This is a genomic window from Phaeobacter sp. 11ANDIMAR09, from assembly GCF_001294455.1.
GTDB lineage: Bacteria > Pseudomonadota > Alphaproteobacteria > Rhodobacterales > Rhodobacteraceae > Pseudophaeobacter.
The window spans coordinates 1-56,010 of record NZ_LIKT01000012.1 but is presented as its reverse complement, the minus strand read 5'-3'; the positions used below and the strand labels follow the sequence as shown (position 1 = coordinate 56,010).

At 59.1% G+C, this 56,010-nt stretch carries 55 protein-coding genes (2 of these 55 cut by a window edge); 32 read left to right on the top strand and 23 right to left on the bottom strand.

Annotation, left to right across the window (positions count from 1 at the left end):
* Window positions 1-6, bottom strand: the 5' end (the start) of a protein-coding gene (lpxK, locus tag AN476_RS11930; RefSeq protein ID WP_054461813.1) for a tetraacyldisaccharide 4'-kinase. The gene continues 993 nt to the left of window position 1, outside the view; 6 of the gene's 999 nt are visible here — the first part of the coding sequence; the start codon lies at window positions 4-6; its stop codon lies off the left edge, out of view.
* On the bottom strand, window positions 1-1,153 hold the 5' portion of the coding sequence (locus AN476_RS11925; protein WP_253279892.1) for a 3-deoxy-D-manno-octulosonic acid transferase. Its footprint begins 8 nt before the window's first position; only the first 1,153 of its 1,161 coding nucleotides appear in the window; its start codon is at window positions 1,151-1,153; its stop codon lies off the left edge, out of view. The genes lpxK and AN476_RS11925 overlap by 14 nt, the downstream gene beginning before the upstream one ends.
* A 65-nt stretch (window positions 1,154-1,218) precedes the next feature.
* Window positions 1,219-2,025, bottom strand: coding sequence for a 3'(2'),5'-bisphosphate nucleotidase CysQ (locus AN476_RS11920; RefSeq protein WP_054461811.1), 807 nt, complete (start codon window positions 2,023-2,025; stop codon window positions 1,219-1,221).
* Complete coding sequence (locus AN476_RS11915) at window positions 2,012-3,358, bottom strand: TldD/PmbA family protein (protein ID WP_054461810.1); 1,347 nt, start codon at window positions 3,356-3,358, stop codon at window positions 2,012-2,014. Before AN476_RS11915 ends, AN476_RS11920 begins: the two co-directional genes overlap by 14 nt.
* Window positions 3,359-3,480: 122 nt before the next feature.
* Window positions 3,481-5,001, bottom strand: coding sequence for a DUF2125 domain-containing protein (locus AN476_RS11910; protein WP_054461809.1), 1,521 nt, complete (start codon window positions 4,999-5,001; stop codon window positions 3,481-3,483).
* A 142-nt stretch (window positions 5,002-5,143) separates the two neighbouring features.
* Here AN476_RS11910 and AN476_RS11905 point away from each other — a divergent pair, with 142 nt between their 5' ends.
* The 3 genes from AN476_RS11905 (at window position 5,144) to AN476_RS11895 (ending at window position 7,806) form a co-directional block, all read left to right on the top strand.
* Window positions 5,144-5,893: an SDR family oxidoreductase gene (locus tag AN476_RS11905; protein WP_054461808.1), complete on the top strand. Its 750-nt coding sequence runs from the start codon at window positions 5,144-5,146 to the stop codon at window positions 5,891-5,893.
* Window positions 5,890-6,504: an enoyl-CoA hydratase/isomerase family protein gene (locus AN476_RS11900; protein ID WP_054461807.1), complete on the top strand. Its 615-nt coding sequence runs from the start codon at window positions 5,890-5,892 to the stop codon at window positions 6,502-6,504. Before AN476_RS11905 ends, AN476_RS11900 begins: the two co-directional genes overlap by 4 nt.
* 93 nt (window positions 6,505-6,597) lie before the next feature.
* The gene (locus tag AN476_RS11895; protein WP_054461877.1) at window positions 6,598-7,806 is read left to right on the top strand and encodes a TIGR03862 family flavoprotein; all 1,209 of its coding nucleotides are present in this window, start codon (window positions 6,598-6,600) and stop codon (window positions 7,804-7,806) included.
* 3 nt (window positions 7,807-7,809) lie between these two features.
* Here the strand turns inward: AN476_RS11895 and AN476_RS11890 are convergent, their stop codons facing one another.
* The 5 genes from AN476_RS11890 to AN476_RS11870 all read right to left on the bottom strand — a co-directional run bounded on the left by AN476_RS11890 (window position 7,810) and on the right by AN476_RS11870 (window position 13,184).
* Window positions 7,810-8,403, bottom strand: coding sequence for a glutathione S-transferase family protein (locus tag AN476_RS11890; RefSeq protein ID WP_054461806.1), 594 nt, complete (start codon window positions 8,401-8,403; stop codon window positions 7,810-7,812).
* 92 nt (window positions 8,404-8,495) lie between these two features.
* A complete protein-coding gene (gene holA, locus AN476_RS11885; protein ID WP_054461805.1) occupies window positions 8,496-9,524 on the bottom strand; it encodes a DNA polymerase III subunit delta in 1,029 nt (342 codons plus the stop codon).
* Window positions 9,521-10,045, bottom strand: a complete 525-nt coding sequence (gene lptE / locus AN476_RS11880; RefSeq protein WP_054461804.1) for an LPS assembly lipoprotein LptE — start codon at window positions 10,043-10,045, stop codon at window positions 9,521-9,523. Before lptE ends, holA begins: the two co-directional genes overlap by 4 nt.
* The gene (gene leuS / locus AN476_RS11875) at window positions 10,032-12,599 is read right to left on the bottom strand and encodes a leucine--tRNA ligase (RefSeq protein WP_054461803.1); all 2,568 of its coding nucleotides are present in this window, start codon (window positions 12,597-12,599) and stop codon (window positions 10,032-10,034) included. Before leuS ends, lptE begins: the two co-directional genes overlap by 14 nt.
* 96 nt (window positions 12,600-12,695) lie before the next feature.
* Window positions 12,696-13,184 carry a DUF3576 domain-containing protein gene (locus tag AN476_RS11870; RefSeq protein WP_054461802.1) on the bottom strand — a complete coding sequence of 163 codons (489 nt, stop codon included), beginning with the start codon at window positions 13,182-13,184 and terminating at the stop codon, window positions 12,696-12,698.
* A 392-nt stretch (window positions 13,185-13,576) separates the two neighbouring features.
* Here AN476_RS11870 and AN476_RS11865 point away from each other — a divergent pair, with 392 nt between their 5' ends.
* From AN476_RS11865 to AN476_RS11855, 3 genes are all read left to right on the top strand, one after another.
* On the top strand, window positions 13,577-14,587 hold the full coding sequence (locus AN476_RS11865; protein ID WP_054461801.1) for a porin: 1,011 nt from the start codon (window positions 13,577-13,579) through the stop codon (window positions 14,585-14,587).
* A gap of 120 nt (window positions 14,588-14,707) precedes the next feature.
* Entirely contained in the window at window positions 14,708-15,370 is a 663-nt protein-coding gene (locus AN476_RS11860) for a YggS family pyridoxal phosphate-dependent enzyme (RefSeq protein WP_054461800.1), read from the top strand.
* A gap of 27 nt (window positions 15,371-15,397) precedes the next feature.
* Complete coding sequence (locus tag AN476_RS11855) at window positions 15,398-15,793, top strand: hypothetical protein (RefSeq protein WP_054461799.1); 396 nt, start codon at window positions 15,398-15,400, stop codon at window positions 15,791-15,793.
* On the opposite strand, the gene AN476_RS11850 is transcribed toward AN476_RS11855, so the two are convergent.
* Together AN476_RS11850 and ribA are read right to left on the bottom strand one after the other, a co-directional pair.
* On the bottom strand, window positions 15,794-16,312 hold the full coding sequence (locus AN476_RS11850) for a L,D-transpeptidase (protein ID WP_253279891.1): 519 nt from the start codon (window positions 16,310-16,312) through the stop codon (window positions 15,794-15,796).
* Entirely contained in the window at window positions 16,309-17,400 is a 1,092-nt protein-coding gene (ribA, locus tag AN476_RS11845) for a GTP cyclohydrolase II (protein ID WP_054461798.1), read from the bottom strand. Before ribA ends, AN476_RS11850 begins: the two co-directional genes overlap by 4 nt.
* Before the next feature lie 185 nt (window positions 17,401-17,585).
* On the opposite strand from ribA, the gene AN476_RS11840 reads away from it, so the two are divergent.
* Window positions 17,586-18,272 carry a response regulator transcription factor gene (locus AN476_RS11840; protein WP_054461797.1) on the top strand — a complete coding sequence of 229 codons (687 nt, stop codon included), beginning with the start codon at window positions 17,586-17,588 and terminating at the stop codon, window positions 18,270-18,272.
* Window positions 18,273-18,413: 141 nt separating this feature from the next.
* Here AN476_RS11840 and AN476_RS11835 read toward each other — a convergent pair whose 3' ends face one another.
* Window positions 18,414-19,523: a TauD/TfdA family dioxygenase gene (locus AN476_RS11835; RefSeq protein WP_054461796.1), complete on the bottom strand. Its 1,110-nt coding sequence runs from the start codon at window positions 19,521-19,523 to the stop codon at window positions 18,414-18,416.
* Between the two features lie 355 nt (window positions 19,524-19,878).
* Here AN476_RS11835 and AN476_RS11830 point away from each other — a divergent pair, with 355 nt between their 5' ends.
* The 4 genes from AN476_RS11830 (at window position 19,879) to AN476_RS11815 (ending at window position 22,712) form a co-directional block, all read left to right on the top strand.
* Window positions 19,879-20,667: an exodeoxyribonuclease III gene (locus tag AN476_RS11830; RefSeq protein WP_054461795.1), complete on the top strand. Its 789-nt coding sequence runs from the start codon at window positions 19,879-19,881 to the stop codon at window positions 20,665-20,667.
* 256 nt (window positions 20,668-20,923) lie between these two features.
* Entirely contained in the window at window positions 20,924-21,856 is a 933-nt protein-coding gene (locus AN476_RS11825) for a tetratricopeptide repeat protein (protein WP_054461794.1), read from the top strand.
* A gap of 26 nt (window positions 21,857-21,882) precedes the next feature.
* The gene (locus AN476_RS11820; protein WP_054461793.1) at window positions 21,883-22,527 is read left to right on the top strand and encodes an LON peptidase substrate-binding domain-containing protein; all 645 of its coding nucleotides are present in this window, start codon (window positions 21,883-21,885) and stop codon (window positions 22,525-22,527) included.
* A complete protein-coding gene (locus tag AN476_RS11815; protein WP_054461792.1) occupies window positions 22,524-22,712 on the top strand; it encodes a Trm112 family protein in 189 nt (62 codons plus the stop codon). The genes AN476_RS11820 and AN476_RS11815 overlap by 4 nt, the downstream gene beginning before the upstream one ends.
* Window positions 22,713-23,137: 425 nt before the next feature.
* On the opposite strand, the gene AN476_RS11810 is transcribed toward AN476_RS11815, so the two are convergent.
* Window positions 23,138-24,364 carry an FAD-dependent monooxygenase gene (locus AN476_RS11810; protein ID WP_054461791.1) on the bottom strand — a complete coding sequence of 409 codons (1,227 nt, stop codon included), beginning with the start codon at window positions 24,362-24,364 and terminating at the stop codon, window positions 23,138-23,140.
* Window positions 24,365-24,517: 153 nt separating this feature from the next.
* Between AN476_RS11810 and AN476_RS11805 the strand changes: the two genes are divergently transcribed.
* The 4 genes from AN476_RS11805 (at window position 24,518) to AN476_RS11790 (ending at window position 31,078) form a co-directional block, all read left to right on the top strand.
* Entirely contained in the window at window positions 24,518-25,855 is a 1,338-nt protein-coding gene (locus tag AN476_RS11805) for an amidase (protein ID WP_054461875.1), read from the top strand.
* A 173-nt stretch (window positions 25,856-26,028) separates the two neighbouring features.
* On the top strand, window positions 26,029-27,213 hold the full coding sequence (locus tag AN476_RS11800; RefSeq protein ID WP_054461790.1) for an aminotransferase class I/II-fold pyridoxal phosphate-dependent enzyme: 1,185 nt from the start codon (window positions 26,029-26,031) through the stop codon (window positions 27,211-27,213).
* A 110-nt stretch (window positions 27,214-27,323) separates the two neighbouring features.
* Window positions 27,324-30,395, top strand: a complete 3,072-nt coding sequence (locus AN476_RS11795) for a DNA translocase FtsK 4TM domain-containing protein (protein WP_054461789.1) — start codon at window positions 27,324-27,326, stop codon at window positions 30,393-30,395.
* An 80-nt stretch (window positions 30,396-30,475) separates the two neighbouring features.
* On the top strand, window positions 30,476-31,078 hold the full coding sequence (locus AN476_RS11790; RefSeq protein WP_054461788.1) for an outer membrane lipoprotein carrier protein LolA: 603 nt from the start codon (window positions 30,476-30,478) through the stop codon (window positions 31,076-31,078).
* A gap of 85 nt (window positions 31,079-31,163) precedes the next feature.
* Here the strand turns inward: AN476_RS11790 and AN476_RS11785 are convergent, their stop codons facing one another.
* From AN476_RS11785 to AN476_RS11775, 3 genes are all read right to left on the bottom strand, one after another.
* Complete coding sequence (locus tag AN476_RS11785) at window positions 31,164-31,760, bottom strand: GNAT family N-acetyltransferase (protein WP_216598380.1); 597 nt, start codon at window positions 31,758-31,760, stop codon at window positions 31,164-31,166.
* A gap of 92 nt (window positions 31,761-31,852) precedes the next feature.
* Window positions 31,853-32,440: a lytic transglycosylase gene (locus AN476_RS11780; RefSeq protein ID WP_054461786.1), complete on the bottom strand. Its 588-nt coding sequence runs from the start codon at window positions 32,438-32,440 to the stop codon at window positions 31,853-31,855.
* 59 nt (window positions 32,441-32,499) lie between these two features.
* Window positions 32,500-33,387 carry an AEC family transporter gene (locus AN476_RS11775; RefSeq protein WP_054461785.1) on the bottom strand — a complete coding sequence of 296 codons (888 nt, stop codon included), beginning with the start codon at window positions 33,385-33,387 and terminating at the stop codon, window positions 32,500-32,502.
* An 85-nt stretch (window positions 33,388-33,472) separates the two neighbouring features.
* Here AN476_RS11775 and hspQ point away from each other — a divergent pair, with 85 nt between their 5' ends.
* Window positions 33,473-33,799 carry a heat shock protein HspQ gene (gene hspQ, locus AN476_RS11770; RefSeq protein WP_054461784.1) on the top strand — a complete coding sequence of 109 codons (327 nt, stop codon included), beginning with the start codon at window positions 33,473-33,475 and terminating at the stop codon, window positions 33,797-33,799.
* Between the two features lie 189 nt (window positions 33,800-33,988).
* On the opposite strand, the gene AN476_RS11765 is transcribed toward hspQ, so the two are convergent.
* The 3 genes from AN476_RS11765 to AN476_RS11755 form a co-directional block, all read right to left on the bottom strand.
* Window positions 33,989-35,566 carry a gamma-glutamyltransferase family protein gene (locus AN476_RS11765; protein ID WP_054461783.1) on the bottom strand — a complete coding sequence of 526 codons (1,578 nt, stop codon included), beginning with the start codon at window positions 35,564-35,566 and terminating at the stop codon, window positions 33,989-33,991.
* Between the two features lie 321 nt (window positions 35,567-35,887).
* Window positions 35,888-36,325 (bottom strand): ATP-binding protein, encoded by a 438-nt coding sequence (locus tag AN476_RS11760; protein ID WP_054461782.1) that lies wholly within the window; start codon window positions 36,323-36,325, stop codon window positions 35,888-35,890.
* 43 nt (window positions 36,326-36,368) lie between these two features.
* Window positions 36,369-36,707 (bottom strand): STAS domain-containing protein, encoded by a 339-nt coding sequence (locus AN476_RS11755; protein WP_054461781.1) that lies wholly within the window; start codon window positions 36,705-36,707, stop codon window positions 36,369-36,371.
* Between the two features lie 99 nt (window positions 36,708-36,806).
* Here AN476_RS11755 and AN476_RS11750 point away from each other — a divergent pair, with 99 nt between their 5' ends.
* The 9 genes from AN476_RS11750 (at window position 36,807) to AN476_RS11710 (ending at window position 47,330) form a co-directional block, all read left to right on the top strand.
* A complete protein-coding gene (locus AN476_RS11750; RefSeq protein ID WP_054461780.1) occupies window positions 36,807-37,979 on the top strand; it encodes an acetyl-CoA C-acyltransferase in 1,173 nt (390 codons plus the stop codon).
* A 94-nt stretch (window positions 37,980-38,073) separates the two neighbouring features.
* On the top strand, window positions 38,074-38,526 hold the full coding sequence (locus tag AN476_RS11745; protein WP_054461779.1) for a GAF domain-containing protein: 453 nt from the start codon (window positions 38,074-38,076) through the stop codon (window positions 38,524-38,526).
* A 222-nt stretch (window positions 38,527-38,748) separates the two neighbouring features.
* Window positions 38,749-39,318 carry a helix-turn-helix domain-containing protein gene (locus AN476_RS11740; protein WP_305728565.1) on the top strand — a complete coding sequence of 190 codons (570 nt, stop codon included), beginning with the start codon at window positions 38,749-38,751 and terminating at the stop codon, window positions 39,316-39,318.
* 3 nt (window positions 39,319-39,321) lie between these two features.
* On the top strand, window positions 39,322-39,951 hold the full coding sequence (locus AN476_RS11735) for a LysE family translocator (RefSeq protein ID WP_054461778.1): 630 nt from the start codon (window positions 39,322-39,324) through the stop codon (window positions 39,949-39,951).
* Complete coding sequence (locus AN476_RS11730; protein WP_054461777.1) at window positions 39,948-40,319, top strand: GFA family protein; 372 nt, start codon at window positions 39,948-39,950, stop codon at window positions 40,317-40,319. Before AN476_RS11735 ends, AN476_RS11730 begins: the two co-directional genes overlap by 4 nt.
* Before the next feature lie 15 nt (window positions 40,320-40,334).
* A complete protein-coding gene (locus AN476_RS11725) occupies window positions 40,335-42,782 on the top strand; it encodes an FAD-dependent oxidoreductase (protein WP_054461776.1) in 2,448 nt (815 codons plus the stop codon).
* 181 nt (window positions 42,783-42,963) lie between these two features.
* Window positions 42,964-43,974 carry a GlxA family transcriptional regulator gene (locus AN476_RS11720; protein ID WP_054461775.1) on the top strand — a complete coding sequence of 337 codons (1,011 nt, stop codon included), beginning with the start codon at window positions 42,964-42,966 and terminating at the stop codon, window positions 43,972-43,974.
* A gap of 86 nt (window positions 43,975-44,060) precedes the next feature.
* Window positions 44,061-46,511: an FAD-dependent oxidoreductase gene (locus AN476_RS11715; protein ID WP_054461774.1), complete on the top strand. Its 2,451-nt coding sequence runs from the start codon at window positions 44,061-44,063 to the stop codon at window positions 46,509-46,511.
* 150 nt (window positions 46,512-46,661) lie between these two features.
* Window positions 46,662-47,330, top strand: a complete 669-nt coding sequence (locus AN476_RS11710) for an ureidoglycolate lyase (RefSeq protein ID WP_054461773.1) — start codon at window positions 46,662-46,664, stop codon at window positions 47,328-47,330.
* 4 nt (window positions 47,331-47,334) lie between these two features.
* On the opposite strand, the gene AN476_RS11705 is transcribed toward AN476_RS11710, so the two are convergent.
* Window positions 47,335-47,646 carry a DUF1272 domain-containing protein gene (locus AN476_RS11705; RefSeq protein WP_054461772.1) on the bottom strand — a complete coding sequence of 104 codons (312 nt, stop codon included), beginning with the start codon at window positions 47,644-47,646 and terminating at the stop codon, window positions 47,335-47,337.
* 151 nt (window positions 47,647-47,797) lie between these two features.
* Here AN476_RS11705 and AN476_RS11700 point away from each other — a divergent pair, with 151 nt between their 5' ends.
* Entirely contained in the window at window positions 47,798-49,048 is a 1,251-nt protein-coding gene (locus AN476_RS11700) for a D-arabinono-1,4-lactone oxidase (protein ID WP_054461771.1), read from the top strand.
* Complete coding sequence (locus AN476_RS11695; RefSeq protein ID WP_054461770.1) at window positions 49,045-50,217, top strand: alanine racemase; 1,173 nt, start codon at window positions 49,045-49,047, stop codon at window positions 50,215-50,217. Before AN476_RS11700 ends, AN476_RS11695 begins: the two co-directional genes overlap by 4 nt.
* Window positions 50,218-50,325: 108 nt before the next feature.
* Here the strand turns inward: AN476_RS11695 and AN476_RS11690 are convergent, their stop codons facing one another.
* A complete protein-coding gene (locus AN476_RS11690; protein WP_054461769.1) occupies window positions 50,326-51,420 on the bottom strand; it encodes a tyrosine-type recombinase/integrase in 1,095 nt (364 codons plus the stop codon).
* A 253-nt stretch (window positions 51,421-51,673) separates the two neighbouring features.
* Here AN476_RS11690 and AN476_RS11685 point away from each other — a divergent pair, with 253 nt between their 5' ends.
* From AN476_RS11685 to AN476_RS11675, 3 genes are read left to right on the top strand one after another with little or no spacing between them, the layout of a single operon-like run.
* The gene (locus AN476_RS11685; RefSeq protein ID WP_253279889.1) at window positions 51,674-52,210 is read left to right on the top strand and encodes a helix-turn-helix domain-containing protein; all 537 of its coding nucleotides are present in this window, start codon (window positions 51,674-51,676) and stop codon (window positions 52,208-52,210) included.
* Window positions 52,211-52,214: 4 nt separating this feature from the next.
* Window positions 52,215-52,511, top strand: a complete 297-nt coding sequence (locus tag AN476_RS11680; RefSeq protein ID WP_157063748.1) for a hypothetical protein — start codon at window positions 52,215-52,217, stop codon at window positions 52,509-52,511.
* 4 nt (window positions 52,512-52,515) lie between these two features.
* The gene (locus tag AN476_RS11675) at window positions 52,516-53,415 is read left to right on the top strand and encodes an HNH endonuclease (protein ID WP_054461766.1); all 900 of its coding nucleotides are present in this window, start codon (window positions 52,516-52,518) and stop codon (window positions 53,413-53,415) included.
* A gap of 113 nt (window positions 53,416-53,528) precedes the next feature.
* Here AN476_RS11675 and AN476_RS11670 read toward each other — a convergent pair whose 3' ends face one another.
* Entirely contained in the window at window positions 53,529-54,125 is a 597-nt protein-coding gene (locus AN476_RS11670; RefSeq protein WP_054461765.1) for a TetR/AcrR family transcriptional regulator, read from the bottom strand.
* A gap of 125 nt (window positions 54,126-54,250) precedes the next feature.
* Between AN476_RS11670 and AN476_RS11665 the strand changes: the two genes are divergently transcribed.
* Together AN476_RS11665 and AN476_RS11660 are read left to right on the top strand one after the other, a co-directional pair.
* Window positions 54,251-54,670: a DUF4345 domain-containing protein gene (locus AN476_RS11665; protein WP_054461764.1), complete on the top strand. Its 420-nt coding sequence runs from the start codon at window positions 54,251-54,253 to the stop codon at window positions 54,668-54,670.
* Window positions 54,671-54,794: 124 nt separating this feature from the next.
* Window positions 54,795-55,955 carry an IS30 family transposase gene (locus AN476_RS11660; protein WP_054461763.1) on the top strand — a complete coding sequence of 387 codons (1,161 nt, stop codon included), beginning with the start codon at window positions 54,795-54,797 and terminating at the stop codon, window positions 55,953-55,955.
* Window positions 55,956-56,010: the final 55 nt, after the last annotated feature.

Sequence of the window (56,010 nt, the reverse complement as noted above, 5' to 3'; positions counted from 1 at the left end):
TCGCATTTTGATCCTCGCGCAGGTCCAGAATATCCTGAACCCTGTCTATCAATTGATCGGTCATTTCCGCGCCGTCGGTGACGGCGTTCCAGCCGGCCAGTGCCCGTTTGGCGGCCATATCCGGGGCCGATAGGTGAATCACCATCTCGGCCAGCCCCTGAGCATTGTCGACCTGTTTTGTGGCCTTCAGCGCGGCCAGTTGATCGTAGATTGCCCTGTGGTGGCCCTGACCGGGGCCATGCAGCACAACCGATCCCAAGGCAAGGGCATCTAGTGGATTCTGACCCGGCATATCCTGTGCCAGGCTCGACCCCAGCAGGGTAACGGGGGCCAGCCGATACCACAGCCCAAGACTGGCGCTGTCGGTGATCAGAATCTGCGTATAATCATTGAGCTCATCCCCGGCGTCCCAATCGGCGCATTGCAACCCGCTGGCCTGGATGAGATTGCGGGCGCGCCCGCGGCATTCCGGGTCGTCCAGGGCGATGACCAAAAGCATCCTGTGCAGCAGCCGTAGGGCGGTGCGATGGGCCTCAATCAACGCGGGCATTTCTTGTAGCTGGGCCTGGGCGGCCAGCCAGACAGGGCGGCTGCCTAGATCCTGTTGCAAGGCGCCCAAGTCTTCGTGGTTGCACCCCGGTGGCACCGTCGACAGCCGCAGCCGACTGGTCAGTTGGACCTGTTCCACTGACAGCTGGCTGCGCAACAGCTGATTATGTACGGATTTGGAGGGCGTGAAGACCGCTTCAAAACCGCTGAAGATCCGATGGCGCTGATCCGGCAGCCAGCGCAGCCTGCGGGCAGGCAGCTCGCTTTCCAGAATGTCGACCAAAAGGGCAGACACGCCCTGTTCCCGCATCTGTCGCAGCAGTCCCCGGCGCAGGTTGCCGCCCGCCCAGAGACATAGATCCGGCCGCCACTGGCTGAGAAAGGCCCGAGATTCGTTGGTCTGATCTGCGGGCAAGGGGCCGAGCATGTAATCGCAGCCCTCCCCCCCAGGAACCTCCCCCATATCGGCCTCCCAGGTGCACAGAACCACCAGGTCGGGACGCATGGCCTTGAGCCTTTGGCCAATATCACAAAGCGCCATGAGGCGTTCGACATTGGTGGCATGGAGCCAGAGCACTTCGCCTGCTGGGCGCGGTGGAGACATTATTGTCCGAGCCTCGGTCATTCACTGCAGCCTGGTCATGCGCGCGCGCTGGGGCGCATAGGCCATCATTGTCCAGGGATGCCGGGACCTTTGGGGTCCAGCGCCTTGAGCAGCTCTTGGTGGGTGGTCGGGGTTGCCGCAACCACGCCCTCCAGCAGCGGGGTTGGATTGTTGAACTGCAAAGGCGCTTTGAGCCGGTCACTGATTAGGCCGCCAGCTTCGCGCAGGATCAGATCGCCTGCGGCAATGTCCCATTCCCAACTGCGTCGCAGGGTCAGCATGGCGCTGTAGCCGCCATCGGCAACACGGGCCAGCCGATAGGCCAGCGAGGGGCGGTAGCTGCGCTGGAAGGTCGGCGCGGCACCGCCCAGCCAATGCTGTGCATCCAGGTTGGGCTTGGCAGTCAGCACCTTTGCTGCACTCAGCGCCGCAGGCGAGGTCACCGAAATCGGCCTGCCATTGCAAAAGGCGCCGCCCCCTTTGGAGGCGGTATACAGCAGATCGCGTTGTGGCAGGTAAATCACCGCTGCAGTGACTTCGCCCCGTTTGGCCACAGCCAGCGAATGGGCCCAGGTGGCCGAGCCCTCGGCAAAACTGCGGGTGCCATCAATGGGATCGATGATAAAGACGTGGTCCTTACCTAGCCGCGCCTCGTTGTCTTCGCTTTCCTCCGACAGCCAGCCATAGTCGGGCCGCGCCTTTGGCAGCATGTCTTCCAACATGGCATTGACCGCCAGATCGGCTTCGGTCACCGGGCCCTGGCCATCCGGTTTGTCCCAGCGCTGCGCGGTTGGGCCTGAGTATTTCAGCGCGATATCTCCCGCTGCTTTGGCGGCCAGGGTCAGGAGCTTTAGATCTTCAGCTGCCGGCAAGGGTCATTCCTTCGACCAGGAGCGAGGGCACCACCCGAGACAGATAGGTGCGGGCGTCATTTGCCGGGACAAGGGTTTTCAGCATGTCCCGCAGGTTCCCCGCGATCGTGCATTCATTGACCGGATAGGCGATTTCGCCGTTTTCCACCCAATAGCCCGAAGCCCCGCGAGAGTAGTCCCCGGTATTGGGGTTGATGGTCGAGCCGATCAGCGAGGTCACCAGCAGGCCGGTGCCCATCTCTGCGATCAGCTGTTCACGGCTTTGTTGGCCGGGGCTCAGCTCGATGTTCCAGTTTGACGGTGTCGGCACGGTTCCAACACCGCGGGCCGCATTTCCGGTGCTGCTCAGCCCCAGTTTGCGGGCCGAGGCCAGATCCAGGGTCCACCCCGTAAGCACACCGTTTTCAATGATGGCACGGCGCTGGGTGGGCAGGCCTTCGCCGTCAAAGGGGCGCGAACCGGAGATGCGGGCACGATGCGGATCTTCGATCACCGACAGGGCCTGGGGCAGAATCTGTTGGTCCAGGCTTCCCTGCAACCAGGAAGACCCACGGGCGATGGCCGCGCCATTGGCGGCCGAGAGCAGATGGCCGATCAGCGATGAGGAGACGCGTTCATCAAACAGGACCGGGTAGCTGCCGGTCTGCGGCCGCCGGGCATTGAGCCGCGCCACGGCGCGCTCGCCGGCGGTGCGGCCAATTTCCTCGGCGCTGCGCAGATCGTTTTGGAAGGTGCGGGAATCGCCATCGTAATCGCGCTCCATGCCAGATCCAGCGCCCGCAATCCCAGTACAGGACAGGGAGCGCCCGGTGCGCTGATAGCCGCCGGAAAATCCGTTGGAGGTCGCCAGATAGATGGCATGGTGGCCATAGCTGGCCCCAGCAGCCTGCACCTGGCTGATCCCCTCTATGGCGGCGCAGGCGGCCTCGGCCTCCAGCGCATCCTGTTGCAGCGCTTCTGGGGCGGGTTCACCGCTGGGGTCGCAGAGTTCCAACGCCTCGATGTCCCAGTTCTGCGCCAACTGATTAGCGCTGGCCAGGCCGGTATAGGGATCTTCGGGCGCTTCACGGGCCATGGCCACGGCGCGTTCGGCCATGGCCTGCAGGGTTTCCGGGCGACTGTCCGAAGAAGAGACCTGCGCCTGACGCTGACCAATAAAGACCCGCAGCCCGAGATCTGTGCCTTCCGAACGTTCCGCATGTTCCAGTTTGCCTTCGCGCACCTCGATGCTGAGAGAGCTGCCTTCTGTGGCCATAGCATCAACGGCATCGGCGCCGGCGGCCTTGGCGGCATCAATCAGGGCGTGGCAAAGCGCTTGGGGAGACTGGGTCATGGGCACCTACTGAATTTGGATTGCTACAAGAGCTAGCCAGACCCGCGCGCTGCTGCAAGGGTGTGGCACAAAAAAGGGCCGCTCTGGGCGGCCCTGATTGGTCATTTTTTGAGAACAGGCGCCTATTTGATGCGCTGGCCATTGGCGTGGATCTGACCGTCTTTGGAGACCTTGATTTCCGAAGTCAGGGTGTCTTCACCCGCGCCGGGGACGCCAAACATGCCCATCATCATCCGCGCGCCCATGGCATCGCTGTCGCTGACCAGGCCCATTTTGATCAAGTTGTCGATCAGGCCATTGGCACCAACCAATTCGATATTGGCGGAACCATCAGGAGCAGGCATGCCATCAAAGGTGGCCAGATCGGTGTTGTCAAAGGTGAAATCACCGGTTCCGGTCAGCTTGGCGCCAGCTGCAGTGACCAGCAGTTGCTTGATGGTGACGGCGTTGAATTCACCAGGCGTTTGCGTACCACGTTCCATGGCTTTCATCGATTCTGGGTCGAACATGTCAAACAGCAGTTTGCCCTTGCCGGCCAGATCCAGCACAATTGTTGCGGGGTCATGTGGCAGGGCACCGGTTGGATCTACCATGCCCCACAGCATTTCAGGAACGGCAAAGTCACGCAGGGTGATGCCGAGGCCAAAGTCCTGCTCTTCGTCGGACTTGCTAACCGGCATCATCAGTTTAAAGCCGGTTTCCGCCATCGTGAGCGCCAGCGGGAAGGGAATTTCCGACCCCGATACATTGACCGAAATATCCTGTTGGCCGACATCATAGGACAAGCCGTCCTTGCTCATGGTAACACCAAAGTTGCCCCCGGCAGAGCTGCTTTGCATGTCAAAGCTGTCAGAGCCACTCACTGAGATGGCAGCATTGCCGCCAGTGTAGTTGATCATGGCGTCAACGGCCAGGCCAGCCTTGATCAAATCCGCCATCTGCGGGGCGTCCAGGCCAGCTGGAATGGTGCTCACGGCAGAGCCAGTGATGTTCTTAATGCTGCCCTTGATGGTGCCGGCGTCCGACGAATCAGGGTCCTGAAAGGCGATGTCATAGGTGACTTCGGCCATCGATGACTTCTGAGTGTAGCTGCGCTCATCGGCAATCTGCATGACGGTATTGGCGGTGAAATCGCTGATCATCAAGGAGGCTTTCAGTGCCCCCTCCGGCATTTCCTCACCGTCGCCCATGACCTTACCCAATGTCAGGCTGGCCTGGCCCGTGGCATAGTCATAGGTCATAGCCGAGGTGTCACCGGAGACAACCATTGGGCTGCCGTCGTGGGAATAGAGGATCTCTGCCGAGAATTTTTCGCCGTCACCTTCACCGGCAAAGGTCATCGGGAACTCTTTGGGCAGCATCACATTGACGGTGCCATCGCCGTTTTCGATGAACTGAATTTCGGGCATGGTCAGCCCGCCGGTGCCGTCCTGCTCGGGCAGGGGCATGGTCATGGAGATATCGCTGACCGTCAGCACATTGCCGGATTGGCTTTCCGTGCCGGTCACGGTGTACCCGGTTCCGGTCATATAGGCTTTCCAGTCCGACCAGACATCCTGGGCGCTTACATCAGCAAATGCACCTTGGGCGGAGATAATCAGAACCGCAGCAGCGCCCGTGCTGCGCGCGAGGGAAACTGTCATAGGATAACCTTTCTGCATATAGTCAAATACAATGACACCTATGGTCAACCGCATCGTGATGAGGGTCAAGGGGCCAGGGACTGGACCGTTCCCCCTAAGCAGTTTACCACATTTGGAATTAGAGGATTTGGAGATTTAACTGATGGATATCAAGGGCAAAACAGTTGTCATTACTGGGGCGAGTCGGGGCATCGGAGCAGATGCGGCCCGCGTCTTTGCCGAAGCCGGGGCCAATCTGGCCTTGCTAGCAAGGAGCTCGGACAGTCTGGCGGCGCTCTGCGAAGAGATCGGCGGAAACACGCTGGCCTTTGCCTGTGATGTCTCAGATCCCGCAGCGGTGGCCGCAGCCCTGCAACAAACGCACCTGGCATTTGGCAGTCTGGATGTGCTGATCAACAACGCCGGCGTCATCGACCCGATTGCCCGGATCGAAGATGCGGACCCGGCGGCCTGGGGGCAGTTGATGGATGTTAATATCAAGGGCGTTTTCAACGGTATCCACGCGGCACTGCCTTTGATGAAGTCCGGTTCTGGCGGCACCATCATCAATATCGGTTCGGGTGCCGCCTATAATGCGCTCGAAGGCTGGAGCGCCTATTGCGCCTCAAAGGCGGGTGTCTTGATGTTGACCAAGGCTCTGCATCTGGAAGAGGCCGACAATGGCATTCGTGTTCTCAGCCTATCGCCGGGCACCGTGGCCACCGAAATGCAGCGCAAGATCAAGTCCAGCGGCATAAACCCCGTCAGTCAGATCAATTGGAAAGACCATATCCCTGCGGAATGGCCAGCGAAAACCCTGCTGTGGATGTGCGGCCCGGATGCGGATGATTTCCTGGGAGATGAGGTCTCGCTGCGGCTTGATCTGATTCGTCGCCGGGTTGGTCTGATATGATTGATCTGGATATATCCGAAGGCGGTCTGTGGACCGTCACCATCAACCGTCCGGAAAAGGCCAATTCGCTGACCACCGCAATGCTGGAAGAGCTGGTCGATATTGCAACTCGCGCTCAAGCGGCTCGGGGGCTGATCCTCACGGGGGCGGGTGGGGTTTTCAGCGCCGGAGCTGATCTGGATGAAGCCCGCGCCGGTCTGGCGACCTCATCTGTCTGGGAACGCCTGTCGACGGCATTGGCAGCGGTGCCCTGCCTCAAGATTGCGGCGCTCAACGGCACCTTGGCCGGGGGGGCCAATGGTATGGCACTGGCCTGTGATATCCGCCTGGCGGTTTCCGGGGCCAAGTTCTTTTATCCGGTGATGAAACTCGGCTATCTGCCGCAGCCCTCCGATGCGGGGCGCATGCGGGCGCTGATTGGTCCGGCCCGCACCAAGATGATTCTGGCTGGCGGCCAAAAGATTGAAGCCACAGAGGCCTGTGCCTGGGGGCTGGTCGATCGTTTGGTGGAGCCGGAAGAGCTGATGTCGCAGGCGCAGCTTTTGCTGGCTGATTCCCTGGCAGCAAAACCCGAAATTGCTACAGGCATTCTGGAGATGTGCCAGAGGTAAGGTTCCGCCTCAAAGGAGCCTCGCCTTTTGGCGGTATCTTGCGTAGATGCGCCGTCAGAGATGGCCGAGGTGGCGATCAGGAAAGAGGATCAGATGGATCACAAGCAGCTCTGGGACGCGGTGGTGATTGGTGGCGGGCCTGCGGGCCTGATGGCTGCTGGTGAGCTGGCGGCTGCCGGCCACACTGTTCTGCTGGTCGAGGCAAAACCCTCCTTGGGGCGCAAATTCCTGATGGCCGGGAAATCCGGGTTGAACCTGACCAAGGATGAGCCACTGGACCAGCTGCTGGCGCAGTATGGCACCGCGGCACCCGTGCTTGCGCCCATGGTCTCTGCCTTTGATGCGGGGGCAATTCAGGACTGGGCCCGGGGGCTTGGGCAGGCGCTGTTTACAGGCTCTACCGGGCGGGTGTTTCCCAAACAGATGAAAGCCTCGCCTCTGCTGCGCGCCTGGCTCAGCCGATTGGAATCCCAGGGGGTGATCTGGAAGACCCGCTGGCGCTGGACCGGGTGGCAAGGCGCAGATCTGTGTTTTGACACGCCGGAGGGGGCAGAACAAATTCGGACGCGCAGCGCGGTATTGGCGCTGGGCGGCGCCAGCTGGGCGCGGCTGGGCTCTGACGGGGCCTGGAGCGAGATCCTGGCAGGGCAGGGCATTGCGCTGGCGCCTTTCAAACCGTCCAACGCGGGTCTGATGGTCGATTGGTCGCCCCATATGCGGGCCCAGTTCGGTCAGCCTGTAAAAGGGGTGAAATGGCAGGCGGGCCGCAGTGCATCGCGTGGCGAGGCGGTGATTTCTGAACGCGGGCTGGAAGGCGGCGGGCTCTATACTGTCAGTGCAGCTGTGCGCGAGGGCGCAGATCTGCACCTGGATCTGCTGCCGGATCTTGCCGAGTCAGAGGTGGCAAAGCGTCTGGCGCGCCCGCGTGGTAAGGCCAGCTTGACCAATCATTTGCGTCGCAGCCTGAACTTGGGAGCGGCTCGGAGCGCTCTATTGCAGGAATTTGGCCGCCCGCTGCCGCAGGATCCCGGTGGTCTGGCCGCCCTGGTTAAGGCGCTGCCGGTGACGCACGCGGGATTGCGCCCGATGGATGAGGCGATCTCGACTGCGGGTGGCGTAACCTGGCAGGAACTGAACGCGGACCTGATGCTTGAAAAATACCCCGGCCGTTTTTGTGCCGGGGAGATGCTGGACTGGGAAGCCCCAACAGGCGGCTATCTGTTGACCGCCTGTCTGGCCACCGGGCGCTGGGCCGGGCAGGGAGCTGCGCGCTATCTTGCGGCGCAGTCCCCAAAGGCTTAGGCGCTATTTTTTTATCAGCGCCGCAACCCGCTGATGCGCGGGGCGCGCGCGCATGGATTTGCCATAGGCCAGCATCGCCTGATTTTCGACCGGGAACTTGGCACCATAGGCCCAGTTCAGACAATGGGTCAGAACGATATCGGCCAGCGAAAACGCCTCTCCCATCACATAGGGGCCTTTGATCAGCGCCGCGATCTGGTCGAGGTTGCGGTTGAACTCCCATTTCAGGCTGGGTTTTACTTCTGGGACGCGCTGCTCCTTGGGCAGGGCAAAGCTGTGACGCGCCGCTGTCCACAACACGGCATCAAGCTCGTCCAGAAATCGCTGGGTCATGGCATCCTGATGCGCCCGCGCCATTGTGCCCGCAGGCGCCGTCAGCTTTCCGTGTTTGTCCGCCAGATAGGTGAGGATCGCCGTCGAATCGGTGATCACCTCCCCCTCTGCGATCATGGCGGGCACCTTGCCGCTGGCATTGACCTCCCGGATCTCGGGGCTTTGTGGCAGCGCCGGGGTCAACTCGTAGGGCTGACCGAGCTCTTCCAGGGCCCAAAGCACCCGGAAGCTGCGCGACATAGGTGTGCCGATGACGGTATACATGATGATCTCTCCCTTTGATTTCTTGCCGCCAAGATGAAGCCTGAGAAGGGCAGGTCAAGCCCATTGGGGCATAGCAAGAGGGAGGCGCGACGTTAGCGGGAGCGTCCCAGCATCGAGAGACGGATCATGGCGCGCTCCATCAGCGCCAGGGCCGGAGCGGTTTGCCCAGCCGAGCGCAGTGACAGGTCGGTATCTGTCAGGATGGTCAGGGCCCGCTGCAACCGGTCGGCGCCCCAGGCCTGGGCCTGGCGCAGCACCCTGTCGCGGCGTTTGCCGTAGAGAGGCGGCCGCAGCCGCCCAATGCCCTGCGCCGGGCCGCCGGGGTCGGCGGCAACGGAATACAGCGTGCGAAAATGCCGGGTGGCTCCAATACACAGCGTCACCGCATTGGTGCCCTGGGATTGCAACCGGCTGATCAATGGCCCAATTTCGGCGGTGCGCCCTTCGGCCACCACGTTGAGCACATCATCCAGGGCTGCTTCGGTGGACTGTGGGGCGACGGCCTGGATATCCTCCAGCGCCAGGGCGGAGCCGTCGCCATGTTTATAAAGCGACAGCTTCTCCACCATGCGGGAAAAATCTCCAGGGCCGACATCATTGGCGATATCTGTCAGCGCCGACATGCTGTCAGCGGGTACATCCCGAATCGCGGCTTGGCTCAGAATGCGCTCGATCTCGGCACGTGAGGGCGGATCGTCATAGATCCCGGTGGCATAGGCGTTTGAATGGGTTTCAAACCCCTTGCGCAGCTTTGAGGTGGCTTTGAGCTGGCCCGCAGTGACGATGATCTGCGCGTCTCCCGGTTGCCATTCCTCAAGGGCGGCGAGGATTGCGGGGGCTGCGGTGTCATTGGCCTCTTCCACAAAGACGGCGCGGGCGCCGGGGAAAAAGCCAACGGCTTTGACCGCATCCAAAAGCTGCGCTGGATCCTTGCGCAGATCCGAGCCGGGCATCCGGGTGAGGCGCATTTCCTCATCCGCGCCGGGGCCCAGCAGGGCGGCCAGCATCTGCTGGCGTTTCAGCGCCACCCGCATGGCATCTGCGCCATAGATCAACAGCCCGGTTTTGGAAGGATCGGGCTTGGCGCAATAGGCCTCGGTGTCGCGCGGCGAAAGCTTCATTCGGCGGCTGAGGTGGCCAGATCCGCTGTCGCCAGCAGCCGTGCGGCGATTTGATCCGCAAGGATACGCATCAGACGCTCAAAAGCGTCGCGTTCACCAGCCAGGGTTTCTACGGTGGATCCGGTGGCGGAATAACCGGTGAAACTGGTCTCGCTGCCACTGGCCAGCACCACACCATCTGATTGACGGACCAGGCTATAACCGGCGGCACCAATGATGGAATAGCGGGTGATCGAATTATCCGCAGTGATGGCCTGGCCCTCTTGGCGGGTCGAAAGGGTCAGGTCCAGCTTGTAGGGGCCATTGCTGCTCCGCCCCAGACGCTGCTCCAAATCCCGGACCAGGAAATAGGCATTTTGGTCGCCACTGGCATCCGGCAGATCAGGACGGGCAATATCCACCGCGCCATAGAGCGCATGGCCGCTGCCGCCCGGCGCATGCACCGGGGTAAAGCCACAGGCGCTGACCGCCAAAGAGGCGGCCAGCGTGAGGATCAGCAGAGGCTGTTTAAGCAACGACATTTACGATACGACCCGGCACCACGATTACCTTCTTTGGGGCGCCGCCATTCAGCGCCTTTTGCACAGCTTCATGCGCCAGCGCGATTTTTTCAACCTCATCCTTGGCCAGATCCTTTGCCACGGTGATTTCGCCGCGGCGTTTGCCATTGATCTGGATCGGCAGAGTGACAGAGGCCTCGACCAGCATAGCCTCATCCGCGATGGGCCAGGGGGCTGTAGTGATCAGGCCTTCACCGCCCTGATGGTTCCAGATGTCTTCGGCCAGATGCGGCACCATCGGTGACATCAGCTGCGCCAGAGTCATGATGGCCTGCTTTTGCGCAGCCTGCCCTGCTTTGGATTTTGCCAGGGTATTGGTAAAGCCATAAAGCCGCGCGATGGCAGCGTTAAAGCCAAAGCTTTCAACGCCTAGGGTCACATCACGGATGGTTTTATGCATCTCGCGCAGCAGTTCCTCGTCGCCCTGGCCTGCGGCGCCGGGCGCCATCTCGCCGATCTTGTCACAGAGGTTCCAGACCCGGTTGAGGTGCTTATAGGCGGCCTCGGCCCCGGAGGCGGTCCATTCCACGTCCCGTTCGGGGGGCGAATCGGACAGCACAAACCAGCGCGCGGTATCGGCACCATAGGAGGAGATGATCGAGAGCGGATTGACCACGTTGTTTTTGGACTTCGACATTTTTGCCGAAGGGATGGTTTTAACCGCTGCGCCGCCCTCTTTGAGGAAGGCCTGACCGTCACGCAGCTCTACCTCTTCGGGGTAGTGATAGACCGGGCGACCAGTGTCATCTTCGCTTTGATAGATCGCATGGGTCACCATGCCCTGGGTGAACAGTGCGTCAAAGGGCTCTTCGCAGCCGTCGGGCAAGTGGCCGCAGATCTTCATCGCCCGCGAGAAGAAGCGGGCATAGAGCAGGTGCAGAATCGCATGTTCCACACCACCGATATACTGATCCACATTCATCCAGTATTCAGCCTCGGGCAGAATCGTCGGTGTTTTGGCATGTGGCGCGGTAAAGCGGCTGAAATACCAGGATGAGTCCACAAAGGTATCCATGGTGTCGGTTTCGCGCTGGGCCGGTTTGCCACAGCTCGGGCAGGCGCAGTTGCGCCAGCTGGGGTGACGATCCAGTGGATTACCCGGCACTGAGAAATCAATCGCCTTGCCGTCTTCGTCATAGGGCAGGGCGATGGGCAGGTTCTCTTTCTTTTCCGGCACCACGCCGCAGTCTTCGCAGTGCACAACCGGAATCGGACAACCCCAGTACCGCTGGCGGGACAGGCCCCAGTCGCGCAGACGATACTTGGTGACGCCTTCGCCCCAACCTGCCTTTTCAGCAAAATCAACGGTGGTATTGATCGCCTCTTCGCCGGTGGTCTCGGTGAGGCCAGCAAAGTGATCGACCCAGCGGACCTTTTCCGATTTAGCCGGAACCAGGGCTTCATTCGCCACAGGAGCGGCGTCATCCAGTGCGTAAAAGGCGTTCAGCACCGGCAGGTCATATTTGCGGCAGAAATCCAGGTCACGCTGGTCATGCGCCGGGCAGGCAAAAATGGCGCCGGTGCCGTAATCCATCAGGATGAAATTGGCGATCCAGACGGGCAGTTCCCAATCCGGGTTCAGCGGGTGTTTGACGCGAATGCCAGTGTCATAACCCAGTTTCTCGGCAGTCTCGATGGCCTCTTCAGTGGTGCCACCCTTGCGGCATTCCGCAACAAATGTAGCCACTTCAGGTGATTTGGCTTCGAGCTCTTTGGCAATTGGGTGATCTGGCGAGATACCCACAAAAGAGGCACCCATCAGAGTGTCGGGGCGGGTGGTGTAGACATCAATCGGGGCACCGCCATCGCAGCGTTCAAACCCGAATTGCAGCCCGCGCGATTTGCCGATCCAGTTTTCCTGCATCAGGCGCACCTTGGCAGGCCAGTTCTCCAGCCCGTCCAGGGCCGAGAGCAGCTCTTCGGAATAGTCGGAGATCTTAAAGAACCATTGGGTCAGCTCGCGCCGCTCCACCAGCGCGCCAGAGCGCCAGCCGCGACCGCCTTCGACCTGTTCATTGGCCAGAACGGTCATGTCTACGGGATCCCAGTTGACGACGGCGTTTTTGCGGTAGACCAGGCCTTTTTCCAGGAAATCCAGGAACAGCGCCTGCTGCTGGCCGTAGTAGTCTTCATCGCAGGTGGCAAATTCACGCGACCAGTCCAGCGACAGGCCCAGGGGCTTCATCTGGTCCTTCATCGCTTCAATATTGGCGTAGGTCCAATCCTTGGGATGGCCGCCGCTGGCCATGGCGGCATTTTCGGCGGGCATGCCAAAGGCGTCCCAGCCCATGGGGTGCAAAACGTTGTGCCCGGTGGCCATTTTGTAGCGCGCCACCACGTCGCCCATGGTGTAGTTGCGCACATGGCCCATGTGCAGTTTACCCGATGGGTAAGGGAACATCTCGAGCACGTAGTATTTTTCTTTGCCAGGCGTGCGCTTGGCTTCAAAAATCCCGGCCTCATCCCAGGCTTTTTGCCATTTTTCTTCGATTTTAGTGGCAGCGTAGCGCGACATCACGACAGGTCCTTTAAGAATGAAAACGCCGGGTGGTGACCCGGCGCCTGTAATACTGTTGTTTTGATCTCTGTTCCAGAGCTTCGTCGCTGGGCGTCAGAGGTTCTTGTCATTGATGCGCAGCTGACGGGCGCGCGATAGGATGGCGTCTTCAACCGCGCGGGTGGTCGAGGCGTTAACGGGGCGCCCACCTTTGGTCTGCAGCGATACGTTCAACGAACGCGCGTCCAGGGCTGGGTCCTTGATATGCACGGTGGCACGATAGGCGCGACCACTGCCGGGAGGGGTGCCGTAACCCGTCACGATGACGCCGGTGAAAGGATCAACCGACTGCACTGGCAGGAACTCCAGAACATCAAGGGAGGCATTCCACAGGTAGCGGTTGACCTGAACTTTTTGATCCGGTGTTCCGCCGAAGAGATCCCAAAAGGAGGATTTATTGCTTCGGGAGGCCTCGATGTCGTCGTTAAATTCTTCGGGGCTGTTTGCGATCTTGGGGGCTGAGCCGGTGCTGCCGCCACAGGCCGATACGCCCAGGCACAGGGTCCCAACCAAGGCTGTCTGAATTATCTTGTGCAGTGTCATCTTCGCTCCCGGCGCCAGTATCTTGCGAAACTCCTACCGTATCGACGGGCAGCGGAGCAAGGGGTTTAGCACCTGCAGGCAGCTTCCTGCGAATCGTGCGGCGGGACAGTTATATATAGGCCACAACCCATTGCAGGCAGGAACAGCTAGGGACAGGCGGGCTCGGCGTCGGCTGCAAAGATGCGCCATTGTTAAGGAATTAACGGGATTCAGACTGCGAAGTCGGGAGCGAGGCATAAGACTGTGGCAAAGCTGCACCATCCTGCAGGGCAATGCTGGCTGGCGGATGGGGCACTCTTGCCAAAACGGGGGTGAAAAAGCGAAACCCCTTGTCATACCCACACCGGATTCCCCGGTTTGGGCATCAGAATTGAAAACCGAGGGAAAAATCGATGAAAAAGGTTCTCTTCGCGACTACCGCGCTGATCGCCACTGCTTCCGTAGCAGCTGCCGACGTTCGTATGTCCGGCTACGGCCGTTTCGGCCTGGACTATAACTCCGCAAACAAACTGGTTGCTGGCGTTTCCGACACCAACATCACCAGCCGTCTGCGTCTGCAGTTCGACATGACCACCGAAACTGACAGCGGCATCGGCTTCAACGCTCGCTTCCGTCTGCAGTCCGAAAGCCGTGATGGCCTCGTGAACGGTGGTTCGAACCCCGGCACCACCACTGGTTCCACAACCGGCACAACCGCAGCCAACGGCGCCCGCTTTGGCGTGACCTACGGCGGCCTGGCTGTCAACGTTGGCAACATCATCGGTGCTGTTGAAAACGCACCTGGCCTGTACACCACCGGTACTCGTTCCGCTGGCACCGGCATCGACGGCATGGGCTTCCACTCCCTGGCCATCAAAGGCGCTGCTTGGGATGCATATTCCTCCGGCGGCAACGGTTCCAACGGCATCGAAGCTCTGTACTCCGTTGGCGGTTTCACCGGCCACGTTTCCTACAGCCAGCGTAACGGCGGCACCGTTCTGGGTACCGCTGGCGGCGAAGACCGTACCGGCATCATGGTTACATACTCCTTCTCGGACTACTATGTAACTGCTGCTGCTCAGTCCTCTTCGGTTGCTGCAAACGACATCACCTTTGTTGCTGCTGGCGGTGACTTCGGTGCCTTCGGTGCACGTATCGCCTACGGTGAAACCGACTCCGACGAGTCGATCACTCTGGAAGGCAACATGGACATCGGCGCAGCGTCGAACATCCTGGTTTGGGTTAACTCCAACGACGCGCCTACTTCGGTTTCGACCACCAAGAGCGACGGCGGCCGTGACGGCACCTCCTTCGGCATCAACTACCAGTACGACCTGGGTGGCGGCGCTACCTTCGTTGCTGGCTATGTTGACGAAGCAGATGACGACAACCAGTTCCAGGCTGGTGTATACTTCAGCTTCTAAGCTGAACTACGCTTAGCGTGAATTGGGGGCGGGCTCTTTACAGAGCTCGCCCTTTTCGTTTGGCTCTTAACATTTGCTGCCAAACAGTGTTGATCTGGCGTAAAAACCGGAGAATGCAAAATGTCGCTGCAAGAAATCAAAAACCGTATTACAGTGGCAGAGGCTGCTGCTGATCGACCCACGGGATCAGTGACCCTGATCGCGGTCTCCAAAGTTCAGCCAAACGACCGGGTCGCTGAAGTGCTGGAAGAGGGACAGCGCTGCTTTGGTGAAAATCGCGTCCAGGAAGCGATGGGCAAATGGCCCGATTTTGCTCAGAGGTTCACAGGGTTGGACCTGCATCTGATTGGCCCGTTGCAGACCAATAAGGCGCGTCAGGCGATGGAGCTGTTCAACGCAATCCACACCCTGGATCGTCCCAAGCTGGCCAAGACCCTGGCGCGGCTGGCGCAGGACCTGGGCAAATGCCCCGACCTGTTCATCCAGGTCAACACCGGGGCCGAGCCACAAAAGGCTGGTATCCTCCCGGCAGAGGCGGATGGGTTTATCGCCGAATGCCGCGCTTTGGATCTGCCAATCAAGGGTCTGATGTGTATCCCGCCGGTTTCAGAAGAGGCGGTCGATCATTTCAGGCAACTGGGGGAAATGGCCGTTCGAAATGGATTGCAAGGTCTCTCCATGGGGATGAGTGGTGACTTTGAAACTGCTATCGCCCATGGTGCTACCCATGTCCGGGTTGGTTCCGCCATTTTTGGGGCCAGGGCCTATGGGCAAGTGAGCTAGACCTTAACAAGTGCGAGACGCGTAACGATGAAGAAAGCCATTCTGATACTGACTCTCCTGATGGGCGCAACGGGCGTTCAGGCCGGGGAGCTTTCGCTGAAATTTTCCTCTTGGGGTAATATTCCGAGCTGCACCACTGGCAACCCGAACAAGGTGGGAAACCCTGCCTTTGTGCTCAGGGGCCTGCCTGAGGGGACCACTTCGGTGCAATTTCGTCTCAAGGATCTGAATGTCCCCAGCTATAACCACGGCGGCAGCAAGCGGATCGCAATGTCTGGCGATGGGACCGTTCCTGCGGGCAGCTTCACTTACAAAAGCCCCTGTCCCCCGAGTGGGGTTCATACCTATGAATGGACGGTGACAGCGCGCAAGGGCGGCAAGGTTCTGGCGCGGGCCACAGCGCAGCGCCGCTATCCTGAATAATTATACCAGATTGGGGACAATAACCCGGCTGCCCGGCACCACGCGGGCGGCCAGCCAATGCAGATCGCTGCGGTCAAAGGCGATGCAGCCTTCGGTCGGATATCCTGGGCGGCGCCATTGATGGATGAAAATGGCAGAGCCCCGGCCTGGCACGGCATCCGGCCAGTTCCAATCCAGTATCAGCACCAGATCATAGAGCGGGTCTGACCGCCGCAGGCGCTCGTGGCTATAGCCGTAGGGCGCGGTGACCTGGGTGTTGTACTGGCTGTCCCGCCCGTCATCCGACCACAGGTCACGGGGACCGATTGGCTGGGCCCAGGCATTGGGCGGTGCGATGCGATCAGGGCGATAGAGCATTCCGACGATATGATGCACGCCGGTGGGGGTTGCCCCGTCGCCTTCGCGCTTGTGATCCGAGATCCCGCCCTTGCCGATACTGCAGGGCAACAGGCGCCCGGCAAAGCGCAGACCTTGCCTGGTCAGCACCAGATCCGCGGCAGAATAGGGCTGGCGGCTCACAGCATATGTCCGGATTTGGCGGCCTTGGTGGCCAGATACTGTGCGTTGAAAGCGTTTTCTCCGACCTTCAGTTCGACCCGTTCTGCGACCTTGATGCCGGTTTTTTCCATCATCGCAATCTTATTGGGGTTATTTGTCAGCAGCCGCACCTGCGAAAAGCCCAGCTCTTTCAGAATTGCAGAGCCCAGCCGGAAATCCCGCTCGTCGTCTTCGAATCCTAGGCGGTGATTGGCCTCGACCGTGTCAAACCCTTGATCCTGCAGCGAATAGGCGCGCATCTTATTGGCGAGCCCAATGCCGCGGCCCTCTTGGTTGAGATAGAGCAGAACGCCACTGCCCTGCGCCCCCATCTGACCCAGGGCCGCATTGAGCTGCGGGCCGCAGTCACATTTGAGCGAGCCCAGCACATCGCCGGTGAAACAGGCCGAATGCAGTCGCGCCAGAACCGGCTTGCTGCGATCGGGGCGACCAATCTCGATGGCATAGTGTTCTTCGGCACCATCTTCGGGCCGGAAGATATGCAGACGTCCGGCTTCAGCGGCCTGTATCGGCAGCCGGGCAGCGGCAACCGCATGCAGGGGCGAGCTTTGGCTCATCAGGGGCTCGGCGGCTGCCTGCGGGAGCAGGGTAAGCCCATGATCGGCGGCAAATTGAGCGCCTGCGCCCTGCAGTGGCACCAGAAGGGCCGCAGGAAGAAGACGTGCCGATTTGGCCAGAGCGATGGCGAGGCGATGCAGCGCGGCGCTGCCTTCGCGGGCACTGATCAGCGGGCCCTTCATTGGCGCTTTGAGATCATCCGCCGGGTCGGCCAGCGCCTGAATCCAGCTCAGGGTCGCACTGTCGGGCAGGCAGATGCGGGCGGTATCTCCGTCATAGGCGCGGGCTTTAAGCGTCTCGGCCCGCCGCGCGGTCAGAGCCAGGGTGACCTCCCCCAGAGCCAACATGTCTTCGAACCTCTGCTGCGACAGGCTCTCGGCGGCAATGGCGAGGGCAGCCTGACCCTCCTCGATGAGGACAACGGGGAGGCCCATGCGCAGATCCACGCGTGCGCGGGCCAGCAGTTCGATCATGGAGGGCATCAGGCTCATGCAGCAGATCCAGCGGTTGGTACACTATAACGGACCTTTCCTAGGCCCAATTTCGACAGAAGTGAAACAAATCCTTTGCTGCGGACACGACGGCGTGAGGCTTTTGCAGCATATCTTGTCCTTTGCATGAGGGAGGCGCATCTGTCAGTCATGAAACAGGAGACTGAAGGCAGGAGAGTACGGACATGGCGCAACTGAAAAAGATTCTACTTGTGGACGACGACGAGGACCTGCGCGAGGCCCTGAGCGAACAGCTGGTGATGACCGAAGACTTTGATGTCTTTGAGGCTGAAAATGGCCAGGGCGCCATGGAGCGCGTCAAAGAGGGTTTGTATGATCTGGTGATCCTGGATGTGGGCCTGCCGGACACGGATGGGCGCGAGCTGTGCCGTCTGATGCGCAAGCAGGGCGTCAAGGCGCCGATCCTGATGCTGACCGGCCATGACAGCGATTCCGATACCATTCTGGGTTTGGATGCCGGCGCAAATGACTATGTCTCCAAACCTTTCAAATTTCCGGTGCTCCTGGCGCGTATCCGAGCCCAGCTGCGCCAGCATGAACAATCAGAAGACGCGGTATTTGTCCTTGGGCCCTATACCTTTAAGCCCTCGATGAAGATGCTGATGACCGAGGATGATCGCAAGATCCGTCTCACCGAGAAAGAGACCAACATCCTCAAGTTCCTTTATCGCTCAACCGATGGCGTGGTGGCGCGCGATGTGCTGCTGCACGAGGTCTGGGGCTATAACGCGGGGGTCACCACCCATACCCTGGAAACCCATATCTATCGTCTGCGTCAGAAGATCGAGCCCGATCCCTCCAATGCCCGTATTCTGGTGACAGAGTCCGGTGGCTATCGCCTGATCAGCTAGGGTGCCAATATTGACATAGGTCAAAGACGCATTTTTGAGGCACCTTTATATCTGTTCGTATCCCGCGCATGTCCGGGTCATGACATGCACCTCCCTGTTGGACTAGGCCGGGCTTCGCGCCCGGCCCTTTTTTGTTTGGGATCAGCTTTGCAGCAGGCGCAGGCGGCTTTCAAATTCACCGCGATCGACGTAACAGCCATGCAGGTACCTGAATCCAGTCTGCGGGTCAAAGGCATCGCGTCCATGCAGGACGCGGCGGTTGTCAAACACCACCATCTCGCCGCCTTTGAGTTTTAGTGTGACCAGATAATCGGCGCTGCGGGTCATGATCATGAACTGACGATAGGCGCGGTAATAACGGGTCATCAGATCGGGCGTGAGGTCGAGGATATCGGCCAGATGCGCATTAAAGCAGATTTCGATGATCTGGCCCTCTTCGTCCAGATTGATGACCTTTTTGCGATTGCGAATATCGGTGTCCTGATCGTGGAACCGGAACGGGATCGAGACCGTGGACAAAAGCGCAAAGGCCTCGGCGTCTGTTGCACGCAGATCCTCCGCAATGGCGTAGCCGTCACAGAACAGCGAGCCGCCGCCGGTTGCTTCGTTCGCCAGGCAGTGCAGGAACTGAAATCCGGGGGGCAATTCCTGGTTGGTCAGATCGGTGTGCAACGGCAGGGCAATCGGGGTATAGGCCAAATTATTTGGGTTTGGCTTGGACTGGACCTCGAATGTCACCCCAAAGTTGGTTTCCCGTAGAAAGCCGATGCGGCGGGCGACATCCATCCCGGCTGCGGTGCTATCAGCAAGCCCTTCCACAATGGAGAGCCCGTATTTTTGGGTCTGGACCAGCCAGTCTTGCAGTGCCTGATCCGAGGCCAGGATTTCATCCGCCTTGGCGCGGGGAATGCCATCGGCGCCCAGATCCCGGCGCCAGTGTAGAAACCCGGTGCGCGCCGGGTCGTTGGCCGCCCGGCCGGGGCGGTGGCCGCTAAGCCAGCCGAACTCAAACCGTGTTATGGTGTCGTCGCCCTGCCACCAGATGGTCAAGGTCTGGCTGTCGGTCTCGATCTTTTCCGGAGTGATGTCGAGCGGAATGGCGGTAAGGTCGGTGATGCGCTCTTGGGTCTGCGGGTGGAAACCGGCGGGATCGTTGTCGCGCAGCCAGATATAGGGGAAATCGGCACTGCTGCCATCGGCAAAGGTGATGTGAACAAGGGCGTCGTCAGAACGCAGGGTGGCATTGGCCATGGATAGGCCTCCATAAAAAAGCATGCGTGCGGGCATGGTGGGCAGGTCTGTAGCGGAATAGCGGTCGAGCCCTTTGGCTCAGACAGATCCAACCGGGGGTGGCCACCAGTCATAGGCTTTTTTATAGGGATGCCCTGGGCGTTGCCCGAGGACGGAGGAGCGTGGCACTGCGCGAGGCCTCTTATGTGAAGGGTCGTTTAGGCAGCTTTGGAAAATCATGTGAAAAAATGCAAGCAAATTTCACAATGCACCCACATCTGGTTCAGAAAATGGTGAATCTTTGATTTTCCAGTCTAGAGGTTCCCCTTCTGTTCATGCATGCTCCGGGCAACCCATCTAGGAAGAGAGACACAGTATGGCCTTTACCCTTGCCACTTGGAACATCAACTCTGTCCGCCTGCGCGAAGGTCTGGTGCAGAAACTTATGCAGGAGGAAGGCCCGGATGTGCTGTGCCTGCAGGAGTGCAAAAGCCCGGTGGACCTGATCCCAACCGAGGGCTTTGCCGCGCTAGGGTATCGCTACATGGTGGCGCGCGGGCAAAAGGGCTACAACGGCGTCGCCATTCTGTCGAAATTGCCGATTGAGGAGGCTGGGGCTGAGGATTTTGCCGATCTGGGCCATGCGCGCCATATCGCGGGGCGGCTGGAAAATGGCGTCACGGTGCACAACTTCTATGTGCCGGCCGGGGGGGATAAACCCGACCGCGAGATAAATGAGAAATTTGGCCAAAAGCTGGATTACCTCAGTGAGATGCGGGATTGGTTCAAGTCTGAGCGCCCGGAGAAGTCCATCCTGGTAGGGGATCTGAATATCGCGCCACGCGAAGATGATGTCTGGGATCACAAGAAGATGTTGAAAATTGTCAGCCACACGCCAGTGGAGGTGGATCTGCTGGCAGAGGTGCAGGAGGTTGGCGGTTGGGCGGATGTGACCCGGGCAGATATCCCCGAGGGGCTGCTGTATAGCTGGTGGAGCTACCGGGCCAAGGATTGGGACGCAGCTGACAAGGGGCGCCGCCTGGATCATGTCTGGGCTACTGGGGATATTCGCCAGGCGGCACATTCCAGCCGGGTTCTGCGCGCCGCGCGGGGTTGGGAAAAACCCAGTGACCATGCGCCGGTTTTTGCGACTTTTGATCTGTAAGCCTGCTTGAAGGGCAGGGGGAGCTCCCGCCCGTTGTTTGGGCATCATAGAGGCCCGCCTCCCGTTGGGCCCGCCTCCCGTTGGGCCCGGCGCCGCGCTGACGCGCGGCGCGGTTGCGCCTTTTTGCGGTCTCGTGTGATGTGCTTTGGGCCATCAGAAATGCGAAGAGGGGAAGGCTGTGGCGAACTCCTCTCTTGGTTTCTGTGCTTCAGGGCTCCATATAGGGGCCAAGCTTCAAACGGAGAAAATTGAGACAATGGATATTATTGGCGGAGCGGGCACCGCGGCCCCCGCAGGTGATTTGATCAAGGACGTCGGTGAGGCGACCTTTATGCAGGATGTGGTTGAGGCCTCGATGCAGGCGCCGGTGATTGTTGACTTCTGGGCGCCCTGGTGTGGCCCCTGCAAGACCCTGGGCCCGGCTTTGGAAGCGGTTGTGACTAAAGCCAAAGGTGCGGTGACCATGGCTAAGGTCAATGTGGATGAAAACCAGCGCCTAGCACAGGCTCTGGCGCAGCAGGGGCTGCCGCTGCAATCAATCCCAACCGTTGTCGCCTTTGTCGAGGGGCGCCCCATTGATATGTTCCAGGGCAATGTCCCGCCAAGTGAGATCGAAGCCTTTGTGAATAAGGCGATCGAGGCGGGCGGTGGCAGCGCCGATGGTGGTTTGGCCGAAGCGTTGGAGGTGGCCGAGCAAATGCTGGCGGATGGTGATCACAGCGATGCGGCACAGACCTTTGCCGCGATCATCGGCGAAGATGATAAGAGTGCTGCAGCCTATGGGGGGCTGGCGCGGGCGCATATTGCGCTGGGCGATCTGGACCAGGCCGAAGCAGTTTTGAATGGGGCTCCAGCAGAGATTTCGGATGCGGCTGAGATCGATGCGGCGCGGGCCCAAATTGAACTGGCGCGACAAGCGGAAAGCGCTGGCCCGGTTGCAGACCTGGCCGCCAAAGTCGCGGCCAGCCCGGAGGATCTTGAAGCGCGGTTTGAACTGGCGCAGGCCCTGCATGCCGCTGGCGATGCCGAGGCTGCCGTGGTTGAACTCTTGGAACTGTTCCGTCGTGATCGTGAGTGGAACGATGGCGCTGCCAAGGCGCAGCTCTTTACCATCTTTGATGCGTTGCAGCCAAATGATCCGGTGGTTTTGAATGGGCGTCGCAAGCTGAGCTCATTGATATTTGCCTAAACGGGGCTCTGCCCTACAGTAGTAGGATGTTTCATATCGCAGGTCTGCCAGACACTCTTGCTGTCTTCCCACTGCCCAGGGCAATTCTATTGCCCCGGGCCAGGTTGCCGCTGCATATCTTTGAACCCCGCTATTTGCAGATGTTTGAGGATGTTTTGAAGACGCCGGAGCGCCTGATCGGCATGATTCAACCCTGCGCGACCTCGCCGGGGGAAGACGCGCTGCAGGCGGTTGGCTGTGCTGGGCGGATTACGCAATTCTCCGAGACCGAGGACGGGCGCTATCTGGTCACTCTGTCGGGCCTGTCCCGGTTTCGCGTTCTGGGGGAGGTCACAGGCTTTAGCCCCTATCGGCGCTGTGATGTGAGCTGGACGGGTTTTGACCGGGATCTTACCAGTGCCGGCGAGGTGGATCCCGCGTTTGATCGCGCCGGTTTTCTGGCCTTGCTGGAGCGATTTCTGACGACGCAGGGATTGTCGACGGATTGGGGCTCATTGAAAGAGGCCGAGGATGAACTGTTGATCAATTCGCTGTCCATGATGCTGGAGTTTGATCCGGAAGACAAACAGGCCTTGCTAGAGGCCCCTTGTCTTGCCAAAAGGCGCGAAACGCTGGTGACATTAATCGAGTTTGGCCTGAGAGGCGGCGCACAGGAGGATATCTTGCAATGAGTGATGCAAAACCGGTGAGCTTTGATCGCCGCATGCTGGAGGCGCTGGTCTGTCCACAAACCCAAGGCACGCTGGAGTATGATGCCGAGGCGCAGGAGCTGCGGTCCAAGGCGGCCAATCTGGCTTTTCCAATCCGCAATGGTATTCCTGTCATGCTTGTCGATGAAGCGCGGGTGATCGACTAGGTTTCCCAGGTAGCTCTCTACGGGCTTTCCCGGCTCTCTCTTGCTATCCGTGCCGCCGATGTGTTGGCAGTGCCGCCAGAGAGGTGCTGAGGAGTGTATGCTCTGGGCTTTCTGGCAAAACTGCCTGTCGCTCTGCTTGGCAAAGGGGGGCTCCCGCCCCCGCAGGGGCCCCTTGGCGGCCTTGGGCCCGGCGCTGTGCTGACGCACAGCGCGCAGCCAGCTCTCTAATGTGGTGGCCCAGCGCGGGCGCGGGCGACAGGTCGGGGGTGTTGGATTTCCCTTTTAGCGTTGAGGAGTCAGCATACTAAAGCGGTGATCGGTGCAGCGCCTTGCCAAAGGCAAGGCGCTCGGCCCAACCAGATCACAACACCTCTGGTGTTGATGGCATGGGCGGGAGCCGCTTTTTTAGCGTTGCATAAAGAGCGTCAAATAGGGTCTCCCTTGAGCAGGCGTGGCAAATCGCCGGTCAGCCCGGCGGCCTCTCGCATGAAGCCCCGCCGGAGGCCGGGCAGGCTGTTTACCATACCCATGCCAAGGTCGCGCCCGATTCTCAGCAGCGGGTTGTCGTTGGAGAACAGTTTGTTGACCAGATCTGTGCTGGCCACCAGTGTCGCCGTATCAAAGCGGCGCCATTGTTGATAACGCTCCAGAACCAGTGAGGAGCCGACATCTTCACCGCGGCGTTTGGCGAGGGTTAGCACTTCGGCCAAGGCACCCACATCGCGCAGACCAGCATTCAGCCCCTGTCCGGCAATCGGGTGCATGCCATGGGCGGCATCCCCAATCAGCGACATGCGCGTGCCAATGAAACTGTTGGCGATGGTCAGGTTGAGCGGATAGGTGAAACGCTTGCCCGCGAGGGAGATCTCGCCAAGGAAATCCCCAAATCGTGGTTTGAGCGCGGCAATGTACTCGGCATCATCCAGACCATGGATGGCTTCGGCCATTGCGGTCTTCTCGCTCCAGACGATGGAGCAACGGTTGCCCGGCAGCGGCAGGATGGCCAGCGGGCCGGGCTCCATAAAGAATTGATGCGCGATGCCATGGTGCGGGTTTTCATGATCAATGGCGCAGACCAGCGCGGTCTGGCCGTAGTCCCAGCCGCTCCGGGTGATCCCGGCGCGGGCTGCGGTGCCGCTCTTGCGCCCGTCTGCGCCGACCAAAATACCACCTCGCAGGGTTTCGCCATTCTCCAGGGTTAGAGTCACTCCGGTCTGATCCGCCTCCTGGGCCACAACGCGGGCCTCGTTGAGCTGGGTGATACCCGGCTCACCCTTCAGAGCCCGCAGCAGAGCGCGGCGCAGATAGCGGTCTTCCAGCATATAGCCCATCGGGCCTTCTTCGATCTCGCGGTGGTCGAAATGCAGGAAAAACGGCGATGCGCCCTCACCGGCATGGCCATCGCTGGCTTTGATTTCCAGCATGGGTTGGGCCTGTTCGGCGACCATTGGCCAGATACCAATCTGATCCAGCAGGCGCTGCGAGGCCAGGGCCAGAGCATAGCCCCGCCCATCAAAATCTTCATCCTCAAACCCGCCCCTGGGCAGGGCGTCGACAATGGTGACGCTATGGCCCGTCTGCGCCAGAGCCAAAGCCAGGGCTGGGCCATTCAGCCCCCCCCCTACGATCAGAATATCGGATGTGTTTTTCATGCCCGCACTATGCGCCGATTAGCGGAATTGTCCATGCCGGTTGCGTGCAATTCGGCGAATCTCAGCCGCTGCATCCTGCTGATTATTGGCTTCGGGATTGTGCGTTTTGGGGTAGGAGGCTACCGTCCTGAAAAACCGAGGGGAGAGATGACGATGCAGGACTGGCTAAAGATGAGTGCCGCAGATCTGGGACGGGGAATTGCAGCGCAGGAGATTGATCCGGTTGCCCTGACGCAGCGCTTTCTGGACGCCATCGACAGTCACCCCCATCGCGATCGTATCTATAGCGAAGTAACCCGTGAGCGTGCTCTGGCCGAGGCTGATGCCGCTGCACAGAGGGCGCAGATGGGGCTGCGACGCTCGCCATTGGACGGGGTGCCGATCAGCTGGAAGGACTTGTTTGATTCGGCGGGCAGCGCGACTGAGTCAGGATCGGATCTGTTAAAGGGTCGGGTGCCAGAGCAGGATGCACTGGTTCTGGAGACCGCCACAGCCATGGGCAGTGTATGCCTGGGCAAGACCCACATGAGCGAGCTGGCCTTTTCCGGACTTGGGCTCAATCCGGTGAAAGCCACACCGCCCTGCATCAATGACGAATCGGCGGTTCCGGGCGGCTCCTCCTCTGGGGCGGCGGCTTCGGTGGCTTTTGATCTGGCGGCCGGGGCGATTGGCTCTGACACGGGCGGATCGGTGCGCATTCCCTCGGCCTGGAATGATCTGGTGGGGCTAAAAACCACCTCTGGCCGGATCAGCCTCGAAGGGGTGGTGCCGCTGTGCCTCAAGTTCGACACCATCGGTCCGCTGGTGCGCTCGGTCGAGGATGCGGGCCTGTTCCTGGGGCTGCTGGAGGGCACATCGGGGCCAGATCTGCGCGGCGACACCAGCCTCAAGGGGCGTCGCTTTGCCGACCTGCAGACCATAGCGCAGGAGGATTTGGATCCCCTGGTCGCTCAAAGCTATGCCGATGCTCTGCAAAAGCTGCGCGCCGCTGGAGCCGAGATTGTGCCGCTGGAGGTGCCAGAGCTCGCGGAGGCCATGGCACTGAGTGCGATTCTGTTCACCACCGAGGCCTATGGGCTGTGGAAAGAGGTGATCGAAGCCAACCCGGAGGTGATGTTCAACAAGATCCTCGAACGCTTCCGCTCGGGCGCAAATTTTTCCGGTGCGGATTATGTTGCTGCATGGGGCAGGCTCGAAAACTGCCGCATGGCCTGGGATCAGGTCACTGCGGGCTTTGATGGGGTGTTGTCCCCCAGCTGCCCAATCCTGCCGCCAAATCTGAACCGCCTGCTGCAAGAAGAGGACTACTATGTGCAGGCCAACCTACTGACCCTACGCAACACCCGTATCGGCAATCTGATGGGAACCTGTGGGTTGAGCCTGCCTACCGGCACGCCCAGCTGTGGCCTGCAGGTGCTGGGCCAGCCCGATTGCGAAGAGGCCCTGTTGCGGGTTGGCATCGGCCTCGAAGCGGCTCTGGCGGCTGATTGAGCTTGGGCTGCGGGTTGTGCTGCGCGAGAAAAGGGGGGTGGGTTCTTCGCAGTAGTCTGGCTGGAATGCCACAGAAATGCCCTGCGCCGCATACTGCGGCTGGACGCATCGGTTCATGCTCTGTAATTTGATTGCAAACGGGGCGTTAATGATCCCGAACTTGAGGCACAGCTATGAATTTCCCTGAGCGGTTTGCGAACCTGCCAGCCTATGCGTTTCCGCGACTGCGGGCGCTTTTGGACCATCACACGCCGGGCGGCGACGTGGTGCATATGACCATTGGCGAGCCAAAACACCAGTTTCCCCAATGGGTGACGGATGTCATCGTTGAGAATGCAGCCGGTTTTAACAGCTATCCGGCCAATGACGGCTCGGACGAGCTGCGCGGCGCCATGGCGGGGTGGATTGCCAGCCGTTACGGCGTCACCATGGATCCGGCAACCCAGATCATGGCGCTGAACGGCACCCGCGAGGGGCTTTATAACGCTGCCATGGCGCTGTGCCCTGAGACCAAGGCGGGCACAAAGCCAGCGATCCTAATCCCGAACCCCTTTTATCAGGTCTATATGGTGGCCAGCCTGTCTGTCGCTGCAGAGCCAGTCTTCCTTTCGGCGACTGCGGCGACCGATCATCTGCCAGACTATGAAAGCCTGCCGGAGGAGCTGCTCAAGCGCACGGCCATTGCCTATATCTGCTCGCCTGCCAACCCTCAGGGGGCGGTCGCGGATCGGGCCTATTGGCAGCGGCTGATTGCTCTGGCAGAAAAACATGATTTCTGCATCTTTGCCGATGAATGCTACAGTGAGATCTACCGTGATGAAGCTCCGACCGGGGCGCTTACCGTGGCGCAGGAAATGGGGGCGGACCCGGAACGGTTGGTGCTGTTCAATTCGCTCTCCAAACGTTCCAACCTGCCAGGGCTGCGCTCTGGGGTGATTGCCTCTGGCCCGGAAAACATCAAACGGCTCAAGCAGCTGCGCGCCTATTCCGGTGCGCCCTTGCCGGGCCCCTTGCAGGCTGCTGCCGCAAAGGTCTGGGCGGATGAGGCCCATGTGGTGGAAAATCGGGCGCTCTATGTCGAGAAGTACAAAATCGCGGATGAGGTTTTTGCCGGGCTCGCAGGTTACGTCTCGCCCCAGGCCGGATTCTTCTTGTGGCTGCCCGTGCCCGATGGCGAGGCCGCTGCCCTGAAGCTCTGGCAGGAGACCGGCGTGCGGGTCCTGCCCGGTGCCTATCTGGCGCAGGGCAACGGCGCGGAGAATCCCGGCGCTGGCTATATTCGGGTGGCCCTGGTGGCTGCGCCCGAGGTGACACGGGAGGCGCTGACCAAACTGCGGCGCTGTCTGTACGACAATTGAACGACTGCGATGGCTCCCTGCTGGGTGGGGGGCCTTGCCAATACAAAATGACCGGTGATCCGATCCTGTGGTAAAACAGGACACATCGGCAACAATGAACCGAGGTAGGCATGGCATTTCAAACCCGCAGCAGGGATCCCCTGCTTGACAGTTCGATGCAGGCGGCGATCGAAAAGCGCGGCAAGGAGCTGATTGGGATCTTCCTGATCGGGCTTGGTCTTCTTGTGGCAGCAATGGTCGGCTCTTATACGCCGGATGACCCCAATTGGATGGTCTCTACCGATGCTGCGGTACAGAACTGGCTGGGCCGCCCCGGTGCGTCGATCGCGGCGCCTTTGTTCATGATAGTGGGCTGGGCTGCCTGGAGCCTCGCGTTGATGCCCCTGGCCTGGGGACTGCGGTTCCTGCTTCACAGTGGAGAAGATCGGGTTCTGGGCCGCATCATCTTTGCGCCGGTTCTGCTGGCCGTGGCCTCGGTCTATGCCGCGACACTGGTGCCCGGTGCCGCATGGAAGATAACCCATAGTTTTGGTCTGGGTGGACTGTTTGGCGATACTGTCATGGGCGCCTTGCTGACGCTGTTGCCGGTGAGCTCCCATTTTGCGGTCAAGCTGATGTCGCTGTTGATGGCGGTTGGAATGCTGGCTTTGGGTGTTTTTGTTGCTGGCTTCAGCCGGGCCGAGATTGCTCGGGCTGGCCGTTATCTGACGCTGGGATTTGTGTTGATCTATGGCGGTATTGCCAGCCTGCTGGGGCGCGGGGCAACCAGCGGCTTTCGGGCTGCATTGACCCTGCGTGACCAGCGCCGCGCTGCCAGATTGCAAGCCGAAGAAGACGCCTGGATGGCCGATGATGATGGCGCGCAGATGTTCGAAAGCTATCCACAAGAGGAGAGCGAAGAGCTCGTCGCTGGCGAAGATGATTATCCGGGCGAAAAGCCCGAAAAAGCTGGGTTGTTTTCGCGTGTGCCCGGCCTGATGCGCCGGTCAGACCCTGTCGAGATCCCCGAACAGATGCCTGAACCAGAACTGGTAGAAACGGCCCAGGCCGGGGAAACAGTGCTGTCAGGCGACGCGCGTATTTCAGAAAAGATCGCCAGCGCAGTCCGTATCCGTCGGGCCGCTGGCCTGGCCCCGGACCACGACCCGGATTTGCCACTGACCAAGGGGCGTGGCAAGCGGGCAGAGCCATTGCTGTTTAATCCCAACGTGGCCGCAGGCGATTTGCCGCCAGAGCCACCACTGACCGCCAGCAGCACCATTCCGGCCGCGCCGCAAACCGCCGCCTCTGTGCCTGGCTTTGTACCATCGGCCCCCGATTTGCAGCCCGTGCTCACACAGGACGCGGCACCTGTGTCGAACAGCCCAGCTCCAGAGCCCGCCGCTGAACTTGGTTCGGAGATGGCCTCGGAACTGGCGCCTGAATTGGCCCCGGACCGGGTCGCCTCGGAAGCCTTGCCTGCAGGTCGGGTGATCAACCGTGAATTTGGCGCCGCGCCAAAGCCCGCAGCCGCGCAACAGGTTCCGGAGCCAGGGGCGTTTGAACTGCCCGTTGCGACACCGCGCAAGGCGGTTGTCGAGCAGCCTCAACGCAAACCGGTGCAACCCTCTACGCGGGCCAAGGCCGAGGCCCAGCCTGTCCTGGCTTTTGAAGAAAATGCCGCTGATTTTGAGCTGCCGCCGCTGTCGTTGCTCAGCCATCCAAACGGGGTTGAGCGCCACCACCTGAGCGATGAAGCCCTGGAAGAAAACGCCCGGATGCTGGAAGTGGTGCTGGATGACTATGGCGTCAAAGGCGAGATCGTCTCGGTCCGTCCCGGTCCCGTTGTCACCATGTATGAGCTGGAACCTGCGCCCGGCCTCAAGGCCAGCCGGGTGATCGGTCTTTCCGATGATATTGCGCGCTCGATGTCGGCGCTGTCGGCGCGGGTCTCTACCGTGCCAGGCCGGACGGTCATTGGTATTGAGCTGCCCAATGAAAAACGTGAGATGGTGAATTTCCGAGAGATCCTGTCCAGCCGCGACTATGGTGATGGCACGCAGAACTTGCCCCTGGCGCTGGGCAAGGACATTGGCGGCTCCTCTATGGTAGCCGATCTGGCCAAGATGCCGCATTTGCTGATTGCCGGGACCACGGGATCGGGTAAATCGGTGGCGATCAACACCATGATCCTGTCGCTGCTTTACAAGCTGTCGCCCGAAGAGTGCCGCCTGATTATGATCGACCCCAAGATGCTGGAGCTGTCCGTCTATGACGGTATTCCGCATCTGTTGTCGCCGGTTGTGACCGACCCCAAAAAGGCGGTTGTAGCCCTGAAGTGGGTGGTGGGCGAAATGGAAGATCGCTACCGCAAGATGTCCAAGATGGGTGTGCGCAACATCGCAGGATACAATGGCCGGGTCAAAGAAGCCCTGGCGAAGGGCGAGATGTTCAGCCGCACGGTGCAGACCGGCTTTGATGATGACACTGGAGAGCCGGTGTTCGAGACGGATGAATTCGCCCCTGAGGCGCTGCCGTATATCGTTGTCATCGTTGATGAGATGGCCGATCTGATGATGGTGGCAGGCAAAGAGATCGAGGCCTGTATCCAGCGTCTGGCACAGATGGCGCGGGCCTCTGGTATTCACCTGATCATGGCCACCCAGCGCCCCTCGGTGGATGTGATCACCGGCACCATCAAAGCCAACTTCCCGACCCGGATTTCCTTCCAGGTGACCTCCAAGATCGACAGCCGCACCATCCTGGGCGAAATGGGCGCTGAGCAGCTCCTCGGGATGGGCGACATGCTTTATATGGCGGGCGGTGCCAAGATCACCCGTTGCCACGGGCCCTTCGTGTCGGATGAAGAGGTCGAAGAAGTCGTCAACCATCTCAAGCAGTTTGGTCCACCCAGCTATATGAGCGGCGTTGTGGATGGCCCGGATGACGAAAAGGCCGATAATATCGACGCGGTTCTGGGGCTGAATACGGGTGGCAACACCAATGGGGAGGATGCGCTCTATGATTCCGCAGTGCAGATCGTGATCAAGGATCGTAAATGCTCCACCTCCTATATCCAGCGTAAACTGGCCATTGGCTACAACAAGGCCGCCCGCCTTGTTGAGCAGATGGAGGACGAAGGCCTGGTTTCGCCGGCCAACCATGTGGGCAAACGGGAAATCCTGGTGCCTGAGCAGCAATAGCTTGCGCAAGAAATCGCGGGGGCCGGGTCAGAAATGATCCGGCCTCTTTTCATTTCTACGGCAAGGCTTATCTAGATCTTATGAAACAAATTCTGTCTGCTATCGCGCTGAGCTGTTGCGCCGTTGTTTTCTCCTCTGCCGCCTGGGCCGGGGAGAAGCTGAGCCTGAACGAAATCTCTGGCTACCTGAACGGGATGAAGACCGCGACGGCAAGTTTCACTCAGATCAACGATGATGGCACCCTGACCACTGGCAAGCTTTACCTGCATCGTCCGGGCCGGATGCGGTTTGAATATGAGGGCACAGGCGGTGGCACCGTGGTGGCCGGTGCCGGGGCCGTGCGCATTCACGACCCCAAATCGAATCAACCGCCCGAGACCTTCCCGCTGAAGCGCACGCCGCTGTCGATCATCCTGGCCAAACAGGTGGATCTGGGGCGCGCCAATATGGTGGTGGGCCACGGTTTTGACGGCACCTCGACCGTGGTGCGAGCCCAGGATCCTGAAAATCCCGATTACGGCAGCCTTGAGCTGATGTTCACGGGCGAGCCAGTGGAGCTGCGCAAATGGGTGGTGCACGACGGCGCTGGGGGCAAGACCACGGTTATCCTTGGGGCGCTGGAGACCGGCATGCGCCTGCCCTCGACCCTGTTCAGCGCAGGCGGTGGCGGCAATTCACCATAGCTGGCAACGCGGGCGAGGCCGGGTGCCCCGCAGTGGATCTCCCGCCTTTTGATGGCAAAGGGATGCCGACCAACAGCGACCGCGGCTAGGACGCGAGCAAAATTCTGAACTCCAATGTCTCACGCCCACCAAGCGCTTTGTCGGCGGTATAGGATCTTATCAACGTGCCACCTGCCTTTTCGATGACCCGCACCGAGGCAGGATTATCGGGGCTGGTGGTGATCTGAACGTGCTGCAAACCAACCGCTCTTGCCTCTGGCAGAATTGCAACTAGCGCGGCAGTCGCCAGCCCTTCCTTTTGTCTCCATGGCACCACAGCGTATCCGATGTGACCAGAGCAGGTCGGCGGCAGCTCCTCTGTTCCTGGCTTCCAACGCAACCCTATGTGGCCGCAAAACTCATCCTGCCATATCCAGCGGCGTATACTCGGCAGTCGCGGTACCTGTGAGCCATCCGGCAGAGTAATGGGTCCGGCCTTTGCGGTTGGATCATCAAGATTTGAAACAAATGATTCAGCGTCGGTTTCTATGCTGGTGATCTGTTCCTGTGCTGCCTCGGATCGCAGGTTGTCCGGGGACCAGCCCATTTGCAGAGCTGATACATAGGCGGAAATCTCGCGGATGCTTGGTTTGAGCAATCTCATCAAAAATGTCTCACTAGAAATTCTTTGCAAACCAGACATTCATGCAATTCAGGGTAGTAGTAAATAAGCGCAAAGCAGCCATGGCGTGAGGGCGATGGCCTGGGTCTTGTACTGGATTCCTGCTCAGGCGGCTACCGCGCACGGCGGCAGGTGGCGAGCTGGGCCTGGTACATCTGCGAGCGGGCCTCGACCTTGCTGGCAACGCGCAGCAGCCAAGTTTTGGCTTTGTAGGTGCCGCGGGCATAGCCGGTGTGGCCATCGTGATAGGCCAGATACTGGTTGCGCGCGTCATACAATTGGATGCCGTTCTTCTCGAGGCTTTTGTTCATATACCAGCCCATGAAATCGGTGGCATCCTCGATCCGGTCGCGTTTGGCGCGGCGCCGTCCGGTGTCGCGTTTGTAATCCTCCCAGGTGCCATCCAGAGCCTGGCCATAGCCATAGGCGCTGGATTGCCGCCCCATAGGGATCACCCCCAGCAGGTATTTATGCGGGGTGCGGGCATTGCCGCGGAATTTGCTTTCCTGATGGATGGTGGCCATCTGCACATGGATGGGCACGCCCCAGCGGCGCTCGGTAGCGCGGAAGGCCTTCAGGTATTGGGGCCGCTCCTTGATGATACTACACGCATTGTCCAGGTTGCGTGGTGGCGTATTGGGGCCACCACCGCAGGATGCGACGACCAGAAGAAGGGCGAGTGCGACGATGATTCTGCTCATTGCCTCTGCCTATGTTTATATTTTTTTGCCAGTCTAGCGAATTTTGACAAAAGAGAAAATCACAAATCAATCAAGAGTGACAGCAGCAGCGGCAGGGCGGCGACGGAGATCAGGGTCGAGACCACCACAAGCCCCGCGACTGCTTCTGCCTTTGCGCCGAACTTTTCGGCCAAGAGATAGGAGGTGACAGCGACAGGTGTGGCCAGTTGCAGCACCAAGACGCCAAAGGCGATCTCATCCAGGCCAAAGGCTAGTCCCAGCCCCCAGCCGATGGAGACACTGGCACAGAGTTTGGCCAGAGAGAGCAGGATGGCAAGGCCAGTCTTTCCCGGTGTCAGCCGGGCGATGGCAACGCCGAGGGTGATCAGCATCATCGGGATCGCCATCTGGCCGATCAGATCCAGCGCATTGGTCAGAAACTTTGGTGTTTGCCAGTCCTGCCAGAGTAACAGCGCGCCAAGCAAAGTCGCCCAGACCATCGGTTCCCGCAGCGCCTTGCCAGCGCCGCCCTTGCCCGCCACCAAAGACAGGCCGAGAGTGAAGGATAAGACGGCGGAAACCGAAAGCATAACAACGGCGTAGCTCAGGCCAGCCTCGCCAAAGGCAAAAAGCGCGAGGGGGATGCCGAGGTTGCCGGTATTGCCAAAAATGAACGGTGCCAGATAGGTTTGCCGGTTCAAACGGCCTGTCTTGATCAGCAGGGCGCCGACCAGGGCGAGCAGCAAATGGCCCAGAATGGCCGCGATGACAAAGACCCCAAGCGCGCTCTTGTCCAGCTCGGTTTTCATCAAGGCGGTGAAGATCAGCGCCGGGACTGCCAGGGTCATCGCCAGGCGGGTGACAAACTGGATGCGGTATTCAAATCCTAGTTTCACCCAAGCAAAACCAACCCCTGCGAGCAGGAAAACCGGGGCAGTGATCTCGAGCACTGTCAAAGCCAGGTTCACAGACTGTTTCCTTTAAATTTTGCCTCAAGAGTTGGACATCTGCCAGCGTTTTGCGCTAGGAACAAGTCACGGAGACAGTCTGCCAATGCTAAGAACACGCGCGAAATACAATCTGGGCCAGGTCGTCCGTCACAGGAAACACCCGTTCCGCGGCGTTGTTTTTGACGTGGATCCCAAATTCGCAAACACCGAGGAATGGTATGAATCCATTCCCGAAGACAGCCGTCCGGTGAAAAACCAGCCGTTTTATCATCTATTGGCTGAAAATGATCAGACCTATTACGTGGCCTATGTGTCCGAGCAGAATCTGGTTGCGGATTATTCCGGGGAACCGATCAGCCATCCGGATCTGCCAGAGATGTTTGACCAGTTTGATGGCGCGGCCTATGCCCTGCAGTATCAGCTGAACTGATCTGTCTAAAACCGGGCGCAGGTTCTAGCGTCCCTTTCCCGACCTCATCTGTTGTGGCTCTATCAGGGTGGGGCTCCCGCCCACTGTTTCAGACCTGGCTGCGCCAGCCTGACAGGCGTTGGGCCCGGCGCCGGACCTTTGGCCCGGCGCGGTTGCGCAAAAGAGATAGGGGCTGTCCCTTTGGCGAGTCTAATAGCCGAGGGCGCAGCCATCCTTGCGTGGATCGCTTCCTCCTTCGAGCAGCCCGTCAGAATGGATCTTAATGGCCTGAGCGCCGCCAATGGCTGTTGTTGGGATCTGAACCTGATGGCCGAGATCGCTCAACTCCTGGCGCACCTGATCGCTATACCCGCTTTCAACGTTGAGAATTCCTGCATCTGAAAAGCAGCGTGGGCTGTCGATCGCGGCCTGCGGCTCCATGCCAAAATCCTGCAGGTTGGAGACAAAGCGGGCATGGCCATTGGGCTGATAGGCGCCGCCCATGACACCAAAGGGCATCAGGACGCGCCCCTCTTGGCGCAGCATACCGGGAATGATGGTATGCATGGGGCGTTTGCCACCGGCGAGCTCGTTTGGATGGCCCTGTTGCAGGGTGAAACCAGCACCACGGTTTTGCAGCAGGATGCCGAATTTCTCGGAGGCGAGGCCGGAGCCAAAGCCATGGAAGATCGAATAGATCAGCGAGACAGCCATCTGATCCTTGTCCACCACGGTGATGTAAATTGTGTCCTTATGCACCGCCTCTGTCAGAGGGGCGGCAGCAGCCATGGCGCGTTTGGGATCAATCAGGGCGGCAAGGCGGCTGGCTGTTTCGGGGGCCAGCATATGATCTAGCCGTTGCATATGCGCGGGGTCGGCGAGGAAGCGGTTGCGGGCATCATAGGCCAGCTTCGCGGCCTCGGCCTCGATATGGGCGCGCTGACTGCCCAGCGGATCCATCGCGGCAATATCAAAATGGGACAGGATGTTGAGCATCAAAAGCGCGGTTGCGCCCTGGCCATTTGGTGGATGCTCAACCAGATCAAGCCCCTTGTAGGGAGCGGCAATGGGGGCCACCCGATCGCAAACCGCCGCGGCAAAATCCTCGACCTGATGGGTGCCACCAGCTGCCTGCAGGGTGGCGACCATGTCTTCGGCGATCTCGCCGGTGTAAAAGGCGTCGCGGCCATCCCGGGAAATGCGACGCAGCACTTCGGCTTGACCGGGAGCGCGAAAGATCTGGCCAACCTCCGGGGGCTTGCCGTCAAAGAGGTAAGCGCCACGCGCTGTGCCCTGCAGAGTGCCCGCGTCCTTGGCCCAGTCAAAGGCCACACGCGGCGCAACCGGAACCCCGGTTTCGGCATAATGGATGGCGGGGGCCAGCAGGGCATCCAGCCCCAGTTTGCCCTCGGTTTCGGCCAGATGGCAGAAGGTTTCAATCGCAGTGGGAATGGTGACGGCATCGGCGCTGCCCAGGGGCACGGCGGTGAGCCCTTGATCGCGCAGGGCCTGCGCGCTGCTCCCTGCCGGCGCCCGCCCGGATCCATTCACGGCCTGGATGTCAGGGCTGCCACCGCGCGAGAAAAGCACAAAGCAATCGCCCCCAATCCCGGTCATCTGAGGCTCGCAAATACCAAGAAGAACCGCCCCGGCAATCGCGGCATCCATGGCGTTCCCCCCCCGTTTCAACACGTCAATTGCTGCCCCTGCAGCCAGCGGGTGAGAGGTCGCGCAAAGCCCATTCTGTGCAAAGACGGCTGAACGCCCGGGGGATTGAAAGTCGCGCATTGTTCACTCCTGTTGGGTTGCCCGGCACGGTAGTGACCCTGGTTGAAATGACAATAAGATTTTCTGGCTTTGCTTGGGGGCGGCCCAGGAAAGCTTGCGCAGAACAAAGGGTATACGGAAGAGTGCAGTGTCCCTGGCGTCGCACGATCGGTGGGGGCTTAGATGTCCGACGCCAGGAGAAGCTATCTCAGCTACGCGTTAAGGAATACTAGAAGCTCAAGGAAAAAGTGCGTTGGAAATGTGGCGCTATTGCGGCGCCAACTTTGCTGGGGATGGTTGGGAGCAGCCGCTTGGATCGACACATGATCCTGGGGCATTGCGTCAGCTTTGTGTGCCAGGCATCTCAAAGAACAGCGAGAGAAGGTTGCTGTCAGCCTGTCTTTCGTATTGCAGACGGCAGGTTAGTTCGCGGATGAGATGCCAGCCAAATCCCCCTTCCGGCAGGGTTTCCAAGGGGCCACTGATATCTGCGGGCAAGCCGGCAGGCAACTCGCCCTTGGGCAGCGGTGGGCCGGTATCGCTAATGCTAATTTGCAGAATGTTTGGTGACAGATTGCAACGAATCGATATCTCGCCATCTGTTCTGTCAGCATAGGCATGCTCGACGATATTGTTCACCGCTTCTGCCAGGGCTATTTGCACATCACCAGCCCGGTCGACAGGCAGTTCAATGTCGCGCAACCCTTCCATGACCGCTGTGATACAGGATCTGGCGCTTTGTTCTGTTGCTTTGAACGAACAGGCAAAAGTCTCAGTCATTCACTTCTCACTTCCCGCCTTCTTGCGGTACGCTGGACAGAACTCAGGTCTTGTTTGCACTCACGGCGTCATTGAGAGAGTCATAAAGGGTGAAAATTGTATCCATGCGGGTCAGGCGGAACACTTTTTCAACCATCGGCGTGGGACCGGCCAGATCCAGGCGACGATCCCTCCCCAATTGCTTCATGGCCGCGACAATGGCCCCAAGACCACTGGAGTCGATGAATTGAACCAGTGACAGATCCAGAATGACGCGTGCGGGACCGCTTTCGGTCTCAGAGCGCATATCTTCTTTGAATTGAATAGCCATGGCTGCATCAATGCGGTCCGCATTTACGGTTACAATCTGTGCACCATCAGCTTCTGTACTTGTCAGGCTCATAATGATCCCCCGGGAAGTTGTCTCAACGTATTTATACCAGTCTAGACCTTAAACCTTAGCATTCGGTATGTTTATTGGCGACGATTGGAGGAATATCTGATGAAAAATGTTGTGATTGCCGGCGCAGCCCGCACCCCGATGGGCGGATTTCAGGGCGCCTTTGGGGCCATGCCTGCTGCCGAACTTGGTGGCGTTGCCATTAAGGCCGCGCTCGAGGGGGCCGGCGCCAAGACAGTGGATGAGGTTCTGATGGGCTGTGTCCTGCCAGCAGGCCAGGGGCAGGCTCCAGCCCGCCAGGCAGGCTTTGCAGCGGGCTTAGGCGAAGAGGTTCCGGCAACCACCCTGAACAAGATGTGCGGCTCAGGCATGAAGGCGGCGATGATCGCCTACGATCAAATCGCTTTGGGGCAAAGTGATACGGTTGTTGCCGGCGGGATGGAAAGCATGACCAATGCGCCCTATCTGCTGCCCAACCAACGCGGCGGCGCCCGGATCGGACATGGCCAGGTCATGGACCATATGTTCCTGGATGGTCTGGAAGACGCCTACGACAAGGGCCGCCTGATGGGCACCTTTGCCGAGGACTGTGCGGAACACTATCAGTTTACCCGCGAGGCGCAGGATGAATATGCGCTGAAATCCCTGTCCAACGCTTTGGCAGCACAGGAAAGTGGCGCCTTTGAAGGTGAAATTGCCAGTGTCACTGTCAAGACACGCAAGGGCGAAACCACCAATGCCGCGGATGAACAGCCCGGCAGCGCCCGCCCCGAAAAAATCCCCACACTGAAACCTGCCTTCCGCAAGGGGGGCACAGTAACAGCGGCCAATGCTTCTTCCATTTCAGATGGGGCTGCGGCCCTGGTTCTGGCCTCGGAAGAGGCTGCTGCGGCCCAGGGGCTGACGCTGCGCGCCCGTGTCTTAGGCCATGCCAGCCATGCCCAGGCGCCAGGTTGGTTCACCACTGCCCCCGTTCCGGCGGCAAAAAAGCTACTGGATCAGATCGGTTGGCAGGTGGAAGATGTCGATCTGTGGGAAGTGAATGAGGCCTTCGCCGTGGTGCCTATGGCCTTCATGCATGAGATGGGCATCAGCCGCGACAAGGTCAATGTGAACGGCGGCGCCTGTGCGCTGGGCCATCCCATTGGAGCCTCTGGCGCCCGGATCATGGTGACCCTGCTCAATGCCCTGGAAAAGCGTGGACTGAAACGCGGTGTCGCCGCGATCTGCATCGGCGGCGGCGAAGGCACGGCCATCGCCATCGAATTGGTCTGATTTCATTTGGCCAAAAATATCCTCAGGGGTGAATTGACCCCTAGGGTCAAGAGGGGGCAGAAAGCCCCCTCTATCGGTTTCAAAGGACAGAACCATGGCTGTGGATTACGACACCCTCTCCAAAACAATTTTGGCCCTGACTGAAGGGGAGGACGACATCGTCGCTTTGATGGCCACTGTGGTCTGTGAGCTGCATCACAGTGACGCTCGTTTTGATTGGACCGGTTTTTATCGCGTTGTTGGGCCTGAGCTACTGAAAATCGGCCCCTACCAGGGGGGGCATGGCTGTCTGAAAATTCCCTTTTCTCGCGGTGTTTGCGGCGCTGCTGCGCGTACAGGCCAGGCGCAATTGGTGGCGGATGTGGAGGCATTCCCCGATCATATCGCCTGCGCTTCTTCTACCCGATCCGAACTGGTGCTTCCGGTTTGGGGCCCGGCGGATCAGCTGATTGCGGTTCTGGATATTGACAGTGATCAACCGGATGCCTTTACGCCTGAAGATCAGCATCAGTTGACTGCGATTTTGCACCAGGTCTTTGGCGGCTAGTAAGGTCGACCAGGTCAGGAAGGGGCTTTGCCCCTCGGCCCCTGGCCTCACCCCAGAATATTTTTGGAAAGATGAAAAGCAACCGCAGACTGGGCGGGTTGGGCTTGTGGCAGCTCGGTTGGTTCTTTGTGTGAAAAAAACCTTGAAAATTTCACCATCCTGACCCATCGTGAAAAAGTAGGTTAAAATTTCACGTGAGCTTAGCGGATGGAGATGACAGGCGTGACCAATCAGGCCCCACAACCGGCAACCCTGGGAGCGGATATCCGGGCCCTGCGCAAGGCGCGGGGGCTGACCTTGACGGATGTTGCTGGCATGTTGGACAAGTCAGTTGGCTGGCTGAGCCAGGTAGAACGGGACCTGTCGGAGCCGTCGATTTCGGACCTGCGGCAATTGGCCCAGTGCCTGGGGGTGCCGATGTCGATGCTCTTTGCACATTCCGGGGTGCCGGCAGATGAGCATGGCTATATCGTCCGGGCCGGATCGCGGCGCCCAATGGGGTCGGGGGAAGAAGGGTTGATCGAAGAGCTCTTGTCGCCGGATCTAACGGACGACTTTGAAATGGTGCATTCCACCTTTCAGCCCCGTTCAAAAATGCAAAAACCTGCGGATCGCCCGACACAGGAGGTCGGCTATATGATTTCGGGGCACCTGGATCTCATGATCGACGACAGGGCCTTTACGGTTGGGCCTGGTGACAGTTTCCGCATCAAGCATCAGCCCTACCAATGGGCGAACCCCTATGATGAACCGGCCGTCGCGGTCTGGGTCATCGCGCCGCCGGTGTATTGAACCATGTCTTTTGAAGCCTGGACCATATTCGTGCTGTTCTGGGTGGTTATTGTGACCACGCCGGGGCCGAATGCGGTGAATTGTATCTCCAATGGGATGTCTCTGGGCTTCGCCAAGGCGATGCTTGGGGTTCTGGCGATTCTGACACAGGCGAGTCTGTTTTTGCTGCTGTCGGCCCTGGGGGTAACGGCGCTGATTGCGGCCTCTCCGACAGGGTTCTTCATTGCCAAGCTGATCGGAGCCGGGTTTCTGATCTATCTCGGAGTGCGGGGCTGGCTCAATGCCACGCGACCCGCGCCTGCTGCTGAGCGTCCGGCCCGCCATGTCTATTTTCATGCTCTGGCGGTGGCCACGATCAACCCCAAGAGCGTGGCGGGATACCTTGCTGCTTTTTCGCAATTTGTGCAGCCCGATGTGCCGATTTGGAGCCAGATGGGGGTGATCATGCCGACCGCCTTGGTGATCACTACGCTCAGCTACACCGGCTTTACCCTCCTCGGCGTGTTGATGGGGCGGGCGGCGCTAGCGGCGGTGTTCAATACCTGGATTCGCCGCGTGATGGCGCTGTGTTTCATTGTCTATGGAGTTCTGCTGGGCGTCAGCAGTGGTCCGCAATTGGAGGGCGTGGAATGATCAAAGGCAGCTGTCTGTGTGGGAATATCCAATTTCAAACCGCTGCCGCGCCGCAGGGGGCTTCGATGTGCCATTGCGGTCAATGTCGCAAGCAATCGGGGGGCATCTGGTCCTCGGCCTACGTCAAAGACACGGATCTGACAATCACTGGGCCGGTCAGCTGGTATGAGGCCAGTGACACAGCCAAACGCGGCTTTTGTGCGCGCTGCGGCTCCTACCTGTTCTGGAAGGCCCATGACGAGGACACCACCAGCTTTGCCCTTGGCGCTGTGGAAGCGCCCACGGGGCTGAGCATCGAGAAACATATTTTTGTGCGCGACAAAGGCGATTTCTACGAGATCGCCGATGGCGTTTTGCAAAAAGACTAAGACTAGGGAGCAAACATGTCTGATTTTCCAACCAAGGCCCGTGTGGTCATCATCGGCGGCGGCGTGATTGGCGCCTCTAGCCTCTATCATCTGGCCAAGAAGGGCTGGACCGATTGTGTGCTTCTGGAGAAGAACGAGCTGACCGCCGGGTCCACCTGGCATGCGGCGGGCAATGTGCCGACCTTTTCCACCTCCTGGTCGATCATGAATATGCAGCGCTATTCGACCGAGCTCTATGCCCGTCTGGGTGAAGAGGTGGACTATCCGATGAACTATCACCAGACGGGTTCGATCCGTCTGGCGCATAGCAAGGAGCGGATGCAGGAATTTGAGCGCGCCTGTTCCATGGGCCGTTATCAGGGCATCGAGATGGAGATCTGGACGCCAGAGCAGGCCAAGGCGCATTATCCTTTCCTAGAAACACACGATCTGGAAGGGGTGCTCTGGGATCCGACTGACGGGGACATTGACCCGGCGCAGGTGACCCAGGCATTGGCCAAGGGCGCGCGCGACATGGGGGCCAAGATCCTGCGCTTTACCCCGGCCACAGGGGTGACCCAGAAAGAAGACAAGACCTGGGTCGTGCATACCGAGAAGGGCGATATCGAATGTGACTACGTGGTCAATGCCGCGGGCTATTATGCCCAGCGTGTTGGCGAGATGTTCAAACCCTATGGCGGGCGCACCGTTCCGATGATGGTGATGTCGCACCAATATCTGCTGACCGAGCAGATCGGTGAGATTGAGGCCCATGTCAAAGAGACCGGTAAGAAACTGCCGCTGATCCGTGATGTGGATGTGTCCTACTATCTGCGCCAGGAAAAGAACGGATATAACCTTGGCCCCTATGAGCCCAATTGCCGTGGCCACTGGATGACCGAGGACGACCAGATGCCGGAGGATTTCTCTTTCCAGCTGTGGCAGGATGATCTGGACCGGATCGAGGATATCGTCACCGATGCGATGGAGCGGGTGCCGCTGATGGCGACATCTGGCGTCTCCAGCGTTATCAATGGTCCGATCCCCTATGCCCCCGATGGTCTGCCGCTGATTGGTCCGATGCCCGGCGTCGACAATGCCTTTGAGGCCTGCGTCTTTACCTTTGGTATTGCCCAGGGGGGCGGCGCCGGCAAGGTGCTGGCGGAATGGATCGTCGATGGTCAGACCGAATGGGACATGTGGTCGGTCGATCCGCGCCGCTATACCGATTACACAGACCAGGATTATTGCGACCAGAAGGGTATGGAGGTTTATGGCAACGAGTATGCCATGCATTTCCCACATCACGAATGGCCGGCCGCGCGCGACAAAAAAGTCAGCCAGGTGCATGCTCAAATCAAAGCGCTGGGCGGCCAAATGGGCGCCTATAACGGTTGGGAACGCGCCAACTGGTTTGCGCAACCTGGTGATGACACATCTGAAGAAGCCACCCATACCTGGAGCCGCTCCGGCCCATGGCAGAGCCGCATCAAGGAAGAATGCGAAGCGGTACGGGACAGTGTTGGTGTGCTCGATCTGCCCGGTTTCTCGCGTTTCAACCTGAGTGGCGAGGGCGCGGCTGAGTTCCTGCGCGGGATGGTCACCGGTGGTTTGCCTAAGGTAGGCCGGATGAACCTGGTCTATTTCTCCGACACACGTGGCCGCATCCTGACCGAGATGTCCTGTGTGCGTCACGGCGAAGATCATTTCACCATGATCACCGCGGGTTCGGCCCAGTGGCATGACTTTGAGGTGCTGAAAAAGGCACTGCCCGCTGGGCTCAGCCTGACTGATCACACCACCGAATTTGCCACCATGATCGTGACCGGTCCAAAATCTCGAGAGCTGTTCGCGAGCATTTCGGATGCCGATCTGAGCTTGGGCTGGCTGACCCATCAGGAAGCCACGGTTGCGGGCAAGCCCGCCTTCCTGGCGCGGGTTTCCTATGCCGGTGAACTGGGCTGGGAAGTGCATTGTGCCAACGCGCATCAGGCTGAAATCTACGCCGCTCTGCTGGCCGGTGGCGCGAAACCCTTTGGCATGTATGCGCTGAACTCTTTGCGGATTGAAAAGGGCTATCGCACCTGGAAGGGTGACCTTTCGACCGATTTCACCATGCTCGAAGGCGGTCTTGGCCGGTTCATCAAACTCGACAAGCCACAGGATTTTCCCGGCAAGGCCGCGATCCTGAGCGAAAAACAGCAGGGGCCAAAGAAGACCTTTGTGACCCTGATCGTCGAGGCCGGTGATGCGGATGCGCCCTATATGTCCTGCATTTGGAAAGATGGCGAGATCGTTGGCGAAACCACCTCTGGCGATTATGGCTATCGGGTTGATGCCTCCATCGCGCTGGGCACCCTGCGCAGCGACCTGGCGGTGCCGGGGACGGAAGTTGAGGTCGAAATCTACGGCGAGAAATGTCGTGCCCTGGTACAAGAAGACCAGCCCCTGTGGGATCCCGCCAATGAGCGCCTGCGCGCCTAGTCGAGGCAGGCGGTGGTTCAGACCTGTGAGGAGAGAGAAATGGTAACAATCAGTTTGCAGCCTGTTCTCCTCACGGGCCGACATGGCCCGCAGATGCAAAAAGAAAACTCCGGTTGTCCTGCTTCCCTTTTAGGGGGGGCAGTGGGGCTGATCCCGGTCCAGCTAAGCGGGGAAGCGTGCTATGGGCGGTGAAAAGACCTCTGCTGGGCTGGACGTTTCGTCACCTCCTGTCTGGACGGTGGATGTTCTGGTGTCCGAAGGCTTTGTGCTGACGGAAATGTCCGCCGTGGTGGAAACCCTGCGGATCGCCAATCGGGTGCTTGCCCAACCGCCCTTTCGGATCTGCATCCGATCCGCAAAGGGCGGGCAGATGTCCTGCCGAGCGGGGCTCTTGGTCAATACAGAGCCCTTTGTCGACCGCCCGGAAGCGGATTTTGCTTTTGCTCTGGGAAATTCCGATCCGGATCACCCAGAGCTCTCTATGGGGCGGGTGATCAAAACCTATACCAACCGGGGCGCGCGGGTCTATCTGCTGGCCGAGGCGGCCGCGCGCTATCTCAAGGATCAGGGCACTGCTGGCGCAACCCATTGGGAAAATGCCGCCCTGCTGCGGGAGCGCCAGGTGCTGTTTGAGGCAAGCCATGCCCTGGCCAGTGAAGACGGACCCGTTATAACCTGCGCCGGCATGGGCTCTACCATCGATATTGTGCTGGCCTTGATTGGTCGGTTGACTTCGGCTGCGGCACAGATGACGGTCGCCAATATCATGCTGCATGAACAGGTGCGGGACTATTCCTCGCTTCAGCCCTTTGCCGGGGCCAAGCCCACGATCACAGGTGACCGGGATCTGGACCATGCGATCCGGCTGATGCAGGCCAATATCGAAGAGCCGATGCCAATTGGCGATATTGTTGCGGATCTGGGGATTTCCACGCGCTCACTAGAGCGCAAGTTCAAGACCTTCCTGGCCACCACGCCAAATGGGTTCTACCGCGAAATGCGGCTCAACAAGGCCAATAATCTGCTCTTGAACACCACCATGAGCGTGCGCGAGATCGGCCTCGCCTGTGGCTTTCAGAACGGGTTTTCGACCCTCTATAAATCGGTCTTTGGAATCACGCCTTTTGCCCTGCGCAAACGCCGCCGTCTGGGCGAGGACATGCCGACAGATTTCTTGAAAGCCGGTGAATAGCCAAAGGTCTCTGACGTTTTTGACACATTTTGTGACGCCTGACCGTGATAATCAGGGCAAAACTCAGGTTCTTTTGGAGTGCTGACATGAGCGAACTTCCTACACAGGCCCGTGTGGTCATCATCGGTGGCGGCGTTATTGGCTGCTCGGTTGCCTATCATCTGACCAAGCTGGGCTGGAAGGATGTGGTCCTGCTGGAGCGCAAGCAGCTCACCTCTGGCACCACTTGGCATGCTGCGGGTCTGATCGCGCAACTGCGCGCCACTGCCAATATGACCAAGCTGGCAAAATACAGCCAGGAGCTATACGGTGCGCTGGAAGCGGAAACCGGTGTTGCTACGGGCTTTAAACGCTGTGGTTCGATCACTGTGGCCCTGTCCGAAGAGCGCCGCGAAGAGATCTTTCGCCAGGCAAGCATGGCACGGGCCTTTGGGGTGGATGTCGAAGAGATCTCTCCCGAAGAGGTCAAAGCGCGCTATGAGCATCTGAACATCGGCGATGTCACCGGCGGCGTCTGGTTGCCCAAGGATGGGCAGGGCGATCCGGCCAATATCGCACTGGCTTTGGCCAAGGGCGCACGTCAGCGCGGGGCGCTGGTCAAGGAGCGGATCAAGGTCACAGGTCTGTCAAAGGATGGCCGCCGGGTGACGGGAGTTGATTGGGTCAGCGACGATGGTGCGGCTCAGGGCCATATTGCGGCCGATATGGTGGTGAACTGCGCCGGTATGTGGGGCCACGAGGTCGGCCGTATGGCGGGCGTCAACGTGCCGCTGCATGCCTGTGAGCATTTCTACATTGTGACCGAGGCGATCGAGGGCCTGACGCAGATGCCGGTGCTGCGGGTGCCGGATGAATGCGCCTACTACAAAGAAGACGCAGGCAAGATGCTGCTGGGCGCATTTGAACCCAATGCTAAGCCCTGGGCGATGAAGGGCATTCCTGACAGTTTTGAGTTTGACCAGCTGCCGGAAGATTTCGATCACTTCGAGCCCATTCTGGAAAACGCCTGCAACCGAATGCCGATGCTGGCCGAGGCGGGCATCCATACCTTCTTTAACGGGCCCGAGAGTTTTACCCCGGATGACGCCTATCACCTGGGTCTGGCGCCCGAGATGGATAATTTCTGGGTGGCCGCCGGGTTCAACTCTATTGGCATTCAGTCGGCGGGTGGCGCCGGCATGGCGCTGGCGCAATGGATGGACGAAGGACAGAAGCCCTTTGATCTCGGCGATGTGGACATCAGCCGCATGCAGCCTTTCCAGGGCAACAAACACTACCTGTTTGAGCGCTCCAAAGAGACGCTGGGGCTGCTTTATGCCGATCACTTCCCCTATCGTCAAAAGGCCACCGCCCGCGGTGTGCGCCGCACGCCCTTCCACCACCACCTGCTGGAACAGGGCGCGGTGATGGGCGAGCTCGGTGGCTGGGAACGCGCCAACTGGTTTGCCAATGAAGGCCAGGAGCGGGAATACAAATACAGCTGGAAACGCCAGAACTGGTTTGAAAACTCGGCAGCTGAGCACCGCGCCGTACGTGAAAACGTCGGCATGTATGATATGTCGTCCTTCGGTAAGCTGCGGGTCGAAGGGCCAGATGCTGAAAGTTTCCTCAACTATGTTTGCGGCGCCAACCTCTCCGTGCCGGTGGGTAAGATCGTCTATACCCAGTTCCTGAACCCGCGCGGCGGCATCGAGGCGGATGTGACCGTCACTCGCCTGACTGAGACCGCCTATCTGGTGGTGACGCCGGCGATAACCCGTCTGGCGGACCAGACCTGGATGATGCGCAACAAGGGTGATTTCAACGTCGTGATCACCGATGTGACCGCAGGCGAAGGCGTGCTGGCCGTCATGGGCCCCAATGCGCGCAAACTGCTGGAGAAGGTCTCGCCCAATGACTTTTCCAACGCGGTGAACCCCTTTGGAACCGCCCAGGAGATTGAGCTGGGCATGGGGCTGGCACGGGTTCACCGGGTGACCTACGTGGGGGAACTCGGCTGGGAGATCTATGTCGGTGCGGATATGGCCGGTCATGCCTTTGAGACCCTGCATGAGGCGGGGCAGGACATGGGGCTAAAGCTCTGCGGTATGCATATGATGGACAGCTGCCGGATCGAGAAGGGTTTCCGACACTTTGGCCATGACATCACCTGCGAGGACCATGTGATCGACGCTGGGCTTGGCTTCGCGGTCAAGACCGACAAGCCTGATTTCATCGGTCGCGATGCTGTGCTGGCGCGCAAGGAAAGCGGGCCGAAAATGCGGATGATGCAGTTCAAGCTCACCGATCCCGAGCCGTTGCTCTATCACAACGAGCCGCTGATCCGTGATGGTGAGATCGTCGGTTATATCAGCTCGGGCAACTACGGTCACACGCTGGGGGCGGCCATCGGCATGGGCTATGTGCCCTGCGAAGGCGAGAAAGCGGCGGATGTGCTGGCCTCTGCTTATGAGATTGAGGTCATGGGCACGCGGGTGCGTGCTGAGGCCTCCCTGAAGCCGATGTATGATCCCAAATCAGAGCGTGTGAAGGTCTGATCACGCAAGCAAAAGTGAAAAGAGGCAGGGGCTGTGATAGGTCTCTGCCTCTTTTCCGTAGCAGCTAAACGAAGCTGTCGCAGATGAGCTTGCGCTTGCGTCTGCTGGACTGTTTGATTGCCCCAAACAGATGCCACAGGACTCCCGCACATGAACAATCCCGAGTACATCTTTGAAGCCAGTTCCAAACCCTCGCTGCCCTGGCATGAGGTGCCGCTGATCCGGGCGACCGAGGCCCGCGTCAAAGGCTATGGGCAGCTGGTGGACAGCGCTGAGGGTTTTGAGATCGAAATCAGTCGCTGGCCGCAGCAGGGCTGGCGCCCGATTGATGAGGGCACCGGGGATGAGGGCGGCTGGGTCGAGGGCACGTTTAAATGCGACTGGCGTGGCGATGTGCTTTATGGCGAGAACGAAGCCGTCAATGGTAACTATGTGCTGGGCTGGTCCGCAGATCCGCAGCAGGCCCAGACCGAGGCCCAAACGGCACCGCGCGATCAGGTGCTGCTCTGGCATATGAATTACCACCCCGACGGGGGGCAGCTGTTCTTTCCGCTGGATAACAAACCCTTTATCGTGCCGCTGGCCCTACCCGGTGACAATCTGAGCCCGGAAAAGGTGGTGGCCTTTTGGTGTGATGGTTCCAGGGGATTCTATATTCACCCCAACATCTGGCACGAAGGCATCTTCCCGGTGGAAGACAACCAGCGTTTTCTCGACCGTCAGGGAGCCGTACATGCCCGCGTCAGTGCGGACATTGGTCAGGAGTTTGGTGTCTACCTGTCCTGCCCCTTGGATGCCGCCAAGATCAAGGATCTCTGAAGCGCTAACGCTGCTCGGGTGGGATATGCTTGATCCGCTCCACATGGGCGGCGATGTCTTCGGAGGTGAATCTGGAGTGATGGCGTTGGCTGCCCGCAGGGTGATTACCCAGACCCAGCTTTAGCTCCGCTCGATAGGCCTGTTGCGGCCGGATCGGGCGCGGCGCAAAGCCGCCGCCACAGGTCGGGCAGACATTGCAAAGCTGCTCCACACAATCGGCGCAATAGGTGCATTCATAGCTGCAGATACGGGCGTCGGCAGACTGCGGTGGCAGGTCTCGGTCACAGAGCTCGCAGTTTGGTCTGAGTTCCAGCATTCGTTTTCCTTGTCTTCCTGGCGACCCAATCGTGACTGGCGCATTGCTAGAGTCAAGTCTCCCCCAAGGTGCGGAGCCTTACGCGGGGTTAGTATTGTTTGCCCCTGGGGGTCTGCGTCTAGATTGCCTGCAACAGCGGAGGGCATAGGGTATGTGGAAGAACTGGTCAGGAAGTCAGACGTCAGCAGCAGCCATGGCAAACCCAGGCACCGTGGCGCAACTACAATCGCTTGTGCGCGGCGCCGGTGGTGTGCTGCGACCTGTTGGCGCCGGACATTCTTTTACACCGCTGGTGACAGGGAGCTCACAGATCCTCCGGTTGGATCGACTGGAGCGCCCGGCAGTGATCAGCAGTCGACCGGGGCGGGCGCGGGTCAATGCCAATGCCCGGCTGCACGAGCTGTCCGCTGCGCTGGGAAACAAGGGTCAGGCCTTTCGCAATCTTGGGGACATCAACGTACAGACGCTTGCGGGGGCCATGTCTACCGCGACCCATGGCACCGGGCGAGAGATGCCCTGTATCGCCGCAGAAATGACCTCAGCCCAGCTGCTGACGGGCAGTGGCGATGTCATCGAGATCAGGGGCGAGGATCTGCCGGGTGTTCAGGTCAGCCTGGGTCTATTGGGTATCCTGCTCGAGATTGAATTGAACACTGTGCCCGCGTTTAACCTGCGCCGCCGGGTTGGGGTGCGCAGCTTTGAGCAGCTCTTGGGCCAGATGCATAACAACTGGACAGAGCACCGCTGCTATGAATTCTTCCTGCTGCCCCACAGCGGCAAGGGTGTGCAGATTTCTCATGATGTGACAGAGGCCGCGCCTGGTAAATCCCCCCTAGATCTGGATGCCGTTGGCCTGCAGGTGATGAAGATCGCCAGTGCCCTGCGCCGCGTACACCCGGCGCTGCAGCGCCAGGTTCTGGCTTTGATGATGGTGCTGCAGGGAGAGGAGGATTATGTGGGTGAAAGCTGGCGGGTGCTCAGCTCCAGCCGCGAAATGCGCTTTAACGAGATGGAATATCACCTGCCGCCAGAGGCCGCCGAAGCTGTTCTGCGCGAGATCAACAGCTTGGTCGAGACCCGCCACCCAGAGGTTTGGTTCCCGATTGAGGTACGCCAGACCGCCGGAGACAGCGCCTGGCTTTCGCCTTTTCAGGGCGGGCCTCGGGTCTCGGTCGCGGTGCACATGCATGGCGGACAGAACTATGCCGGGTTCTTTCGCGATTGCGAGTCGATCTTTCGCGCTGCAGGTGGGCGACCGCATTGGGGCAAGCTGCACGGCCTGAAACGGCAGGACCTGGAAGCGCTCTATCCTGACCTGGGCAAGTTTGATGAACTGCGCGCCCGGTTGGACCCAAAGGATCTGTTTTTGTCACCGGCTCTGGCGGGGCTGTTTCGCCCATGATCGCCTCAGCGAACCTGCCGGATTTTGCGCTTTGGGACCGGGCCTTGCAGCAACACGACCAGAGCTTGCCTTGCCTGGTGCTCGACCAGGACAGGTTTCTTGCGAATCTGGCCCTGGCCCGCAGCCGCGCAAAGCCCGGCACGGGGCTGCGGGTGGTGGCAAAATCTTTGGCCTGCCTGCCGATGCTGGATCTGGCGGTGCAACAGCTTGGCGCTTTGGGGGTGATGACCTTTTCCGCAGCGATGGTGCAAGACCTGTTGTTGGAACGTCCGGGGCTCGAACATCTGATGGGAAAACCCCTGCCCGTGGGCGCGGCGGCTCAGGTGCTGGCACAGCGCGAAACCGCGCAGGATCAGGTGATATGGCTGATCGATACCCCGTGCCGGGCGCGGCAATATGCGGAGCTGGCCGCAGCATTCGGGATTGACCTGCGGGTGGCCATCGAATTGGATGTCGGTCTGCACCGTGGCGGGGTGGAACCGGCGGATCTTGCCGCCATGATCACCGAGATGCAGCAGATGCCGGGCCTGCATATCGAGGGTGTGATGGGCTATGAGCCGCATCTGGCCAAACTGCCTGCCCCCCTAGGCAAAAGCGCCAAAGCTGCAGTTGAACGCGCCCTGTGTGCGGCGGCGGATCTGTTGAAACAGCGGGGCATTGAGGGGGCAAATGGGGCCGCCCCGCTGGTCAATACCGGTGGCAGTCTGAGTTTTGCCAATTACGGGGGCGGCCAGGGGGTGAGTGAGGTCTCGCTGGGCTCGGTGCTGGTCAAGCCGCAGGATTTTGTTCTGCCAGCCACGCAGGGCTTTCAACCGGCCCTGTTCATCGCCACGCCGATCCTGAAATACCGCACCAATAACCCAATGCCGGGGCTGGAGCGGCTGAGCGCTCTATTGAAGTGGCACCGCCGGGCCAATCTGGCCATCTATGGTGGCTATTGGAAAGGGTGGCCGGTGCATCCTCAGGGCTATGGGTATTCTGGCATTTTTGGGCGTTCTTCCAATCAGGAGGTTTGGACGGGACCACAGCTCGCGACCTCGCCGGTGGATCACTTTGCTTTTCTGCACCCCAGCCAAAGCGAAGCGGTCATCCCTGAATTCGGCGAGGTTTTGGTGCTGTTGGAGGGGCAGATCACCGAAGTCTGGTCTGCGCTCAGCCATCTGCACTAGGTTATGCCAAGGCCCGACTGGAAAGAACGAAACGGCACTTGGCGAAATGGCGACCCCGGCAGGATTCGAACCTGCAACCTGCCCCTTAGGAGGGATGCGTTCATAACGCTATTCCTTTTGTGATTTCTTAGAGTTGGGTGTTTGTACAGCGTCATTCTGTACGTGGTTTGTACGAAAACGGGCCCTGATGTCGGCTTCATCGGTCTCTGCGTGGGCATAGATGCGCATGGGTAAATTGGGGTCTGACCATCGCCCAGCTTTAGCCGCTGTGACCGGATCGACCCCTTGGCGCACGACCAGTTCGGTGAAGAACCCGTGCCGTCCTGCCGGGTGCGCCGAGAGGTACGGGATGCCCGCGCGCTTGCAGATCGTCTTCCAGCGCGTGTTGTAACCTGTCGAGCTGCCATAGCCGAAGATGCGCGCCTTCATCAGCTTGCCGGTCTTCCGGTTCTTTGGGCGCTTAGGCGGCAACGCGAGCAGCTCGTCCATCATCTGAGGGGAGACGGTGATCCAACTTTCCGAATGGCCCTTCTGCGCTTTTACACGGGCTTTGTTTTCATGCGGTCGAAGGTCATCAGGCTCCAATGATACGGCTTGATCAATCCGTGCAGCCGTTTCAAACATAAATCGGACCAGCGCGGCATTGTATGGATCCGCGGCACGGCAAAAAGCCTCGATCCATTCCTTGTCAGCTGGCGTGCGCTCCACGCGGCTGAGCTTCCCTCGCCGCTTGTCCTGAGCGATCCGCTCGAACTTGTCGTAGGGCTTCACGCGGATCAGAGGCGTGCCTTCCAGCTCGTGTGCGTTGTTGATCACCGCACTCGCGGGCGTCACGATTTCGCGCCACCAAGTATCGGTCGAAGCTTTAGGTTTCAGCTTTGGTCCAAGGCTCTTCAATAGCGCACCAGATATCGCGCCTAGCGACAGGTCGCCGATTGCTTCGACAATCGGGATCAACTGCTTCGCTGCCTTAGGCGAAGCGTTGTAGAGCATAATGGCATCGGAGAACGTATTGCTCGGTTCGTCGCCCACGACATAGCGACGGATTTGCCGTTCGGTCTCATGGTTTATCCAGTCCCGTGCGCCTTCTTCTGTAGATGCCTTAGTGCTTCGCCGGTATGGGCCGGCGATTGGCCTGCCGTTGTATTCAATCCACCCCTTGGCCCAGTAGACACGGCCCCTCTTGTAAATTTGGAGCGGCATGACTGGCCTCCTTCAAAAATCGTATCAATCTGCGCGGGCGTGATGAGCATGGTCCGCCCAAGGCGGTAAAAAGCGCCGGTCTCATTGGCGCGCTCTCGCAATGTGCGTTCTGAAATGTCGATCCCCATCCCGGCCATGACTTCGACCCACTGCGCAGGCGTTTTACCAAGCCCCAGGATCTGAGAGCTGTCTGAATAGTTGGTCTCTGCCATTTCAGTTGTCCTTGTCCGCTTAAGTTGAATCGGCGATACGCATGGAATCGCTTGTTCTGCACCTTCTGACGTGGTCAGATGGGATTAACTGTAAATGTTCGTCATTTTTTGCAAAGTTCGCGAACTTCGGCGAAGTAGTCAATTGGAAAATTCAGATGCCGCAGAAACATGCTGATCTTTTTGCTGCAATGGGTGCTCGTCTCACCATTGCTCGCAATGAAATCGGCTTCTCACAAGCGGCTATGGCGGAAGCTATCGGCGTCTCACCCCGCGCGTATCACAGCTACGAAAAGGGCCAGCGCGGAATACCTGTAGAAGCCTTGGTCGCGATGGGTGAGCGGTTCGAGGTTGACGTGCCCTGGCTGCTACTCGGCACCAAATCCATTCGGGCTGGGCATGATTTCGAAGCGCTCAAACACATCGAAAGCTCGCTGGATAAGCACCTCACCGATGAGGGCATAAAAATCAAAAGCGAAAAGCGCGGGGCCATAATCGCCCGCTGGTATCAATCGCATGTCGAAGGCCGTGAAGTGACGGATGATGACGTGCACACATGGATCGAGCTGGTAAGGGAGTAGTCTGGTGAACAAGGCAAGCAAACGCTGGAATATGTTGCGACATTCGGTCTTGGAGCGCACCCGCCGTGAGGTGATCGAACCCTTTGGCCCGCTTTACTTGATCTTTCTGGGAACCAGCGTGTTCTACCTGATTGGCTTGGGCAGACTATCATTGGCACAACAGACTGCTGAATACTCAGTTTTGGCCACCATCATGATTTTTGCAATTGCTGCGGCTGGCTTGGCACTTCCATTTTTGACAGGTGCGGTGCTGACCCTACGCGCGGCCGATCGAAAACTGGAACGTCTCCAACGCGGGTGATCCGATGGCCTTCGGTATCTTCATCCACCGCAGCGACTCGATCTACGACGACATTCCCTCGGAGCGGTATCAGTTTCCCAAGCAATACCTCTCGCGTGCCCAACAGTGCGAAGGGGATTGGATCGTCTACCTAGAGCCAAGCAAGGTCAAAGAGACCAAAGGGTGTTTTGCTGTCGCCAAAGTGCAGGAAATCATTCCGGATCCTAGGAAGCAGGACATTTTCTTGGTGGTCATCGAGCCAGGAACGTATCTTGATTTCGGCGACCCTGTTTCATTTCGAGACGAAAACTCAATCGTCGAAAGAGGATTGCTGAACGATCAAGGCAAGATATCTGGACGCGCGCAAGCCGCGGTAAGAACCCTTTCAACTGAAGACTTTGCCCGAATAGTCGAACGTGGACTTGGGCGAGATGAGGACATCCTGCCTCGCGTGGGCGACACGACGCAGTTGCCAGGTTTTCAGGACGCGCAAACACCTTTCCAACACATGCCCGCACGGGAACGCGTCAACCAGCTGACCAATCGCGCGGTTCGCGATCGCAATTTCAGAAAGAACGTCCTGCGCGCCTACGGCGAGCGCTGCGCCATCACTGGTTTACGTCTGATCAATGGCGGTGGCCGCGCTGAAGTAGAAGCCGCTCATATCAGACCTGTAGAGCATGACGGCCCCGACATTGTCAGCAACGGACTCGCCCTGTCCGGAACCGCGCATTGGATGTTTGATCGCGGCCTCGTAGGGTTGGCAGACGACCTGACAATTCTGGTTTCCCGACAAAGCAACGATATCGAAGCTGTGACATCGATGATCAACTCGTCCGGCAAAATCTTGGTGCCGGACCGCCTCGCCAACCGGCCAAGGACCGAGTTTGTAACCTGGCACAGAGAGAATTGTTTCAAGCATTAACGATATTCAGTGCGGACCTTGGTGCAAAACGCAGCTAACGGCCGGAATGAGCCCACACTCACCGATGCTGCAAGATGCACGAACGTCAGCTTTTCCTCAAATTGCGAAACGGTTTACGCAGTGATGCTCGATAGTAACTGGTTGGTCATCGAGGTCGCGTTGGACCATGGGTAATCAGCAACGGTGTTCATACACAGAGCAATGCCGATCAATCCAGATATGAGCGTGTCAGAACTCACTTTGACGTCATGTCTTTCCGGATGAACCTCTCTGATCAAACCCGAAAACACCCGGAAGTGGGCCAAGGTGTCTTCGTCCATAACGAACTTACTGACATCCGCCCGCGTCACGTCGTTGGACATAAATACAAGTCGAAAATGATCGGGGTGGTCAATCCAATAGGCGAGGAAGGTTTGTGCAGCTGATTGCAGCCGTTCTCGCGCACCAACGACCGAATTCAGCGTTGTCTCGATGTCATTGGACATGTCCGCAAGGACGTCTGCCCATAGGTATCGTAGAATATCGGTCTTGCCCTCAAAATGAGCGTAGATTGTCATCGGCGCGCATCCGACCTCCTTGGCCAGACGGCGCATGGAAACCGCTCCGTAGCCTTCCGTCCGGTAGATATCAAGCGCGTGCTTCCCGATCTTTGAACGGAACTCCAGAGTTTCAGCCTTACTGCGGGGTGGCCTGCCAGCGGTTCTAGCCATGGTTAGGCCCTTTCAAACTTATTTTAGTACGCGTCCCAAATAATCCTTGCCCTGTCAAGATCACATTATTATAGAACGCGTACCGATTAATAAGCACTACAAGGCTAGCATTCCGGAGAAGTGAGATGAATAAGGTAAACCTGCTGAACTCGGTTGTTGTGATCGTTGGCACCGCAATCGTTTTTCTGGGATTGAATATTGGCCTAGGCGGGATAAAGACACTGGGATGGCAATCGACGCGTGATTTCGTTTCGATCACGGATGTTGCAACATTCAATGCCCAAGACAGCCATATACGGTTCATTGGTGGGATCTGGTTTGGCGTCGGTGCTTTATTCATGATTGGCGGCTTTGCAATGCGCAGTTTTCGCTCAATCCTGATTGCTCTGTCGGCCGTGATCGCGATCGCGGGTCTGTTTCGACTGAGTGGCATGAACACTGAGGTAATACTTAGCGCTGCGATTGCTCCATCACTGGCATTTGAGCTGATTGGTTTTCCGCTGCTCGCGTGGTGGCTGATAGCGTCTGGAAAGCGGGACATATAAGTGTTCGAGGCCAAAAACCCTGATAGCGGACGTTTACTCGATTAATCTAGAGGTCAGCTATGTCCGGTGGTTTCAACGGATCGACGCAACACTTTAGTCTTTTTGGAAAGATGGAGTGTAAGTCATGGCCTATCGGAAGCGGATATTTTTCTCAGAGAAGCAGAAGGCGGAGATATGGGATCGATGGCAGCGCGGGGAGTCGATGAGCTCGATTGGGCGTGTGTTTGATCGCGCATCGTCTTCAATTTACCCGCTACTTGAGCGCACTGGTGGCATCAGACCAACAGCCTGGAAGCGGTCTCGATTGGCGCTGACACTCGGTGAGCGGGAAGAGATATCGCGGGGCCTTGTCGCCAAGCAGTCGCTGAGGTCCATTGCGCGCAGCCTCCATCGGGCGCCTTCAACCATCTGCCGTGAAGTTCTTCGCAATGGCAGCACAAAAGATTACCGTGCAGCCAGGTCCGACGCGAAGGCCTGGGATCGAGCCCACCGTCCAAAGCCCTGTAAGCTGATCGGCAACGACTATCTTTGCCGGGTGATCTCGACCAAGCTGCATCGTAAGTGGTCCCCTCAACAAATCGCAGGCTGGCTGATGCGCGAACATCCTGATGAGGAAGACAAACGTATCTCGCATGAGACGATCTACCGGAGCCTGTTCATTCAGACGCGGGGCGTCTTAAAGAAGGAACTACAGGCGCATTTACGTGCCACACGGTCCATCAGGCGGTCACGCCATGCCACGTTGAAGCGGAGCGGCTTGGGGAAGTTCAACAACGCTGTTTCGATCCGAGAGCGACCCGCAGAGGTAGAAGATCGGACTGTGCCAGGGCACTGGGAAGGTGATTTGATCGCAGGATCAAGCAACAGTTTCATTGCCACACTGGTCGAGCGCAACACCCGATTTGTGATGTTGGCAAAGGTTAGCAACAAAGACAGCCACAGCGTCATTCAAGCGCTCATCAAACAATCCCGTAAACTGCCCAAGGAGCTGTATCGTTCTCTAACATGGGACCGGGGGTCAGAAATGGCAGGTCACAAGACCTTCACCTTAGCCACTGACATCGACGTCTTCTTGTGCGAACCACACTCACCTTGGCAGCGCGGCACAAACGAGAACACAAATCGTTTGTTGAGACAGTACTTCCCAAAAGGCACCGATTTGTCGATACATAGTCAGGCAAAGCTCAGCGCAGTCGCAAGACAACTGAACGAACGACCTCGAAAAACGCTGGGATACGAAACTCCAGCAGAACGGTTTAACGCATGTGTTGCGTCGATCCGTTGAAACCACCCCGCGTTGCAGTCATTCGTAACTGTCAAGTCCAGTGTCCGCAGTGCGG

Bases quoted from the DNA above. Each gene is read 5' to 3' on its own strand.
- AN476_RS11700 (WP_054461771.1), top strand. From the start codon at position 47,798: ATGTGGAAGAACTGGTCAGGAAGTCAGACGTCAGCAGCAGCCATGGCA.
- AN476_RS11835 (WP_054461796.1), bottom strand. From the start codon at position 19,523: ATGGCCAATGCCACCCTGCGTTCTGACGACGCCCTTGTTCACATCACC.
- AN476_RS11790 (WP_054461788.1), top strand. From the start codon at position 30,476: ATGAAACAAATTCTGTCTGCTATCGCGCTGAGCTGTTGCGCCGTTGTT.
- AN476_RS11675 (WP_054461766.1), top strand. From the start codon at position 52,516: ATGGCCTTCGGTATCTTCATCCACCGCAGCGACTCGATCTACGACGAC.
- AN476_RS11805 (WP_054461875.1), top strand. From the start codon at position 24,518: ATGCAGGACTGGCTAAAGATGAGTGCCGCAGATCTGGGACGGGGAATT.
- AN476_RS11665 (WP_054461764.1), top strand. From the start codon at position 54,251: ATGAATAAGGTAAACCTGCTGAACTCGGTTGTTGTGATCGTTGGCACC.
- AN476_RS11825 (WP_054461794.1), top strand. From the start codon at position 20,924: ATGGATATTATTGGCGGAGCGGGCACCGCGGCCCCCGCAGGTGATTTG.
- AN476_RS11720 (WP_054461775.1), top strand. From the start codon at position 42,964: ATGGGCGGTGAAAAGACCTCTGCTGGGCTGGACGTTTCGTCACCTCCT.
- AN476_RS11810 (WP_054461791.1), bottom strand. From the start codon at position 24,364: ATGAAAAACACATCCGATATTCTGATCGTAGGGGGGGGGCTGAATGGC.
- ribA (WP_054461798.1), bottom strand. From the start codon at position 17,400: ATGAGCCTGATGCCCTCCATGATCGAACTGCTGGCCCGCGCACGCGTG.
- AN476_RS11915 (WP_054461810.1), bottom strand. From the start codon at position 3,358: ATGACCCAGTCTCCCCAAGCGCTTTGCCACGCCCTGATTGATGCCGCC.
- hspQ (WP_054461784.1), top strand. From the start codon at position 33,473: ATGCTAAGAACACGCGCGAAATACAATCTGGGCCAGGTCGTCCGTCAC.
- AN476_RS11705 (WP_054461772.1), bottom strand. From the start codon at position 47,646: ATGCTGGAACTCAGACCAAACTGCGAGCTCTGTGACCGAGACCTGCCA.
- lptE (WP_054461804.1), bottom strand. From the start codon at position 10,045: ATGTCGTTGCTTAAACAGCCTCTGCTGATCCTCACGCTGGCCGCCTCT.
- AN476_RS11760 (WP_054461782.1), bottom strand. From the start codon at position 36,325: ATGACTGAGACTTTTGCCTGTTCGTTCAAAGCAACAGAACAAAGCGCC.
- AN476_RS11660 (WP_054461763.1), top strand. From the start codon at position 54,795: ATGGCCTATCGGAAGCGGATATTTTTCTCAGAGAAGCAGAAGGCGGAG.
- AN476_RS11905 (WP_054461808.1), top strand. From the start codon at position 5,144: ATGGATATCAAGGGCAAAACAGTTGTCATTACTGGGGCGAGTCGGGGC.
- AN476_RS11690 (WP_054461769.1), bottom strand. From the start codon at position 51,420: ATGCCGCTCCAAATTTACAAGAGGGGCCGTGTCTACTGGGCCAAGGGG.
- AN476_RS11840 (WP_054461797.1), top strand. From the start codon at position 17,586: ATGGCGCAACTGAAAAAGATTCTACTTGTGGACGACGACGAGGACCTG.
- AN476_RS11860 (WP_054461800.1), top strand. From the start codon at position 14,708: ATGTCGCTGCAAGAAATCAAAAACCGTATTACAGTGGCAGAGGCTGCT.
- AN476_RS11900 (WP_054461807.1), top strand. From the start codon at position 5,890: ATGATTGATCTGGATATATCCGAAGGCGGTCTGTGGACCGTCACCATC.
- AN476_RS11695 (WP_054461770.1), top strand. From the start codon at position 49,045: ATGATCGCCTCAGCGAACCTGCCGGATTTTGCGCTTTGGGACCGGGCC.
- AN476_RS11855 (WP_054461799.1), top strand. From the start codon at position 15,398: ATGAAGAAAGCCATTCTGATACTGACTCTCCTGATGGGCGCAACGGGC.
- holA (WP_054461805.1), bottom strand. From the start codon at position 9,524: ATGAAGCTTTCGCCGCGCGACACCGAGGCCTATTGCGCCAAGCCCGAT.
- AN476_RS11725 (WP_054461776.1), top strand. From the start codon at position 40,335: ATGTCTGATTTTCCAACCAAGGCCCGTGTGGTCATCATCGGCGGCGGC.
- AN476_RS11735 (WP_054461778.1), top strand. From the start codon at position 39,322: ATGTCTTTTGAAGCCTGGACCATATTCGTGCTGTTCTGGGTGGTTATT.
- AN476_RS11710 (WP_054461773.1), top strand. From the start codon at position 46,662: ATGAACAATCCCGAGTACATCTTTGAAGCCAGTTCCAAACCCTCGCTG.
- AN476_RS11715 (WP_054461774.1), top strand. From the start codon at position 44,061: ATGAGCGAACTTCCTACACAGGCCCGTGTGGTCATCATCGGTGGCGGC.
- AN476_RS11870 (WP_054461802.1), bottom strand. From the start codon at position 13,184: ATGACACTGCACAAGATAATTCAGACAGCCTTGGTTGGGACCCTGTGC.
- AN476_RS11765 (WP_054461783.1), bottom strand. From the start codon at position 35,566: ATGCGCGACTTTCAATCCCCCGGGCGTTCAGCCGTCTTTGCACAGAAT.
- AN476_RS11670 (WP_054461765.1), bottom strand. From the start codon at position 54,125: ATGGCTAGAACCGCTGGCAGGCCACCCCGCAGTAAGGCTGAAACTCTG.
- AN476_RS11750 (WP_054461780.1), top strand. From the start codon at position 36,807: ATGAAAAATGTTGTGATTGCCGGCGCAGCCCGCACCCCGATGGGCGGA.
- AN476_RS11780 (WP_054461786.1), bottom strand. From the start codon at position 32,440: ATGAGCAGAATCATCGTCGCACTCGCCCTTCTTCTGGTCGTCGCATCC.
- AN476_RS11895 (WP_054461877.1), top strand. From the start codon at position 6,598: ATGGATCACAAGCAGCTCTGGGACGCGGTGGTGATTGGTGGCGGGCCT.
- AN476_RS11800 (WP_054461790.1), top strand. From the start codon at position 26,029: ATGAATTTCCCTGAGCGGTTTGCGAACCTGCCAGCCTATGCGTTTCCG.
- AN476_RS11815 (WP_054461792.1), top strand. From the start codon at position 22,524: ATGAGTGATGCAAAACCGGTGAGCTTTGATCGCCGCATGCTGGAGGCG.
- AN476_RS11830 (WP_054461795.1), top strand. From the start codon at position 19,879: ATGGCCTTTACCCTTGCCACTTGGAACATCAACTCTGTCCGCCTGCGC.
- AN476_RS11795 (WP_054461789.1), top strand. From the start codon at position 27,324: ATGGCATTTCAAACCCGCAGCAGGGATCCCCTGCTTGACAGTTCGATG.
- AN476_RS11865 (WP_054461801.1), top strand. From the start codon at position 13,577: ATGAAAAAGGTTCTCTTCGCGACTACCGCGCTGATCGCCACTGCTTCC.
- AN476_RS11890 (WP_054461806.1), bottom strand. From the start codon at position 8,403: ATGTATACCGTCATCGGCACACCTATGTCGCGCAGCTTCCGGGTGCTT.
- AN476_RS11785 (WP_216598380.1), bottom strand. From the start codon at position 31,760: ATGTCTGGTTTGCAAAGAATTTCTAGTGAGACATTTTTGATGAGATTG.
- AN476_RS11685 (WP_253279889.1), top strand. From the start codon at position 51,674: ATGGAATCGCTTGTTCTGCACCTTCTGACGTGGTCAGATGGGATTAAC.
- AN476_RS11910 (WP_054461809.1), bottom strand. From the start codon at position 5,001: ATGACAGTTTCCCTCGCGCGCAGCACGGGCGCTGCTGCGGTTCTGATT.
- AN476_RS11820 (WP_054461793.1), top strand. From the start codon at position 21,883: ATGTTTCATATCGCAGGTCTGCCAGACACTCTTGCTGTCTTCCCACTG.
- AN476_RS11730 (WP_054461777.1), top strand. From the start codon at position 39,948: ATGATCAAAGGCAGCTGTCTGTGTGGGAATATCCAATTTCAAACCGCT.
- AN476_RS11755 (WP_054461781.1), bottom strand. From the start codon at position 36,707: ATGAGCCTGACAAGTACAGAAGCTGATGGTGCACAGATTGTAACCGTA.
- leuS (WP_054461803.1), bottom strand. From the start codon at position 12,599: ATGTCGCGCTACGCTGCCACTAAAATCGAAGAAAAATGGCAAAAAGCC.
- AN476_RS11745 (WP_054461779.1), top strand. From the start codon at position 38,074: ATGGCTGTGGATTACGACACCCTCTCCAAAACAATTTTGGCCCTGACT.